The following is a 57,671-nucleotide window of genomic DNA, read 5'->3' as shown; positions in this document are numbered from 1 at the left end:
TTTCCCATGTTTCAAACGGAATAATTGGAGTGAAATCAGGTTCTTTTCCTTCTCTGAAGTTTTTACTCCAATACCATTCCTCAATAGGGTTATCTGTTCTTCTTTTCTTGGTAATTCTTTTTCTTCTATTCTTAACCATATAACCAGTATAAGATGGGTTTCTAAGAATTCGCCAGATTTTTTTGCTGTTAAAGAATACTCCATTGTAATCGTCTTTTGTACCATTTTTACGGTATTTCTTTAAATCACTTTCATTTAAAATATCAGCATACTGCTCGTCTGCCAAGCGTACAATTTTGCTTTGACTGTGATCATCTTCTAAATACCATTTAAAAATATTTTTAACCAATTCTATTTCTTTTCTATCACCCAAACAGTATTTTTTCCTTTTCTTTTCACCAATTTCAACCTCTTCTATCGAGAGCCCTATTGGAATTGCCCCTCCAACATAGCAACCCATATCAACAAGTTCATTCATGTTTGCGGATACTTTCTTTCGTACGTCTTCACGCATGTTCTGGTCAAATACAGACTGAATTAAATCCATCATAGTGTTACTGTTCCAGTCTAGAAGGTTTATTTCCTTACCGCTATTCGCTAAGAATATTTTAACACCCTTTTCCTGCAAACTCGTAGTCATATTTATAAAATCCTTAACTACACGGGTGTATCGACTACTATCATAGCAAATTAGATACTTAATATTGAACTTATCAATATCTATTAATAGTTGCTGAAAGGCAGGACGGTCTTCAAAGTTTTCACTAGAAACATCTTCATCGTAATAACCTTCGTTAACAAGTGTTATAGAGTTACTGTCTGCAAAGTTCTTAATAGCATTATATTGTTGTTGCGGACTTATTTTATTTCCTGTTTTATCTACACTTGTCCTTATATAAGCAGCACCTAGTTTCACTAGGATACCTCCTTTCAAGTCAAAAATTCGGGTAAAATGACCCCTGTACTGTGGGTTATGACCTTTAATAGATATTTGTATATGTATTTTCTAAGTAAGATTTAGGACTAAATTATTACATTTAATATTACTTCATTTTTCTATCCATAAATTATAGCATAGACATGGTATCAACAAGGATAAAACAATTATACTACTTTATTCTCGATTAGAGAAAGATTGAATAAGATTATTGGATAATCAAAGAAAGAAAGAGATTCTAAGTTTTTTTCTTGATATTTATAGCGGAGAAATTTGGAAAAGCGCGTTAAAATAGTTTCATGTTGAAACGGGAGTGATTACATGGGAAAGTAGTTTGTTTTCTTTGGCATAAGTTGGCTTTATTAGCATTGATGTATTATTACTCAGTAATTTTTACAACTATATGTTTACCTATAATGTGGTGGTATTATGACACACCACTTATAGATTATTATGTTTTTAATATAGGTATATTGTTTCTAGGGGGCATAGTATTTAATATGGTTTTTACTAAGATATATCCCTTTATGGAAGAGGAGATGAAGGATAGTTGCCCGATAAAGTTTATCCTATTTGTTTTTGGCAGAATATTAATTTTCTATAGTATATTATGTTTTACTATCTTTATAATTACTGATAATTCAGTTCCCTTTGTATACCTTTTAATATTTTTAATGGCTGGAGGATATTTTTGGTTTTGCATTATCAGGGGCTATATTTTGGCAAAAGAAGATTATACAGATACTGAGATTAAGAGTGGTATTCCTTGGAAAGGAAAGGTACTGGTTTTTAGTATTCCCGTTTCTATGTTACTAGGATATTTATTTCTGTACTAATTATTCCGCTTAATCGCATTGAGAAAATGAAAGGGTGAAATGTTCATGCGCAGTAATATCGATTCTAATATAGTGATAGGAGATAAACTTCAACATTTACTTAGGATTAATGGGTTCAATACTGCAACACTAATTAAGGCTATCAATATTGATGAATCGACTCTTCTTGATTATTTAAATAATGTAAAAAGCCCGACATTAGAAGATATCGTACAGCTGGTAAACTTATTTAATACATCATTAGAGTATATGATAGGTACTTCCGATTTTATTTTGGATTCATGGGATTATGATTTTTTAGAAGAATTTCTTCAATTTTCGGCTAAAAAAATTATAGAGCATTTTGAGGATAGGCAGAATATAAAACTTCCTGATGGTGATAATCTTGATGCAGTATTATTTGGTTTATTAACTTATACAACATTAATAAGATCTGGGAGGACTTTTGAAGATCTTGACGAGGAAGAAATAAATAAAAAGAAAGAATCCTTTGCAGAGATAATATCAATTTTTAATTCCTGCATCACTATGAGTAATCAGGATTGTTTTAACATAAAAGAGTTGAGGGCACTGAATAATAATATTGTAGTCTATCTGTTTGGTGATTTCAGTTTTGTTAATGAGAGAATACTAAATGGCTTAGAAGATAACCTATAAAAGTCAGACATTGATAAGTTTCGGTTACTAAAGGAATCTATTAATCAAAATATTATACATAGTCAGAGGGCTCTTGAAGTATTAAACAAACTGTCTAAGAATGAAGATAGTAGGGAAGATGCGAATTATCATTCCCATGAAGGTTTTAATTAATAAGCATTGGGTATACATCACCCAATGCTTAGATAAATAAAAGGTTTAATTTTGTGATACAAATGCCCTTGCAGCTTGGGAAGGGCGGTTTTTAGGTTTGGTCAATTCAGAATTGCGCTCAATCTCTTTCGGGTTTTAAATATCTTTGATTATTTTTTTTAGCGGCTAAGCACACATGCTGCTAAATCGGTTACTAGAATGGTAAGTCAGGGTCATTTAGTAGGCTATTCCTCCACAGTTTTATCTCTTCATAAGTTGTAATCAAATTCAATAAATAGTTATATTCATCATTATCATCCAAGTTTTCACAAATTACATAAGCCAAGTGTTCAATTTGCTTATTATAAACATACTTAATATCTTTATCTAAATCTGAGGCGATAGAAAGAAGATGATCAATTAATGACCCAGCAGAATCAAAGTATTCATAACTCTTATCTTCTTTTTTTACCCTGAAGCATTTTTTAAGGTAGTTCCATTCTATCGGGTACTGTTTGTCTAATAAAATCTTGTAACTATTGGTGTAGATGCATTTTCCTTTTCTAATATCAAAGGGTTCTAGTGTATTGTTTTCGATAAACCCATAAAGATAGTCTTCAACGGCCCCGACATCCATATAACCGTAGAGATCGTGGTAAGAATCAAATAAATCATGGAAATCAATATACTTTTCTTTATCAGCACTTTTCGGGATAGGTATATCTAATTGAAAATGGTCTAGTAAGTCTGCCACTTTTATATAATTACCTATAATGTCTGGTGTCATCTCCCTTTGCAACATAAGTACTTCAGTAGGTGTAGTGGTTTGAGACATACATTCGTTCTTACTATTGCAATAATACGCTTCAAACTTCCTTATCTCCCTGCAGAATAAAATAAAGGCTTCATATTCGTACCTTATCTCATCTGAGAGGTCGAAAAGATAATTTATGATATAACGAATACCATCCGCAATTCCAATTGTTCCATCATCAAGTAAAACTCCCAAAGAACGACTAGAATTTTCCCATTCAATAGCACATTTAAAATCGAGATCATCATAAGTGAATACAAAACTATAAGTGTGAAGGTGCCTCCTGAACAAATCCCGTTGTAGAAAACTTTGAATATCAGTGTTTTTTCTTTCTAATAGGTATTCATGGATATCTAGATTAGATAATGGGTGGTCTAATCCAAAAATCAAATGACAAATACTGTAAAGTGAATTATCAACCGTATCTTTGTTTATAAATTGAATCTCATCCTTTGTAAGTATAAACAAAGGATCTTCAGTATCATTCCGAAATTCATTTTGTTTTCTACTTACCCATGTACCGTCCGACCAAAATTTAACCTCTTCGGTGGTTTTTGATAGTAAGGCCTTTTTTAGTTCCTCTACCTGCTTCAGTGTACAAATCCAATTATTACTGTACCTTTCTTTAAAACTTCTTTTTTCCTTTTTCATATGAATCAACCTCCTTAATATATGTAGTAGGCTGATTATAAATTGTATTATGATTGGTTGTTCTGATTGTTATGTTAATGTCCTACAATCTATTTATAAAACAAATAAAATATTGAATCAAATCTATAGAGCACTTTTTAAAAAAATTTAAAGCAAATGAAATTTTATTAGTAATAATGCCTGTTTGTGATTGACCATATATTCCTTTAAGTTATTTCATAACATTGATTTAAGATGTAGTTTCCCCCTGATTTTTGGTGCGTTCGAACAGGTTTATCTGTTCCTGTATGGAATATTACCATGATGAAAATTTTATACGAAAGAAGGAAAAGAAATGGACAAAAGAAAAGAAGCAACAATAGTACATGCTGATAACGATATGGTTTTGGCTAAGAGTGGGGAATATTATGTCTCAGTTGTAAAAGTAAACAGTTCTGTAAGTGAAGGTAATTATGTAGTAATTGTTAATGAGGAAGATCTACAAGGTGAGCAAAGGGATGTTCTATTAAAAAGATTTATTAATACGGGGCATCTTGCTAGATTTCTATTATCTGTGGTTCCGGAATACTTTGTTGAGAAGAAAATTATTAAAGAAACTTACGATGCCATTCAGGAATTAATTACTGGAAAAGAATGAAAATATCTTCTGAGAAACAAGGAATTCGGCTTGGTAAATATAAGTTAACAGTGTAGACAATATACTCTAGAAAGGGAGATTAATATGGAAAAGTATAAGGATCAAGTACTTCAAGAAGATAATTTGGTTTACTCTTTTTTTGGTGATTACAACATTGTCATTTCAAAGGAAAATGGTTATGGATGGATGGGAAAAAGTTCATCTGAACCACTGTATTATGTAATGATTGAAAAGGACATGGGAGCAGAGCGACAACAAGTTTTGCATCTAAGGGTTTTTACAACTATAGGCTTAACAATGAAATACCTATCCGTAATTTTACCGGATTATGTATTTGATGAAAAACTTGTAGAAAGTATAGTTAGTACAACAAATCGTTTAGCGTTTGAAAAAGTATGCGAGGGATAATACCCTCGTTTTTTTTGACTGGTTAAGCTATTCAAATCAATCTAATTATGATATTCGTAAAAACTAAATAGGTATTTATAAGATTTTTAATTATTGAAAAGGGAAACTTGGTATCATGTTTAATTGTTCATGTAGAAAGGGGGGAATCAACATGAATAATGAATTTATTTGGCAAGAAGATGTTGACTTTTGCGGGATTGTGATACGGTTTGCAATAATAAAATTTGATGGCACTAATAAATATGGTGCTTGTGTTGCACAAATGTTTGATGATGAATTTGTTATGGTGGATGCAGCGATTTGTAACAATTTTAATGGTGCAAGGAGTTTCCTTTTAAGCAATGCTATTAAGGGTAATTTAGAAAAGTTAGAGTTCATAGGCGAAAATTTGGAACTGATGTATTTTGCAAGCAAAAAGTTTAGAAGAATGCAATGAAAAGTTTAGAACTTTGCCAGCCCTTATTTTCTTTATAATTAACTATTTGATAAAGCGTGTTTCACGCGGTAACTATCACCGGTGAAACTTAATATATGAGCGTGATGAATGACTCGATCCACCAAGGCAGCTGTGAGACGTGCGTCTACAAATATTTTATTCCACTGACTAAATTCCAGGTTGGACGTAATGATAAGGCTTTTCTGTTCATACCAGTCGGAAATCAATTGAAATAGTAACTCAGCTCCATCCTTACTAAATGGCACATATCCCATTTCATCAAGAATGATCATATCGACTTTAGTAAATCGATTACGTAGAGCTTGATATCGACCTTCCGCCCACGACTTTTCCAATAACTCTATTAAATCAGCTACTCTGTAGAAACGAACTTCATATCCGTTCCTACAAGCTTTTCGACCTAATGCTGTTGCTAGATGCGACTTTCCTGTTCCTGGTGCTCCTGATAAAATTACATTCTCTTTTCTCTTGATAAAGGAAAGGGATTCAAGACCATCTCTGTCGAGATTTGATGGGAAGTGAATATGGTCGCCCCATTGATAATCCTCTAATTCCTTTTCATTCATAAACTTCGCCTTCTTAATTAAACGTTCTCCTTTTGCGATTTCCCTTAACTCTATTTCCTGTTGTAATAGATCCATCAAATATTGCTCTGGATTCTCGAAAGGAACCTTCTCGTATAGGTCTGCAACGTATGCTAAACGGAGTAATTTACATCTCTCCCTAATTACATCAGACATGTTAAACACCCGCCTTTACAGTAGGTTGGAGGGAATCATAAATACTCCAATCCACATCGTAAGGATGGTTCGTAGAATCATCATCCGAATTTGAGTCAAATTGCTTTTCTTCCGGTAGTAACTCATAGAACTTTTCATCTATTTCTTGCATATCGTGATTTATAACTAAGCTCAGTAACCACTCTACACGCTCTTTTCTTAACTTCATTGATTCGATATTCAAGTAATAAGCAATTCTGCCAGGTAGGTAAGGGAAATAGCGAGAATATACAATGGATCGCGGCTTCTGTTTTCAATTTTTCAAGATGGATTGCCACGGAATTTCCCTAGTTTGATTCATATATAGTCTAGGGCCTTTGGAAAGTATTTCTCCATTATGAGAGACAACCTTGTAGTGGTCCCAATATAAAATTATATGTAGTTTACCGTAATGATAACTTTTGGGAACATGGACTAATACTCCATCAATTCTTACCTCACCATACTTATTAGCGGTTACCATGGACTGTTTAAATACCGGATAATCGGACTCAGGTAAAGCTAACCCATATTTCTTTTCTTCTTCAAACAACTCTGCAATAACGATATCCTTCTTATAATGAAGACGTTGATGATCTTTTTTACATTGTTCAAATAATAAAGCACGTAAGTGTGTGATATCTCTGATGACAGGAGATGGGGTGAAGAAATTATAACGAACATATCCGACTTTGTTTTCCACATGGCCTTTTTCATTTCCTTTTCTTGCATTACAGGCTTGCGCCTCAAACCCATAATGGTTCGCGAAACGTAGAAATTCTTCATTAAAAACAGTTTCCTGACCGCGCCCCCTTGCCTTTACTACTGCTGCAGAAAGGTTATCCAGGCGAAGGTTTCTTGGAACAAACCCTGTTTGGTTAAAGAGCATTTTAAGACCTTCTAAAAAGCACTCCTGATTTTCTGCAGGCAAAGGAACTGCAAATCCTGCGTTACTATACGGAAAACTCATTACTAATGCATGGATATCTTTTGCTTTCCCATCTTCAACTGCTTCGGTATTATAATCATAGATTTAATTTTAAAGTTAGCAATGGAAATAAAATGATTGAATGTATAGTAGAGTGGAATTATCAGGAGGAATGCTATAAATATAGAAAGGGAAAAAATGAATTTTTATATTTTGATTCATATACTTCGCTTATATTATACATATTGCTTGATTTCAAAGATCTAAAAAATTTTACTTGGGATAAATTTATAGAAGATTGTGTACAACTGATTAAAACCATAGAAAAGTCTTCAAAAGTAGATATAAATCTAAACTATTTAATCAATAGAATTAAACAACCTAACGTCCTGGACGACTTGCTTTACAGTGACTTACCAATTATTTAATGTCACGTCTTGAATTAAAAATAAAACTGCCTCTTTTGTTGTTCCTTCTGGCTTTCTTTTTTAGCGCATAATCTTCGACAAGCCAGTCAATGACAATTTCTCCCCATTCTTCTTGATACATCATTCCCTTTTTCTCAACAATCTTTTCTGTAGGTAATTGATCGCCGTCTGCGTATTTTTTAACAGTTACCCAACTAAAACCAGTACGCTTTGAAATTTCATTGATTGATAGGGATTTTATATTCCTTAATTTTTTGATATGATTGATTTCAGGCATTGCTAGCATCCTTTCACTCTCCCACCATTAGTTGATTCGACACCAATAACGGTAGGGTATTTTGAGAGGGCTGGCAAGCCTTTTCTTTTTGTGCAACCTTCTAACATTTTGGTTGCAATACTCTTAACTTTTATTTTGCACTAAACAACAGATCGAAGCAATAATATCTTTATCAGTATCCGAAGTAGTCTTATAATAGTATCGTTGGAAATTCCTTATTTCCTCACAAAACTGTGTGTAAAAATCGTATTCTGTAATTGTCAAAGACTCTTCTAATAGAAACATTATCAAATCGTAGAAATATGTATATCCGTATTTGGCATTATTAAAAATGATATAAATTCCTTTTTTGCTATCACTCCATTTAAACGAATAAGAGAATTCATGAGTGTCATTATATATGTGAAAATCATATGAGTGAGATAAACTCTCTAGAGTTTTTTCATTTAGCACAGTGGAAATGTCGTTATTTTCTTCAGATCTTAAATAGTCTTTGAAACTGATTCCACTGTTAAAAGGGGACTCATCGTATAAATAATAGAGGTCTAGCAATTTGAGAATATTCAAGATAACGTTTTCTACATTTTTGTCACCACTTCTAATATTTTCTTTAGTAAGGGTAAAATGTGGAGATATGAAGTCATTTGGGAAACTGTTTCCTATACTTCTGTACATCCAATTTTCATCTAACCAAAATAGAATTTCCCCGTTCTGAACTTCCGTAAGAAGTTGCCTTAATTCCTTAACCCTATTCAAAGTCACCATCCATTTGTTCTTGCATAATTTTTCTTCATGATTTGTCATAATCATCAACCTCCTTTAAGTATGTGGTAGGCTGATTATAATTTGTATTGTGATTGATTGTTATGATTGTTATGGTAATGCCCTACAATCTATTTATAAAACAAAAAAATAATATAATCAAATCTATAGAGTACTAATTTTTAACGATTGTAATGGAATCATTTAGCTCAACTATATAATCATACGATCCATTATATAAATTTGATTTAAAAGGCAATTTACCCCCAAATTTTAGGGTGTTTTAAAGAGTTGTCCACCCCAGCATGGAAATATTATCATGAAAAACTTCTTACGAAAGAGGGAGTGGATTTGAACAGAAGAATTGAAGCAGGAACTGTCTATTCTGAAGAAAAATTGAATATGAAAAAATGTGACCAATTAATCTCAGCTTTAAAATGAAGAGTTTCTTTAAAGAAAGTAATAATGTAGTAATGTTAGTGAGAGAAGTCTAGAAGGCTGACAGAGGGAGGTTTAAAAATTCGCTTGCTAGGTTTTATATTCTGTAGTTCTACAATACTTGCAAAAGAATGGATAAAAAACAAGGGATGATACTTGTTATAGATAAGTTAATAGTGTATATAATTTTACTCAAGAAAGGAAGATTTTATTGGAAAATTTCAAGAATCGGGTACTACAAGAAGACAATTTGGTTTACTCATTTTTTAACGATTACAACATAGTCGTTTCTAAAGAAATTGGTTATGGATGGATGGGGAAAAGTTCATCCGTACCGCTATATTTTGTAATGATCGAAAAGAATAATGATTCAGCAGTACGACAAGAATTACTTCATTTAAGGGTTTTTACAAGTATTGGTCAAACAATAAGGTACTTGGCAGTTATCTTACAAGACTATGTTTTCGATGAAAGATTAATAGAAAACATAATTAAAGCCACAAATACACTTGAATTTGTACAAGTAAGCTAGGGATACTCCCTTGCTTACTCTTTTTTTGATAAATATAAGTGAGTAGGAATCAACATTATCCTGTATTTTAGAACTTGGTAATAAAAGTAATAGATACTTTAAAAAATCTTGGGTAATAAAAAGGAAACCCTCTCTTAATGTTTAATTCAATACATGGAAGGGGGGATTTCATATGAATAATGAATTTTTATGGCAGGAAGATATTGATTTCTCTGGTATTGTTATTAGATTTGCAATTATAAAACTTGACGAGTCTGGTAAATATGGTGCTTGTATTGCACAAATGTTTGATGATGAATTTATTATGGTTGATGCAGTGGTATGTAATAACTTTATTAGTGCAATAAGTTATCTTTTAGAGAACGCTATAAATAAAAATTTAGAAAAGTTAAGAGCAATTAAGGATAATTTGATTTCGTTATAAAAAGCGGCAGAAGAATGATTAATTTATTGTTTTTTCTTAGTTTCTGAATATGTTAAAATATCGGTGAATGAATTGACCTGATTATAATGACGCTGGAGAACTTTGTAGATGAAATACGAAAATTTAAAACACTCTAAGGTGAAAAACGAAAGGGTAATTTCTTTTAAGAAAGCCCTTTCGTTTTTTACTTATAGAACTTATCGTGATTTTGGTTAGAGAACGATTATTCGGACAACCACAATCTCGAAACCGCTTCTGCTTTATCTTCTGCACTTGGACTAGAGTATCTCATTACCATATCAGCATTGGCATGTCCTGACAAAGACTGTATTAAACTAAAATCTTCACCATTCCGGACTAGTTTGGTAATAAAGGTATGCCTCAATGAATGGACATTAATTCCTTTTTTTCCAAAAATATGTTGAACTGTCCGTTCTGATATTCTTTTATTTCGATTGGAAAGAAACAATGCCTCATGTGAATCATTTCTTGTTTCTAAATACATTGAAATTGCTCTTCTTGTTTCTGATGATAATGGGAGTTGTCTCTCCTTATTTCCTTTTCCGAATCGCACTTTTAAGGTTCCTTTTCTTTCACTCATTACAATGTCATTGCGATCAAGGTTAACTAGTTCATTGAGTCTGATACCTGTATTAACCAAGATTTGTGTAATTGCCATGTTTCTTGTACTACCTGATCTATCAATTTCTCTTATAAGTTTGTTAACATCATTTCTTGAAAGTGCTTTAGGTGCCTGGTTCAGCATATTTGGTGGTGTAATTACAGAGATATCTTCTATGGCATACTCTTTTTCTGCCCAGCGACAGTAGTGTTTTATTGAACTCCAATATTTATTGATTGTTGTTGCAGAGTACCCCCGGCTAACGAGATAGTCAATATATTGCTGAACATCTGTTCGGGAAAACTCTTCTAAATCCGCTCCTGCACCATCAAGCCAAACAAAACATGTAGGTTTTTATAGTCTGTTTTGATTTACCTATAAGACCTTCCTCTTGATATGTCTCTAACATAAAATCACCTCTTTTAAATAATGAATAATTCCACGACAAAATTCTCTTGAGTTAATGGTCATAATTAGACGTTAATTTAATCCAAATCAAGCCAATTATTGCGTAGAATAATAGTTCCACGCAATTTTTCTACGACATCTCCTTTCTTGTCTTGAGTAAAGATTGTATCATTCTCACGATTCAATACGGAAGGTTGATTTCCTGTTAAATATTATTTAATACTAAGATTAATTTAATGGTACAAAATTTGTACGAACAACTCTTAACATACTTTTATAATATTAGATAAAAGTTTAATATAGACAGTAATACAATAAGAAGTGGAGTGGCTTATTTATGATTATTGATTTTGGAAAATTAAATGGTAACAATTCGGTTGATACAGTTATTAATCCAAGAGAGTTATTTGATGTCTTACCAGAAAAGGATGATAAATATGAAGAATATTTAAGAGATGTCCAGACAGAGGTGTTGAATAAATGGTTTGAAGATTACCGGGATAAAAAAGACGTTATTATTAAAATGAATACGGGGAGTGGTAAGACCGTTGTTGGACTATTGATGTTAAAGAGTTGTCTTAATGAAAATAAAGGCCCTGCAGTTTATGTTGTGCCAGATCCTTATTTGGTTAAACAAGTTATTAATGAGGCCATGAGCTTAGGTATAGATGTCACGGAAGATACAGGTGATCCTAGTTTCTTGAAAGGTGAATCAATCCTAATTATAAATATATTTAAGCTAATAAATGGAAAATCAGTTTTTGGAACTGACAATATAAAAATCAATATTGGAAGCATTATTATTGACGATGCTCACGCATGCCTTGATATTGCAGAGAATCAATTCTCTATAAAAATACCGTATGACACGGTTGTGTATACGGAATTACTTAATTTATTTAGGGAAAGTATTAAACAACAGTCAGAAGTAGGATTAATTGAATTAGAAGCAGGAGATCCTAACGCAAATAGAATAGTACCATTTTGGAGTTGGATTGATAATAAAAGCGACGTTATCAGAATACTACACAGTTATAAAGATAGTCCTGATGAAAATTTAAAATCATTAATGTTTGGCTGGCCATTAATTAAAAATAATATAGAACATTGTTACTGTGTAATAGGTAGTGATGGCTTAGAGATATCACCTAAGTTTTTACCAATACATAACATACCTAGTTTTCAAAATGCTCATAGAAGGATTTTTATGAGTGCGACAATTTCAGATGATAGTATTCTAGTATCCCATTTTAATATTGATCACACCAAAATATCACAAGCTATAACACCTAATAGTTCAAATGATATTGGTGAAAGAATGATAATTGTTCCACAGGAATTAAATCCTGATATTTACGATGATCAATTAAAGACATTTTACAAAGAAATTTCACAAACTCAAAACCTCGTGATAATTGTACCATCTAATTATAGAGCAAAATATTGGGAAGACGTAGCTGATATGATATTAAACTCTAAAAATTTACATGCTGGTGTTGAAAAGTTAAAAGAAGAGCATGTAGGTTTAGTTGTAGTTATAAATAAATATGATGGAATTGATCTTCCTAAAAGTGCTTGTACAGTGTTAGTAATAGATGGACTTCCTGATGTTAGAAGAAAGATAGACAAAATAGAAGAGTCTGCCTTACAGGGAAGTGAATTAGTCTTAAATAATAAAATACAAAAAATTGAACAAGGAATGGGTAGGGGAATTCGATCAAAGGATGATTATTGTGTTGTCTTTTTAATGGGACGCTCGCTAGTAAATCACCTTTATGTAAATGGTGCAATATCTAAATTTACTGCTGCAACTAGAAAGCAAATGGAACTCTCATCCCAGTTATCAAAACAACTACGTGGTAAAGAACTTGAAGAACTTAAAGATGTAATTAATTACTCATTAAATCGAGATAAGAACTGGATTAAAACTTCAAGAGGTGCATTAGTTAAAGTTAAGTATGATCCAAGTGTTAAATTTGATGAAAGAGTAATAATAGAACGTGAAGCATACAACCATGCACTTAAAAAAAATTATAGAGAATCGACTAAATTATTATTGAATATAGTTAACGAAGAGGAAAATGAAATTTTGAGAGGAGTAACGAAGCAAAAGTTAGCAGAGTACCTTCATTTTTACGACCCTATTGAAGCTCAACAAACCCTTATGTCTGCTGTAAAGGATAATAGTCAAGTTATTCATCCGATTGAAGGGATTCAATATGATAGACTTATACCAACAGATGTTTCTCAGGCTCAAGAATTAGTAAATTACATTAATCAGAAGTTTAGAGGCCCTAATAAATATATTTTATTTGTTAATAAATTAATAGAGAATTTAGTTTTCTTACCCAAAACTGCAAACGCTTTTGAACAAGCAATGATGGATTTGGCATTTGTACTAGGATTTAGAGGGCAACGACCCGAAAAACAGTTTAGAAAAGGCCCGGATAACTTATGGTCTATTGGACAATCAAACTATTTTGTGATTGAGTGTAAAAATGGTGCAGTTACGGATTATATTAGCAAAAGTGACTGTAATCAATTAAATGGATCAATAAATTGGTTTTATGAAAAATATGATGAGGAGAATAGTCATGTACCAATTATGGTGCATAGGTCTAATAAGTTTGAATATGCGGCATCGCCTAATAAAGATATAAAAATTATAAATGAAACTAATCTTGAAGATATAAAAACAAATTTGAAAAGTTTCGCTCAAGGTATAGCTGCAAATTCGAACGATGTTAATAAAGTGGATGAATTATTGAAAAGGTATTCTTTTAAGGAACTGCAATTTGTAGATAAGTATACATCGAACTATAAATAGTTTTTTAAAGCATCTGAATGCATATTACAAATGTGTTTTAGATGCTTTTTTATGGGAAACATCTTAATCGAATTATCAAATGTATTTAATAAAACTTATATCATAAAATACCTACCCTAAAAATTTGATAGGAAATTTTAAGTGACATATTATATAGCTGTAACCATTGAGAATAATTTATTGAGGAGTTGATTTAGAAGAAAATATATAGAATATTATCATACTACTATTAAAAATACCATGCTCCTCCTTTTTGAGAGGAGGGATACGATGGTTAGTAAGAAAGGATTTTTAGAAGAGAGAATTAACGTTTGTTTGGATCAAGAAGGTTTTAATCAAAAACCTAGCAAGAATGAAGTAGTGAGGATATCAGAAAGAATAGCAGGGCAGGTTACTCGCGTTACAATTAAGGAGTTAATGGAAAATGTAACTTTACCAAATGCAAAGTCATTTACACCTGCTACCTTTGCTAAAGCAAAAAGATTAAATCAAAATTGGAAAAGTCAACAGATATTCGCATTAGATATTGATTCAGGACTACGGATTGAGGAGGCAATTAGACTTAGTGAAAAATGGAGAGTTAAACCTACCTTCGTTTATTCAACCTTTAGTCATACGGATCAATACCACAAGTTTAGAATGGTATTTGTTTTAGATGAGGAAATTCAAGATATTCGGGTCCGGAATGTAATCCAAACTGCATTAACTACATTATTTCCAACCTCTGATAAAAATGCTAATGATGCTGCAAGGGTACTATTCGGGGGGAAGAAAATTGAATTTCTACATAAGGGAGTTGTGAGTATACCAGATATATTAGATGGGGTTGTATATAAGATAAAATCTAGTTCCAATTCCACAAGAGAGATGAAGAGATTCTGTAAAGCCTCTGGACTGGCTTTTCATAAAGGATATCCTCATTATAAGAAAGTTGAGGAACTGGAATTGCCAAGTAAATGGGAAAACCTATTTATCTCTAAGACTAAAAACCGCACCAACACTATTAATTACTATAGTACGCGTGGAGAAAATAGTCATTTTGACTATTACTTAGTCTTCTCTAAGGATTTCTATCAGGATAATGAATCTTTTTCCTTTGAATCAAAAACCTATGAGGAACAAGTGATGAAACAGGTACGAAACTTTCCATTTGAAAATTTACAGAAGAGATGCAAACTCTATCGGGAAGGAATCTCTGGGGACTATTGGTTATATCATAATGAAATGTTTGGTTTGATGACGAATCTGTTAAATGTGGAAGGTGGAAAATCCAAGGTAGTAGAAATTATTAATTCTAGGAAAGAATATCTTGAAAAGCGAGAAGAATGGTCATTAATGATGAACCAGATTAGGAAAATGAATTATGCTCCAACAAGGTGCAATACATACTGTCCTTTTGCTGATGAATGTATCCATGCCAAAAATATGATTGAGCAAGGGAAGTTACCACGTGGTAGTGTGCAGGTTATTGAGGAGCCCCAATTTCAAGATGTTGATGAAGTATATAGGAAATTAGAAAATGTATTGGGGGATTTGTTAAAAAGTACTGAGAATGGTGTCTATGTAATAAAAGCCCCTACTGGAATTGGAAAAACGGAAGCAATTGTCAATTTTGCAGCAGAAAACCATTTTAGTATTGCTTTTCCTACACACAGGTTGAAAGAGGAAGTTTCACAGCGTTTAAATTCTAAAAAGATAAAGCACATAAAAGTACCGGAATTACCTTTACTTGAAGAGCCATTCTCAGAAAAGATTGAGCATTTATATAATATTGGTGCGTATACGACAGTTAATAAGTATCTCAGACAGATTTCCAATGAAAATGAAGATGTGTCAATATTTCTTGAGGAATTAGATAAACTAAAGACTTCAAAAAATGAGTTGTTACTAACAACGCATCAACGTTCAATCTTCACTAATGACGATTCAAATTCAACCGTTATATTCGATGAAGATCCGATACCAAGTCTTTTTCCTATATCTCAAATGAAAGTATCCGATTTAGTTTTTGCATTCACGAAGTTACAGGACAACGAAGTGAACAAGGATGTTATCATTACTTTTCAAAACATGATATTGAATGCTCCGTTTGATATTGTTCAGGAACGGTCGTCGTTTTTATTACCATCTGTAAAAGATCTAGAACAAACAATAGTTGAGGAGAGGACCATAAGTTCAAATGTATTAGGGTTTCTTAATTGCGATTATTTCTTAAAAATGCGAATTCATAATACAGACTACATATATTTTATACAAAGAAAAAAACTATCTAAAAGTAAAAAGACTATCATTCTAAGCGCAACTATTAATGAAAAGATATCTAAACTAGTATTTGGAGAGGATGTTACATTTATAGATTTGGGATTGGTCAGACCTGCTGGCAGTATTCTACAAGTAACATCGAAGAGTTTTAGCAGATATACAATCAAAGAAAGTCATAAGGAGTTAAAATCTCTAGCAGAAAACCTTATGGAACGTTATAATCCAGAAAGTGAAATTATTACATATAAGGACTTCTCCACAGGTGGCAAACATGAAGAAATATATTTTGGTAATACTGAGGGAATTGATAATCTTAAAGGAGAAAATATCACAGTAATTGGAACACCGCATCTTAATCCAATTGCATATCTATTAATAAGTGTTGCTTTAGGTTATAGAATGGGTCTGGAAGAAAGTAGAATGGAGTATAGGCCTGTTGAAAGAAATGGATTAAGATTCTATTTTACAACATATAGCAATGATATTTTGTTGAAGGAAATTCAATTCTATCTAGTTGAAACCCCATTGTTGCAGGCAATAGGGAGGGCGAGGGTAAATAGATTCCCTGCCAAAGTTCTTATTCTTAGTAATTTACCTGTCGTTGGAGCAGAGTACATATCATTGTCACAAAAAGAATTAATAGATCTTATGAAATAATCCTAGTGCAGTCAGCTTGAAAAAGTTGGCTGCATTTGTCTTTGGTTGTTAACCATTAAAACTGTTGTTCTTCAATATAATGATTATAATCTTTATATTGAATACAACAGTTACTAATGACAATTAACGATTAAAAATATTAATAAGAGTTATTAACCGTTAATTTTTTTCATTTTTTTCGGGCGTATTTATTTTTTTCAATTTATTTCATGTTATACATATAGGTTTTTCTACCATGTACACTAGTGAAAAAAAATAAGAAATTAGCATAAGCCCGAATAAATTCGTCTTTTAATTATAAAGTGGTTAAAACCCTCCAAAAATAGAGAAAACGGCATATTCATAGCTTTTTTGAGAATAATAAACGTTTGATGACATTATTGTGATGGTTGGATGTATCATTTCCTCAAAAGGGATGTCGCAGATTAAACAATATAGACAGCAATAAAATAGTTTTCTCAAGTGTTTTTTTATCAGACTGTATTAAGAATTACCTTCTATTTTATATCTATCAATGTATTCTTTTTCTGACATAATTTCTATGATGTCTTTTGGTTCTATATTTACTTTTGGATGTACATAAGAAAATAATTCATATACTCCGTATCTCAAAATATAGAGGGATTTTTGAATCAACCACCTTTTTACTTTTACTTCAATAACTTCGTTCGGTAAATAATTTAGATTATCTTTCGTAATTCCGTAATAATTATCCTCATATTCAACCTCAAATGTCCAATATTTATAATTGTTAAGGGGTTGCTTGAATTTAATAATAAAATGTTCTTTATCTTTATTTTTAACCCAATCACTCTCAATTGTAGGATCACTTAGAAATTGGGCTAAATCAAAAAGTATTTCAGGTCTATCTCTTGTATATCCACCATATGAAACTACATTTGAATGACATAGAAATCCGTTGATTTGGAAATCTCCATAAATCTTGTGTATTACACGGTTTCTGAACTTTTCTTTATCCGTTAATGAGAAACCATTTGTTTTCTCAAAGATTTCAATTTTGTTGCCTTTATACAAAATGTATTTTTCCTTAACATTAATATGGATTTCTTTTTCACTTAAAAAATTCATTAGCGGTGTTTTTCGTGATACTGCATCTTGTAAATTAATGATCCCTAGCTCTTTAATAGATTTACATTTATCTATACTAGTAGTGCTGTGTAGACTTACCAGTTCAACATCCTTATCAAACAAATGTTCATCTTTAATTTCAAATGATTCTAGAAAGTCCTCTGCATCTGTACTTTCAAGGTAAACAAAATCGAATTTATTTTCTACATCTTCCTCATTGAAGCTTAGAAATTCTAATAGTGATTTTAATGTGCTATCATAACCACTCATATCAAATATCAAATTTAAAGCACCTCCCAATAAGATTTCACTAATAACCATAGTTTATCATACAAAATATCCCCAAAATCCATTTTATAGGTTCCGTGGAGACTGAAATTGTAAGTTAGGACAGTTATAGGATGTACTTGATTACTATTCATCGGACTATGCATACTAGGAAAAATTAAAGAAAAATAATAAATATACGTCTATTTTAGAAAACAGTCTTAATAGGTTAAAACTCTGTGTAATCGAATAAGAGTTAAACAAGAAGATTTCATTTTTGATTGTCTAGTTCTTTATGCAATTAAAGAAGTTATTTTTCATTGTTTTTGTAAATAAATTTATCTCTTATTATTCTTAAGTCTTTGAATTAATTTTTTTAAATAGGACAATTTATTAACGAAAGGAGGATGGTTATGAATCAAAATCTAACTGAATTAGAGGTAGAACACCTACGTAGTTTAATCGGGGGACATGGAAATGTAGCAAAAAAATTAGAAGCGTATGCACAAAGTTGTGCTGACCCTGAGTTGAAAGTAATTTTTGAAAGAGATGCACAAGCAGCAAAACAAGCTCAGCAAGGTTTAATGTCATATTTAAATTAGGAGGTTAAAAAATGTTACAAGATAAAGAAATGGTAAATGATTATCTAGCTGGGATAAATGCAAGTTTGACAGGCTATGCACATATAATCGCTCAAACGAATAATTCAGATTTAAGGCAGACTTTGATTCAAATGAGGGACCAGGATGAGTCCCGTCAACGAACTTTATATAGTTATGCTCTTCAAAAGGGACATTATAAGCCGGCTGCTCCAGCTTCAAAGGAAGTAGTTGAGCAATTGAGAAATCAATTAATGTCTGAACAATGAAATATTAATTGTGAAAGGCCGAATATTGTGTTCGGCTTTTTATATTTTCGGAAATCATTAACTGATTGAAAATAGATGATGTTTTTTTGAATTATAACACTCACTTTTGAAACGTTTATATCTTCTCCTAAAATACCCCTCACTCCATTTTTGAAGGAGGGGTTGTTTCGATTTTGCTTGTTTCACAACATCAGTTAAACAATCTTTCTATCCCAAAAACGATGGAGGGCAATAGCATTTATAAATTCGTCTGAGAATTTTCTCATATTATCTTTCCCTATGATCACGCCTTGTTTTCCATCCAACTTGTTGATTGTTAAAGCTGGGATTCCTCCATGAGTTGCGGCTATTGGTTTATAATGCCTAAACGCTTCATCGATGAAATACACGGCATCTTTATTGAATTCCCTATTTGTTTGACTTGCATTTGCAATATAAACTGCGTCGTACTGGACGGATTTTGCAGTTTGAAATGTCTGATTGGCTTCTATAATAACTCCGTTTGTTCCTGATACATTCCCTTGATGTTCGCTAATGATGTCAACAAACAGGTTGGCATCTTCCAATTGTTCTAGGACAAACTTGACATCTGGACCATGAAAGCCGTTACTAAGAATGACAGCAACTCTCCGTGTGTCCGGTTTAAATATTGTATTTTGTTGACTTAAAGCTGGAGATGAGGCAGTTACATTGGAACCACCTGATTTTGGTGGATTTACCCCAATTCTCTTTGCAATAGTTCTTGCAAGATCTAGATCCACATTAGCAAACATGTCAACGGACTGTTGTTTCACAGATTTACTTTTCACTTTACCGAGTTCAAAGCTAAAAGCATCGGTAATATGTTTTTTCTCCGCTGGGCTCATACTATTCCAAAAAAGTGTGGCTTGTGAGAAATGGTCGGTAAAACTTTCACTTCTTGCTCGAATCTTTCGGCCTTCGACTTTTTCTTGATAATGCTCATATCCACCTTCTGCAGGGCTTACTGGTGCAGGTGTATTTCCTGCAAGTGAGTTGCGATGATAGTTGACTTTTCCAACATTAATCGTTTGTCTATGATATCCATCGCGCTGATTATTATGAAAAGGTACAACGGGTCTGTTAATTGGAATTTCATGAAAGTTAGGACCACCTAGTCGAATAAGCTGAGTATCAATATAGGAAAACAAGCGTCCTTGCAGGAGTGGATCATTTGTAAAATCAATTCCGGGCACCACATGTCCCGGATGGAAAGCAACCTGTTCCGTTTCTGAAAAGAAGTTATCGACATTGCGATTTAATGTCATTTTTCCAATGATTTTTACTGGAACAACTTCTTCAGGCCATATCTTTGTTGCATCCAAAATATCAAACTCCATATTAAATTCGTCTTCTTCCTTGATGATTTGGAAACCTAATTCAAATTCAGGATATTGGCCGTTCTCAATGGCATTCCATAAATCATTACGATGAAAATCAGGATCAATACCTGCTAATTTATGAGCTTCGTCCCAAACCAACGAATGGACTCCTAGCTTTGGCTTCCAATGAAATTTAACAAAATGAGCTTGCCCTTCTTCGTTTATCAAGCGAAAAGTGTGTACACCAAACCCTTCCATCATGCGAAAGCTCCTTGGAATGGCCCGGTCTGACATAATCCACATAATCATATGAGCACTTTCTTGGTTATTTGCTACAAAATCCCAAAATGTGTCATGTGCAGTAGAGGCTTGTGGTATGTCATTGTCAGGCTCCGGTTTGAATGCATGAACGACATCAGGAAATTTTATGCCGTCCTGAATGAAAAATACTGGGATATTATTGGCAACTAAATCATAATTTCCTTCTTCGGTATAAAACTTGGTAGCAAAGCCTCTAGCATCACGAACCGTATCAGCAGAACCTCTTGCACCATTTACAGTAGAGAAACGCACAAAAACTGGTGTCTTAGTCGATGTATCTTGTAAGAACTTTGCTCTTGTATATTGACTCATATCTTCATATAATTCAAACTCGCCATGTGCTGCGAACCCCCGTGCATGAACGACCCTTTCTGGAATTCGTTCGTGATCAAAGTGGGTCACTTTTTCACGAAAATGAAAATCCTCCATCAATGTAGGACCACGTTCGCCTGCTTTTAAGGAAAACTCATCTTCAGACATTTTTAACCCCTGGTTTGTGGTAAGAGCCTTACCTTTATCGTTCACCTTAAAAACATCAAGCTGCTTTTGCTTCTTGTTCTGACCTTGATTTCGCTTATCAGTCAACAAATCTCACCTCCATAATAAAGATATGAATGATATACTGGATTATTCCAAATTACGAAGGAAGCACTGTGGAAAGAATCCACTAAACATGCTTTGTTTGCAAGCCCTGTAGATATTTTCTAATTGGAACAAATTGTTTAAAGAGTAATACATATATAGAGAGTGTGTTGAAAATAGGTGATTGCTGTGAACAGATTTGAAGGAATCAATTCAAATAAAAATGATATCACTAAATATGGTTCTTCAAATAATCAATTTGCAGGTTTATCAAGAGGAGAACTTTTAGGATTAATTGGAGGATTCACAACTATAGTTGGTGATTCGATAGCACTCTATGGTGCACTTGCTTCTATTATGGAAGCTAAACAAGCTGATCAACAACAACAGCAAGAACAACAACAAATGCAAAATCAAATAGACCAATTACAACAGCAGTTACAGCAACAAAAGCAAGACCAACAACAAAAGGAGAAAGACTTTCAACAACAAATGGACCAACTTAATCAATGGCAGCAAGAACAGCAAAAGAATCAACAAATGGATTTGATTGACATATTTCAGTCATCCAATCAAACGAACCTTCCTTTGAGTAATGGAACCTATAAACAAGATACTGAAATGAAGCAGCAAATTCTAGAATTACAAAAGCAAATGTGCATTACCCAACAAAACCAGGAAGATCAACTTAAACTTTTACGGGAACTTCTGCAGGTATTTAAGAATGAAAAAAAATCCAATTAAGTAATATTTTGTAATTAGAGGTCTGTTTCTTAAATGAAACAGACCTTTTTACAAGTGTAATGAAAAATAATGACCAGTAATACGTAACTAATTATTATGATGTATAAATTATTCTTAAATTAACAAATTAAGTACGAAGGTGGTGATGATTTGGATTTTCCAACGATTCATACAAATATTTGGGATGGTCTTTTAGCCGTTCCAGCAATTGTGTTATTAACGCAATGTTTTAAGTTGTTACCAATACCTCGTCAATTTTTTCCTACGATAGCGAGTATCCTTGGATTTTTGATTTCCATTTTTATTAGTCATAGAGGGGATCTAGCAGCTGGCATTTTTATGGGAGCATTTTATGGGGCTGCTGCAGTTGGAACTTACTCTTCCTTAAAAACTGCATGGTTAACTTACCAAAATAGAAAAAAATAAGGTTGGCTACTGCCTAACATAAAAGGTTTATGTGTTAACATTTAGTAAAAAGAGCTATACACTTTTGTGAAAAATGTTATTGGTTAATTGAATTTTTGATGGCCTGCCTGTAGTAGGTCATCGAATATTCACTTTTATAGTTGATGTATATTTGTCCAAGCAAGATGGAAATAAGAAGGAGAGATTGCAAAACTTTTATTTTATAAAGAATAGATATCCTCAATATGCGTGTGTATAACACTTAATTCCAATTTTATGTTCGTACGATCCTTTTCTTCTATAGCGACGATTAACTTGTTTATACTTTCATATAAACTTTCATATTCATCTTCGTCCCCAAGTAGTTGTAATTTCCATTTATCTTTTTTGTACAATTTTTTTAGCTCTTCAGCTTGAGCAGTAACTCTATCCCAGTCTGGATTTTCCAATGAATTCTCAATTTCGTTAATTTGGTCAAAGAAAGCATGACCACCGACATTGTTTTCACAACCTGCAAGAATTAATAAAAAGCTAAAGCAAAATAAGATAATAACTTTATTCAAGTAGTTTTCCTCTCCTTTGTATGGATTAATATTCTTATATTGTCCAATAATAAATACAAATATTATTTGTAAAAGGTGGAAATAGTCGATGCCGGAACTTGTTTTAATCCTGTTACGATCAATCGCAGCTTTCTTAGTATTATTTCTTATGACGAGAATAATGGGGAAGAAACAGATCTCTCAACTTACTTTTTTTGATTATTGTGTAGGGATAACAATAGGATCTATTGCTGCAACAATGTCAGTTGATCAGAATGTCAAAGCTCTAAATGGAATAATATCTTTACTTATTTGGGGATTATTCCCAATCTCATTGGCATACTTAGGGATGAAATCGCATACCTTTTCAAAACTGACAGATGGAAGAGCAACGATTTTGATTAGAGAAGGGAAAGTACTTGAAGGTAGTATGAAGAAAAATCTCTTGAATGTTAGTGAATTAATGCTTTTATTGAGAGAGAAGGGAGTCTTTAAAGTCTCTGATGTTGAAATGGCGATTCTAGAAACGAATGGTAATTTAAGTGTTTTGCTTAAAACAGATAAACAGCCAGTTAATGCAAAAATGTTGGGAATCCAAGTTCAACAAGAACATAGCCCAACCATTTTAATTATGGATGGTAAAGTGATGAAGCAAAATATTGAAATATTAGGATACACCAACGAGTGGCTTTTAGGTGAGATTCGGAAGCAAGGGGCTAATAAGATCAAAGATGTCTTTCTTGCTCAAATTGACTCAAATGGAGAATTGTATATCGATTTATATGAAGAGTAATTACACCTCTTCTTTTTTCGTAGCAGGAACTGAATAAAATAAGATGGTTAAAAGGGTGATTCTCTGAAATCATCCTTTTTTAATGATCATATAAACGTAACTAGGACCTTTAGTGATAATTACGCATAGGATACTTATGACAATAATTTAGGAGTGGTAAAATGTATTTTTCACCTTATACGGGTCCGAATTACTATGTAAATGTTCCAATGCCTTATATTCGTCAACAGCCTATATATTGGGGTTACCCACAAACAACAAATATAGAGAATTGGTATCAACCCATGCAAGTAGAAGACAGAGCAGATAATATGGGATTCAAAGATCAAGGGAAACAGCCATTTGTAATCAATATAGAGAATGCCGCGGAAAAGAACCGTACTTTCCGCACGGCAGTGTGGACTGGAAACCATTTGCAAGTCGTATTAATGAGTATAGGTGTTGGGGAGAGCATTGGTTTAGAAGTCCATCCAAATGTGGATCAATTTCTACGTATTGAAGAAGGTCAGGGGCTTGTTCAAATGGGCGAAACTGAAAATAATTTGAACTTCGAAAGGAGAGTTTCTGAAGATTATGCTATTATGGTGCCTGCTGGTACGTGGCATAACTTGACTAATACTGGAAATAAACCGTTAAAGTTGTATACGATTTATGCACCTCCAGAACATCCATTTGGAACGATTCAACATACGAAAGCAGATGCAATGGCTGCGGAAGAAGGTCACAATTCGTCCAATCAAACTTATTTTGGTAGAACACCAGATGAATGGGTACAGTACACAGATTTTTTAGTGAGACAAGGATTAGAGGACGTTAAGAGAGGGATAAATCCTACACATATCCTTCAAGAATTTATTCTCATGGGAGTTCTCGTCGGAAAAGGTTATTCTCCGGAAACAGCATATGAAACAGTAGAAGAATGGGAACGTACAGGAGAATCAAAACTTCTTCAGCAAAGTAAGAATATGTAACGTAACTCTTAGTGAAAAAAGGAATTTCTCATTTGTTTGATGAAATTCCTTTTTGGTTTTGTTTTAAAGGAAAATGAAAATGGATAATAGATTAAAATAAGTACTCGACTGGACATGGCATCAGACCCTCGTATTTATTATTAATTTTTTGTTCATATTACTATGAGATAATAAACGAGAGGAGTGATTGTATGAAACGGCCTATTAAAGTTTTAATTATAGAAGACGATTCAAATATTGTAGAATTAATTCAGTTATATATGGATAAGATTGGATTTTCATCTATATCTGCTTCTGATGGAGAAGAAGGACTGGACCTTTTTTTAGTGAGTCGCCTGATTGTATCCTTCTCGATATCATGCTACCTAAAATGAATGGCTGGGAAGTTTGTAAAACGATCCGACTAGAGGATAAACAGGTCCCCATTATCATGCTGACAGGTAAAGGAGAGACCTACGACATTATTAATGGATTGGATATAGGGGCAGATGATTATGTTGTTAAACCTTTTGATCCAAACGAATTAACGGCCCGTGTGAAAACCATATTACGGAGAACTATCTTATCAGAAAGTGATAGTGACACACTCCAATTTAGTAATATTGTAATTCATATGAAGGAATATCGTATCCTGATAAATAATGAGGAAGTACTAATGGCACCAAAAGAAATGGAATTGTTTTATTACTTAGCAATGAATCCGAATCAGGTTCTCACGAGACAGCAGTTATTGGATAGGGTATGGGGATATGAGTTTAATGGAGATTCTCGTACCGTTGATGTTCACATTAAGCGAATCCGAGATAAATTAGCTGTACATTGCGCTGATTGGTCTATTGCTACGATTCGAGGAGTCGGGTATCGGTTTGAGGTGAATTCGAATGCTTAAGAAAAACTCTATTTTTTCAAGATTGTTTATCAGCTATTCGTTGATTATTGTACTTTCATTTTTATTATTTATCGCTGTCTTTTTTTATTTATTTCATTTAAATCTTTACGAAGAATATGAAGAAATCTACCAACACCAATATGTACAGGTCGAAAAACAGCTTTCTAATCAAAAGGAATTCAATTGGAGTCACAGCGAAACTGCTGAAATACTAAGTTATTCGCTCTATCAACCAGGCTATCATATTTATCTTGTCGATGAGAGGGGGGACAAATCTTTGGACCGAACTTAAATCAAGCCTCTACGTATATCCCAATCCAAAATGACATTTTAAACGAAGTCATGATGGGTAATAAAGTGTCCGAGGGAGGGTTTGAAAATGGAGAGCTGCGATATACGATTGCCACTATGCTTTCCACGAGTATAGATGAAGTAGAGCAACCGATCATGGTTATGATTTTCCATGAATTAAACCATGAATATCAGCAGGTTATTTGGATGATTTTATTTACATTCTTCATTGCAATCATGTTTGCGGGAGTTGTTTTATGGTTTATGTCAAAGAGAATAACTGCTCCACTAAGAGAAATGAGTGAAATTGCAAGACACTATGCGAAAGGTGATTTTTCAAATTCTGTCCGTTATCAATCGAATGATGAAATTGGCCAGTTGGCGAAATCTTTTACCCATATGGCAGATGAACTGAATGATTTAGAAACAATGCGGAGGCAGTATATTTCTAATGTGTCCCATGAATTACGCTCACCTTTGACATCTATAAAGGGATTTATCATAGCACTTATGGATGGTACCATACCCAATAATAGACACGACTATTATTATCGTCTCATGAAAGAGGAGACCGAACGAATGATTAAACTTGTAAATGATACATTGGATATGAATCAATTAGAGGAAGGTCATCATAAATTATTGAAAACGAATTATAACTTAACGCATCAAATCAATACAATTATTGATAAGTTGGAACCGCATTGTACGGAAAAACAACTGCAAATACGTTTACACACTAATCGAGATTACTATGTTAATGCAGATAAAGAGCGGATAGAACAGGTAATTGTGAATCTCCTACATAATGCCATTCAGTTTTCAAGTTCACAGTCGGTTGTTGACATCAAACTTACTGAAGAAAGACCATATGTGTACGTCTATATACAAGATAATGGAATTGGTATAGAAGAGAAGCAATTAGATCTAATATGGAGGAGATTCTTTAAGGTTGATGAGGCTCGCTCGAATAAATCAGGAGCTGGACTTGGATTAGCAATTGTTAAATCTATTATAGACCTACATGAAACGGAAATAAAAGTTCAAACAAAGCCAGGTGAAGGGACGACTTTCTCGTTTAACCTCCCGCTAAACTAAGCTTTAGGCCACTATGTATCCCGCATAAAAAAATGATGCTTGTTAACATATTGTTCATATTCGCTTGCTATGATAGACCGCAGCACAGTAGACAAAGAGGAAAGGATGTAAGTATTGTATTCTTTAAGCTATATTCTTCACATTTTTGGTGTTGCAATCTGGATAGGTTCATTTTTTGCACTTGGCTATCTATTAAAAGGTTTAGCAAAAGATGAAAGGAAATTAGTGGATTTAGCTCCAGTTGTGAAGGGAATTCAAAGATGGGTGATGGTGGGTGTTCTTCCTAGTTTAGCACTGATTCTATTATCAGGTGTTTACATGGTTTTACAATTTAATCGAAGTTCAATGCCGCTTTATATAACGATCATGGAACAGGGCGGGACGTTGATTATCCTGCTTACAATTATTTTAGTATCCATGTACAGTGTGAAATTAACTAGAAAGCTGGAAGGTATCCCACTAAAAAAGGAAAAGGCGCTTGCAGAACTTATGAAATTGTATGCAAACTTTCTATTAATCTCTACAATACTTGGTGTTGGTATTATTATTGTTGTTGGCTTACGTTTGGTTTAAACAGAGTTACATATAAGAGGTTAAAATAAGCAGTCTACGTGCTAAAATACAACTTAGAGGTGAAATTATGTTTCTAGCATTAAGAGAATTTAAACATGCCAAATTACGATTTATTATGATTGGTATGATTCTAGTTTTAATATCTTGGCTTGTTTTTATATTATCGGGACTAGGAAACGGCTTATCTGCACTTAGTGCGGCAACGTTTAAAAATATGGATGCGGATTATGTTATCTTTGAGGAAGGCTCCCGGCATTCCATGTTAAGGTCAGTTATATCGGAGGATTTATCCAAAGATCTAAAAAGACTAGAACATGTGAATGAGGCTGCCCCAATGGGTTCTCAAACGGCAGTGGTTCTAAGAGAAAATGCGACGTCGGAGGATGAAAAAATTGATGTTTCTCTACTTGGTATCAATCCAGGGACATTTTTAGAGCCTGAAGTCATTGAGGGGGAAAAACTTGTACAAGGAAATGATCAAGAAGTCATTGTCAACGATGTATTAAAGAATCAAGGCATTGATTTGGGTGATACTCTAGAAATTGAAGGTACAGATGAGATAATTAAAGTTGTTGGCTTTGTTGAAAATGAGTCATTTAACCATTTGCCAGCAATTTTTATGACAATGGACGCATGGCGTAAAATCCACTTTGCAGCACCAGGTTCAGATATGGGAGTAATTAACCCGGTAAATGCGATTATGCTTCAAGGGGAAGATATTATTCTGGAAGATATCAATCAATCAGTGGAAGGAATTGAAACAGCAACGAAACAAGAAGCCATTAATGGAATACCAGGTTATACTGCTGAAAATGGAACAATTATGATGATGCTTGGCTTTCTTCTCGCCATTTCTGCATTTGTCATTACCGTTTTCTTCTATGTTATGACGTTACAAAAAACAAATCAATTTGGTATTTTGAAAGCGATTGGAGCAGGTAATGGATTTCTAGGACGAGCAGTAGTTTCCCAAGTATTCCTCCTAGCTGTTATTAGTATTGGAGTAGGAATTTTACTTACATATGGAACAGCTATGATTCTTCCAGAGGGGATGCCTTTTGCACTTGACCCTAAGCTCGTAATTAGCTATGCGATCGTATTGTTAGTTGTGTCTGTATTAAGTTCGCTTCTATCGGTTCGAAAAATAACGAAGATAGATCCACTTCAAGCGATTGGGAGGGTTGAGTAATGAAAGGAATTCAGTTTGAAAATGTATCTAAATATTATCAAGAAGGAGAAAGGAAGTTAACTGCCTTAAACCAAGTTTCTATTTCGGTTAAACCTGGGGAATTTGCAGCGGTCATTGGTCCATCGGGTTCAGGTAAGAGTACCTTTCTTTCCATTGCAGGTGCTCTGCTGCAACCATCTGAAGGTAACGTAATTATTAATGGAACCAATCTATCTGATTTGAAGCCCAGGGAACTTTCAAAATTACGACTCGACCAGATTGGCTTTGTTTTGCAAACTTCGAATCTTGTGCCATACTTAACCGTTTTCGACCAGCTCTTAGTTGTAAAGAAAATGAAGGGTTCTATTACAAAGGAAGATAAACATTTTGCTAAAGATTTATTAGATGAAGTAGACTTAGCTGATAAATTAACTAAATATCCTGATCAGCTTTCAGGGGGAGAACGGCAGCGAACAGCGATTGCTCGTGCATTAATGAATAATCCAAACATTATTCTTGCTGATGAACCTACAGCTAGTCTTGATACACAACGTGCCTTTGAAATTGTTGAACTGATGGCTAGTGGATTGAAAGCTCGAAATAAAGCTGCTATTATGGTCACTCATGATGAACGCTTATTGAAGTATTGTGATAAAGTATATCAAATCATAGACGGAAATTTAACATTACTAGATGAGCAGATTGCTATTCGGTAACTAATGGAGTCAATGGAATAAGAAGGGCAATGGAATTAGTGTTTTGTTGGAAGGGGATTAAGTTCTTTAACTAACAGGATTTTAGTAAAAGAAGAATATATTACTGAAACAGAACTTCCACAAATTTGAAGTTCTGTTTCTTTATTATTTTCAAAATTAATTTTAACAGAGTCTCAATTAAAAAATCTAGATAAAAGGGGTTTATCTACTTTAGTGAATTCTATTCTAATGTTGCCGTCTTCTGTTCTGCCATCGATTTTAAAGTAGAAATCAGATTTTAGTTCTTTCTTGAATTTTTTATAAACTGGTGACAAACTTAAGTAATCGTAATCGTCAAGTTTAATATTGTGGAAATCTAGATCAACTAAAAGGTATGAATTTCCTTCATCTTGTTTCTTAACTTCAATATAATTTTGATTAGTTCCTTCTTCCAAGCTTGAGCGTAATAAATAATCACATGAAAATGATGGTAATCTTTCTTTATTTATTGCTTCCTTGATTTTATTTCAAATGTCATTAGGGGTATGAATGGAGAAGAACTTTTCGATAACTTGATCTCTTATTATAGTTTTCTTTTTTACTTCTTCCCTCTGTTTCTTGTCATGGAATTTTTGAATATCGTTAAATACCATTGACTTTCCTCCAATCTTTGAATAAAAAGTTACCGGTTACTCATAGATATGGCTTAATTAGTAATTTAATGACTTTTAGGAAAGTAATAAGAGTTACTTTACAGTTAAATAACTATTACTTCCTTTTCTTGTTGTACTAATGAGGGATTTAGTGAATAAGAATGCGATTTAATTCATATGAAAAGGAGCTTGTCTAATCAAGCTCCTTTTTACTATCCTGTTTTTGCTGTTATTTTATTTTTTAACGATAGTTGCTAACCATTTAAGAATTAATTCCCGCTGTTTTTAGTACTTATAACTTCATAATCAGCTGTTTCTTATTGTAAATTCTAAAATAATGTAATCTATATTATCTTCTTTAATTGAAAAGTTTTGTAGTTTCATGACACACGCCCCGCGTTGCCACCCTAATTATCTTAAACAGTTAAGATCACTTCATTAAAAATAAGCTCCAAAGTCCAATTCCTATTTACCTTGATGCTTGTTTACACCAGCCACAAGCTCTCTGGAAATCAGTGGGTAAAAGTACTACGCCTTTTTCATTGCTAACGATATTGAGTTTTTTTTATTATATATAGCTTTATTTGGAAAATCAAGTAGAAGAGTAAATTCTTCCTAAAAAGGGTGGTATCCTAGTCTGAACTATGTATTATAAGCATCCTATACATAGCATCCTTAATAAATCATTTCATAAATGCTTAAGAACTCTTTTTGCTTTGTTTATTCATTTTGTGCAGTGTATGATTCTTTCCCCACTCATGCATGGCAGATAAGATCGGTTCTAAGCTTCTTCCATATTCCGTAATAGAATATTCAACCTTTGGTGGTACTTGAGGATATACGACTCGTTCCACAATGTCTTCTTCCTCTAGCTCACGTAGTTGCTTTGTTAACATTTTTTGAGTAATGCCGGGTACATTCCGTTTTAATTCACTGAATCGTTTGGTTCCCTTATCCAAAAGATGTAATAAAATAATGGGTTTCCATTTTCCTACTAGAATGCCCAGTGCATCTTCTACTTTGCACTGTTCTGGTTCAATCGTCATGATAAACACCTCCAATAGTATCCTTTTTGATACTATATTACATTAAAGTGCGTACTTGCGAGAGCGGGTTCTATTGTTCATAATAACATAGGAAGAAGAAAGATAAAAGATACCTTATAAATAAAAGAGGGAACACTAAACCTATACCATTAATCATAAATGTAATGCAGGTGAGAAAGGCGGAAGGGAAAATGGAAAAGTATAGAATCGATCCGGCGAAAGGGCTAGAGTTTGGTATTTATACATTAGGTGATCACTTGCCGAATCCAATAACAGGTGATCGGATATCAGCAGAAGAAAGAATTCAGGAAATTATTGAATATGCTAAGCTTGCCGATCAAGCGGGAATTGACTTTTTTAGCGTTGGGGAAAGTCACCAAGAATTTTTTGCAACACAAGCTCATTCTGTTGTTTTAGCAGCAATAGCACAAGCAACAAAAAACATTAAAATTGCGAGTTCATCTACTATAATCTCAACGTCTGATCCGGTACGAGTGTATGAGGATTTTGCCACATTGGATTTAATTTCCAAAGGCCGTACGGAAATTATTGCTGGGCGTGCTTCAAGAGTGGGACTTTTTGAACTTTTAGGTTATGATATTCGGGATTATGAAGCGTTATTTGAGGAAAAATTTAATCTTCTACTTCAGATTAATGAAGAAGAAGTTGTGAATTGGAACGGTGAGTTTCGTGCCCCACTAAAAAATGCCAAAGTGCTTCCGCGACCGAAGAATGGTAAAATGCCAATTTGGCGTGCTGTTGGCGGAACTCCAGCTAGTGCGATGAAGGCCGGATATGCTGGTATTGGAATGTTTATGGCCCATCTAGGTGGACCGGTTTCAGTGTTTAAACGAACGATTGATGCCTATCGTGAAGCAGCAAGGCTTGGTGGACATAATCCAGAAGAACTACCTGTTGCCACAGCGGGATTCTTTTATGCGGCAGAATCGTCCCAACAAGCTTTAAAGGATATGTATCCACATATAAATGAAGGAATGAAGCGAACAAATGGTCAAGGATTTGCCAAGCAGCTATTTGCACAAAGTGTTGATTCACGAAGTATTATAAATGTAGGTAGTCCTCAACAAATTATCGAAAAAATCCTATATCAACATGAACAATTTGGACACCAGCGCTATATTGCACAGATTGATTTTGGCGGGGTACCATTTGACCGATTAATGAAAAATATTGAGTTGATTGGTAATGAAATTTTACCAGCAATCAGAAAATATACAGCAAAGAAATAAGGTGGTAAACGAGATGAAAATCGTAGGATTGTCAGGATCGAAAGTTGGATCTAAAACGAGAACAGCAATGAATTATGCAGTAAAATCTCTTTCTGAAACATATCCAGATGTGGAAGTGACAGTAATTGATTTGGCTGACTATGATATTCAATTTAGTGACGGCCGAAATTACTTGGAATATGAAGGCGACACAGGGTATGTAACGAAAACCATTATGGAAGCTGACGCTATAATAATAGGAACACCTATATTTCAAGCGTCTATACCGGCAACCTTAAAGAATATTTTTGATTTACTCCCTATCAATGCATTCCGTGACAAGATAGTTAGTATGATCGTAACAGCTGGATCGGCGAAACATTTTCTCATAGCAGAACAACAGTTAAAACCTATTTTGGCTTACATGAAGGCCCAGATAGTACAGACCTATGTATTTATTGAAGAAAAGGATTTCTATTTAAAAGAAATTAGAAATGATGATGTCCTATTCCGGATAAATCGTTTAGTAGAAGATACGATTACACTAATGGAAACCTATAAGAAAATACGTGATGAAAAAGAAGCGATGTATGATTTTTAACCTCTGTGGTTTAAGGACAAAAGAAAGAGGGCAACGTCATCATTGGATGATTTTACCCTCCTTCTTGTTTATTTTACTGTTTAAAGAATGGATAGAAACGCTCTTCTTCTTGAACACTAATCCATTTAACGGTCGTGAATTTCTCAATTGCCCATTCGCCACCGAATCGACCAACACCCGACCCTTTTTCTCCACCAAATGCTACATGTGCTTCTTCATTGACAGATTGGTCATTCACATGAATCATTCCAGTTTCAATTTGTTTGGCAACTTTGACACCATGATGAATATCACCACTAAATACGGCACCGCTTAGACCATAGGGGGAATCGTTCGCAATGCGGATGGCATCTTGTTCATCCTTAGCTTTTATAACTGATGATACCGGTCCAAACATTTCATTTTGGGCAACAGGCATATCATTTGTGACATCTTTTAGAATGGTTGGGTAAAGTACGTTACCTTCCGCTTGTCCACCAATAACTACTTTTGCACCTTTGGCCTCACTATTTTCTATCTCTTTGAGAATCCTTTTAACTTCACTTTGGTTAATTAAAGGGCCAATTGCTGTTTCTGGATCGGACGGGTCTCCAGCTTTTAATTGACTTACCTTTTCTTTAAATACTTCGACAAAATTATCATAAATACTAGCATCTACTACCACTCTGTTTAAAGACATACATATTTGTCCTTGGTGTAAGTAGGCACCAAATGCAGCTGCTTCGGCTGCCCGTTCTATATCAGCATCATTCAGTACAATTAGGACATTATTTCCACCTAATTCAAGTGCTACATCCTTCAATGTACGTCCAGCAATTTCGCCAATTCTTCTTCCTACTTCTGTAGATCCGGTAAATGATACAAGTTTTGAAATAGGATGTTCGACAATATCATCACCAATTTCTGAGCCTTTACCTACGACAACACTTAGTACACCCTTTGGTAACCCTGCTTGCTCCAAAATATCCGCTATTAAAAATCCGGATGTTATAGGTGTTGATGATGCGGGTTTTAGTACGACACTATTCCCTGTTGCTATCGCAGGAGCAACGGAGCGCATTGTTAAGACTAATGGGAAATTCCAAGGGCAAATTACGGTTACCACACCTTTAGCGGAACGATAGATGCGATTTTCTTTTCCAGGTACATTGGAAGGTAATATAGACCCTGTGACACGATAAGGGAATGAAGCAGCTTCTTTTAACGTAGCGACCGTACCACCCCATTCAATTTCCGCTTTTATTCTTGTACTACCAGATTCTTTTACTAACCAATCAATTACTTCTTCTTTCCGTTCAATAAATATTTGTGCTGCCTTCTCAAGAATCGTACGCTTTTCATCTGGGAGTTTTGCTTCCCATTCTTGCTGTGCTTCCTTAGCGGACTTAAATGCACGATCAAGGTCTTCTTTAGAGGCACCCTTTATTTCGTTTATTACTTCATTATTATATGGGTTCGTGTTGGTAACCACACTATTACTTGAACCTTCAACCCATTCTCCAGCTATAAATTGTCTTGTATATTTTTCCAAGATGATTCGCTTCCTTTCGGATAAATTCGATATCTTCTTACTTCTTGATGATAGTACTGAAATCGTTTTAACATCAAATTATCTGCTTAACAGCAAATCTACTTACGACAGGTTACGGTAGGTCTAAAATCATTGGTTCTTCACCTTTTTTATTCATTAATCTAATTTGATCAGGTTTAATTTCTAATACGGTATAGTTTGGGTCATGTAGTCCATCAAACCATTTCTCCATATTCGTATTCCACAGTTTCTGTTTTAATTCTAACGAATCGGAAATATGAACTTTCCCTTCATACTCCACATACTCATCTCCATATTCTTCTCCTTCATAACCTAAAAGGATGTGTGTATAAGGGTTGTTTTCTAATTCGTCTACTTTATGTGTATTCTCATCTGTTGCCGTATAAAGATTTAATTCCTCATTAGAAAATGTCATATAGCGTGCGTGTGGTTTATTGTTTTGAACTGTTGCCATAATACCTACATTGCTATCGCTTAGTATGTGCTGGATTGCTATTTTCAGTTCATCTTTTGTCATTAATCTCACTCCTTAATCAGTATCATTCTCATTATTCCGTTAGTGGAAAGAAAATAACCATAATTTTTAGCTATATATTGGTATGAACCAATACATTAAGGTGGATGATAATAATGACTGTTACTTTGATTAAGGGAGGTGAAGAATAGATGGAAGCATTAAGAAGAATTGCATTAGCTCTAGTAATCATAGGTGCGATTAACTGGGGTTTAATTGGACTTTTCCAATTTGATTTGGTAGCTGCACTTTTTGGTGGGCAAGATGCGTTGCTTTCTAGAATTGTTTATTCGTTAGTTGGTTTAAGTGGTTTATATTGTATCACCTTATTATTCGAACCGGCTGATGAGAGGGAGACTACTGGTACTGGACGACTTAATTATGGTACTGAGTTTGGTGAAGAAGACGATTTTTCTCGCGTTAGGGAAGAAGATAGAGATGTATAAGCCATAAGTCGTCATAATGAACATCCCTTGACAGAGTACGAATGATAAATTCGCTCCGGAGACGGTTTCTCCTGTATGCGTGAGGCGCACGTTTAAGAGTGCTCATGATTAGGCGGAGCTCGAGCTTGACTGTACCAAGTTGAGCAAACAATCGTTTGATCTCCGGAGCGATTATACTTTAGTTAGCCTCTACGGTTTATAAGTAGAAATCATTGCTTCATTGTCAAAGTCAATAGGAAGTATAGCATATACAGGCCAATATATGATCCTGACAGTAAGAAGAATGGATTTAAAAAAATAGCATGAATATTCGTCATTAACACTGTATTGTCGATGATTATTTGGTAGATAGATAAAGAAGCGATTATCCCAAAAACCATGGTAGAAATAATAGCAACAATGTGGAATAGGAATCGGATATTCTTCCATGTATTGGATAAATAATACATTAAAAAGGGTCCTATTACGATTCCTGTAATTAAAAGGATTCTCATGATAACCTCCCAGTAAGATATATTCACATATAGTATGTACATTAGTAAAAATATCAACCAGTGCTGTAGAAAATAGATTTACTTGTTATAACGTTGTATCGCTAATATGCTTTCATTCTGTGAAAATAGTAACCAATTTCTATGAAAATATGTATATCTAAATAAAGATTTGGAAATAATAAAACTATAAATACCTTCGTGCTTGAACGAAGAATAAATTAGAGGTGAAAGAATTTTGAAGAAGTATGGTTTAGTTAGTTTAATAGGGGTGCTAGTAGTTGCTGCAATAATCTTCCTATTTGTATTTGACAGCCCGGATAATGAGAAAGAGCAAGCTAAAAATGACCAGGACGCAATTCAGGTATTTGAGGATTCCATTGAAGTCATAGCATCGGATGATGGCAACATCAACGCAAATAAATTATTTATTCCATGGACCATTAATAAAAACGCAGGGACCTTCTATTTAAGTCAAAGGGATGGAACGATTGTTTCGATTGATAGTGATTTTGGATTAGTGGAAGTTCAAAATGTAGAAGTTTCAAAAGATATTCTTCATAAGGGAGAGTCTGGATTTCTTGGTTTTACATTAGCGCCAGATTTTGAAAATTCAAAACAAGCATTTGCATTTCATACCTATGATAAGGAAGGTGAAATGGTAAACCGTATCGTAACCCTTGCTCTCGACGGTTCCACTTGGAAAGAAGAAGATGTGATTTTGGATAATATTCCCGGTGGGGAAATGAATAATGGTGGAAGAATTAAAATTGGACCAGATGGTATGCTCTATGCAACAACTGGTGATCTTGGTCAAGGTGCTGTAGCACAAGATTTAGATAGTTTAGCTGGTAAAATCTTACGTATGGAACTGAACGGTGAGATTCCGAGCGATAATCCATTTGAAGATTCTTATGTCTATTCTTATGGTCATCGAAACTCACAAGGGTTGGTTTGGGATGAACAAGGGGTTCTTTATAGCTCTGAACATGGGGAAGATGGTCATGATGAAATTAACATAATTGAAGCAGGTAAAAACTATGGATGGCCGATTATTGAAGGGGATGAAGAGGCGGAGGGTATGGTTAGTCCGCTAGTACATTCAGGTGATGACACTTGGGCACCATCTGGTATTGCCTACCATGATGGACAATTATATATATCTTCTTTAGCTGGGAAAAGAATTTTAACGTATGATATAGCGACACAAGTGATGGAGGATTTCTATGATGAAGCAGGTCGACTTCGCGATGTGTTTATTGAAGAGGATGCATTATTTGTCATTACAAGTAATCGTGATAATCGGGGAGAACCGACTGATAAAGATGACCGTTTAATCCACCTTCCATTAGCGGAAAAAACGTCTAATTAAAACTAAAAAGATGGTTCTAGTTGATACATACTCTAGAACCATCTTTTTTAATTTATTCTTTCATTAATGTTTTTAAATACTCTTTTACTGCCTCGATTTGTTCTTCAGACAACACGCCTTCAAATGGAGGCATACCCCCACCACCGTGTTTTATTTGCTCAATTAATTCTTCATCGGTCATCTCAAGGTTTTCAAGGTTAGGCCCGTTATGTCCACCTACACCATTGGCACCGTGGCAGGATAGACAGTTGTTCTCATATATCTTAATTCCTTGTGCAGCTACTTCACCACCATCTGTACCGGTTTGTCCTTCGCTTTCCTGATTGTCTGTGTCTTGTTCCTCGGCGGTAGGTGATGTATTAATTGCGTCTTCTGGTACGTCCTCTAACGATGTGTATTCTCCTTCTAAAGAGAAGGTGTAAATTTTATCTCCGTGGGTAGTCCCGGCTAATGAATTCCCAGCAGCAAAGACGGAAATATATTGCTTTCCATCAACGGAGTAAGTCATTGCTGGAGCATTAACACCGGCATCAGTCATGAAATCCCATATTTCTTCACCTGTCGTTGCGTTATAGGCAATAAGCCTTCCGTCATTATGACCAGCAAATAGTAAATTCCCTTTTGTAGTTAATAATCCACTAAAGGCAATGGTTTCCCATTCCTCTTGCCATGCAATTGTATTGGTTTTAACATCAACTGCTGTTATTAATCCGTGCTGTGGTCCACCTTCCATCGGCTGCCAAATACTTCCAATCCATTCTTTCCCTTCATCAAAAATATTCGCTTCGTCATCTTCGTTGTGTGCATAGGCAAAATAGTTACTGTTTACTTGTACATAATACAATTCTGTGTCTGGATTGTATGCAGATGGTGGCCAGTTACCTCCTCCTTGAGGGGAAGGGGTAATGGTTAATGGTTCATCCCAGAATGGTGTAAATAAATCCCCAACTTTTCCATCAAAATCATCTGGGAAATCTCGTTCAATATCTTCCTCTGTTATGGATTGTGGTACTAGTGCGTCTCCAATTGGATATGGTTGGGTAGGAGACGTTTTTTGTCTTTCATCCTGCGGTACGGGTCGTTCTTCTATGCCAATTAATGGTTCACCGTTTGTGCGATCTAATATATATACCCAACCAGTTTTCCCTGTTTCTGCAATAGCATTTCTCAATTCACCATCAATTTCTACATCGAATAATGTAACTGGATTAGCAGGATCTAAATCCCATATATCGTGATGCACTTGTTGGAAGTGCCATTGGTATTCTCCTGTATCAGCATCTAAGGCTAGCATGGAGTTAGCGTAAAGATTATCTCCTTCGCGGTTACTTCCATCAAGGTCAGGCGAAGCATTCCCAGTTGAAAAATAAATCATATTTAGCTCCGGGTCAACAGCAGGAGTCTGCCAAATAGGTCCTCCGCCAGTTAGCCAGCTATTGTTGTCGTCTGGCCAAGTTTCAGATCCTGGCTCACCTGGTGCAGGAATTGTGTATGTTCTCCATACCTCTCTTCCGATATTGGAATCATAAGCAGCTAAAAAGCCTCGAATGCCGTATTCTCCACCAGCTACTCCTGTGTAAACTTTGCCATCATAATAGAGGGGAGCACTTGTGATGGTGTACCCTTTTTCCCATTCAGCAACGGGTGTCTCCCAAACAACATCACCAGTTTCTTGGTCTAGTGCTACTAGACGGGAATCTAATAGTCCGACAAAGACTTTTCCATCTCCTAATGCAACACCACGGCTAATCCAACCACAACAAGCAGTGTCAAGGCCATCGGCAAGCTGTGGTGTATACTCCCAAATAATTTCGCCAGTAGTAGCATCAAGAGCTTGTACAACATTGGCTCCGGTGACATTAAACATTACACCGTCATATACAAGAGGCGTTGACTCACCGGAATATTTGAATTCTAAACCTGAACCCAAGCTAGTAACCCATTCTAGCTTTAAGTCACCAACATTAGATGTATCAATTTGCTCTAACGGTGAGTATCTTCGATTGTAAAGGTCACCACCATTTGTAATCCAATTGTCAGTAGGAGCGGCTGCTAAATCTTCAGGAGAAAATTTAGGAGCAACCTCTCCTGTGTAGTCCGTATGTTGAACAGACTGATGATTCTCTTTCTCTGGATTCTTGGTTTGTTCCGGAGTAGTATCTTGTTGTTCATTTTCGTTTTGTGTTTCTTCGCCAGCTGGAGGTTCAGCATGTTCGTCATCATTTATCCCTTGAAAAGCGAAAAATCCTACGGCGGTGATAATAGCTACAACTGCAATAACAAACCATACTTGTTTATCCATATTTCAAGCTCCTTTCATTATGACGTTATACATTAGGTTCTTTTGTAATTTGCCCTTATAACGTTAAATTACCCTTTTAATGTAAATTTCATAAGAAATGATGAAATAGGGATATATGTTCCATAATTAAATTTTCATTTCGGTTCTTATTATCGATTGAATGAGAATAATTCGACATTACAACTAAAAGAATGACAAAAATCTATTATTTTCCATTCAAAATCTAGCGTTTCTGCATTATAATAGATTGAAAGGGTTGCAAACGAAAGGTTGTCTGCATCAACTTAACGTAAGCAAGCTACACTTATGGAATAGGAGATTTATAGAATGAAGAATAAGCAACTGAAGAGATTATTAATCCCAATTGTTCTCCTACTAGTTATTTTACTTCCGTTTGCAATACCAGAAAAAAGTAGCGGGGACGAAGAATTATTTGCCCATGATCATGTAGCAAGACAAACATCGATCCAATTAATTGAACAGGGTGTTTCTATAAAACGCTTTGTAGTTGATTCTGGATATAATTTTGAATACCCAGATGCAGTACGTGGTATTTATGTAACCGGTCATTCAGCAGGAGGTAGTCGATTTAATTCGTTAGTGGAATTGGTGAATAACTCTGATCTGAATGCTATGGTTATTGATATTAAGGAAGACCATGGATACTTAACATTTAAACCTGATGAAGATTCACCATTTGTAGCTATTGGTCAAAATTATATTAAAGATATTCAGGAAATGATGAAAACCTTAGAAGAAAATCAAATTTATCCAATTGCTAGGGTTGTAGTATTTAAAGATAGTGTGTTAGCTAAAAATAGACCGGATCTTTCGTTTACAGAGAATGGTTCTGTTTGGAAAAATAACCGTGGTGAATCATTTGTAAATCCATTCCAAAAAGAGGTTTGGGAATATAATGTTGAAATTGCTAAAATGGCAGCCGAAATGGGCTTCAAAGAAATTCAGTTTGACTATGTTCGATTTCCAGAAGGGTTTGAACGTAGGGATGGCGACTTAACTTATTCACAAGGTGCTTATGAAGATAGCGAAGAAGACAATGTTCAACGGCGAGTTCAGGCTGTTACAGATTTTGTGGCGTATGCGAAACAAGAATTAGAGCCTTATGACATAGATGTGTCTGTGGATATTTTCGGTTATGCAGCTACAATTCCTGAAGCACCAGGAATAGGTCAAAACTTCTCCAAGATATCGGAAAATGTCGATGTCATTTCGTCCATGATATATCCAAGTCACTGGTCTAATAATTATTTCGGAATCCCACTTCCTGATGCAGAACCGTATCGTTTAACGGATGAATACGCTAAAGTGGAAAATGAGGTACTTTCTAAATTGGAAAATCGACCAGTCTCTCGACCATGGATACAGGATTTTGAAGCACCTTGGATTTATAATGGTACTGGTATACCAGTGACAAAATATGGAAAAAAAGAAGTGGAAGCACAAATAAAAGCCTTACAGGATAACGGAATAAATGAGTACTTAATTTGGAATGCTGGTAACACATATACCCAAAATGTTGATTATAAGCCATAATTTACGAAAAAAAGCGAAACAATAAATAAAAGTTTCGCTTTTTTTCGTTTAACTACACATACTGAAGATATAAGTGTATAACAGGGATTTAACATCTAATCCTATTTTCGTTATACTAGCAACATAAAGGCTTTCAGGATTGTTTTACAAAATCGTTAAGAGCTTGTTTGCTTTCTTTTAGAAAATACGAAGGAGTAGATCCATGGATTGGTATGAAAAATTAAGTAAATATTTCCCCATTGAAGAAATGAAATCAAAGGAACATATGGAACTGTTATTGAAAGAAAAAGGGGACGTTTACCATAAAGATGATGGTCCATATCATGTTATGATGTATGCTGAATTTGATTCCTTTATTTTTATTGATTATGTATGGGTTTCAGCTAAAGCGAGAGGACAAGGTATTGGACATAAATTAATTGAAAAATTAAAAGAACATAATAAACCGATAATATTAGAAGTAGAACCGGTTGATTATGATGATTCAGATACCGAAAAACGACTTCATTTTTATAAGCGTGAAGGGTTTAAGCATGCTCAATCAATTGGGTATAATCGCCGTTCGTTGGCGACTAATGAGGAGACCCCGATGGAAATTTTATATTGGTCACCGAATGATGAATCGGAAGAAGTCATTTATGAGCAAATGAGAAAAATGTATGAATCGATTCATACGTATAAAGATGAACAGCTTTATGGGCAGTCTTACCAACCAGTAGATGAAGTATTAACATTTAATGAGGACAGAGAGTCTGAGGATATTTTATCGAGGATCGATAGAAATCAGATGAAATAATAATTATAATTCGGTCGTCTTAAACCTTTGGTTAAGACGACCGTTTGTGGTGTTTAAAAGTGTAGTGTTTTCAATGTGTATTGCTTATTTTATATCGTTTTTCCTTCGGTGTTTCCGACAGGGATATTGTTTAAGCGATCTGCTAATGCAAGACCTACATTTGGCGATTCAATTTCATCGTTAGTTAACAATGTGTCTTTGAAGTCATAAGCATTAGAACCGTGTTCTGCAAAATCAAGTCCTGCAATTTCTTCCTCTTTGGATACACGAATTGGAACAAACTTGTTTAATACATACGTAAATCCACCAATGGTAACGGCTACCCATAAGATGACCGCGAGTACTCCGATGGCTTGAATTCCGAGTTGTGCAAATCCATTACCATAAAACAGGCCAGTAGAAGTTGAAAATAAACCTACAGCTAATGTACCCCATATACCTAGTAGACCATGTACGGTGATTGCACCAACCGGATCATCGATTTGTAACTTAGCATCGAAGAATCGAATTCCTTCTACGAGAATCACTCCAGAAATTAAACCGACTATAATAGAGCCGCCAAGAGATATTTCGGCACACCCTGCAGTAATTCCCACTAATCCTGCTAATACACCGTTTAAAGATAATGAAGCATCCACTTTCTTGTATCGGAATCTGGTGTATAATGCACTTGCAACTAAGGCAGCAGAGGTAGATAATAAAGTAGTGCCAATTACCATAGGGACTAATGTTGGATCAGCAGCTAGTGTGCTACCCCCATTAAATCCAAACCATCCAAGCCATAGGATAAAGACACCTAACGCGCCGAGAGGGATATTATGTCCTGGTATAACGTTAACTTTTTTCCCTTCGTATTTACCTAAGCGAGGTCCTAAAATAAGAACAACTACTAATGCGCCTACAGCTCCTGTTAGGTGAACTACGGTAGATCCAGCGAAATCGCTAAACCCAAGAATCGTTAGCCAACCGTCTCCTTGCCAAATCCAATGTCCCACTACTGGATAAACAATTGCCGTCATAGCTATCACAATGAAAATATAGCTTCCAAGCTTAATCCTTTCTGCAACAGCACCAGACATAATTGTGGCACAGGTGGCTATAAACATTGCTTGGAAGACAAAGAAACCAATATCCTCTACTCCGCTAAGCAAAAAGCCATCGGAACCGACTATAGAGCCAAAAGTACTTCCGAACATTAAACCATACCCGACAACAAGGAATAAAATTGCTGAAACACTAATGGTTAAGAAGTTCTTCATTAATATGTTTAACGTGTTTTTGGATCTAGTAAACCCTGATTCGACCATCGCAAATCCTGCATGCATGAAGAATACAAGAAAAGCGCCTAACATTACCCATACTAGGTTAATGGCTAACTCTAATTCTTCTGTATTCATTCTTTCCCCTCCTAATCATAAACTCATGTTATAAAATGGCTTGTGCTCCTCGTTCCTTTGTGCGAATTCTTATGACTTCTTCAATCGGATGGATGAAGATTTTTCCGTCACCAATTGTTCCTGTGCTACAAGTGTTGATGATTATGTCGACTATTTCATCAACTTGACTATCATCCACGACTGTTTCTACTTTAAGCTTAGGTAATAACTGTAGCTGAAACGTAGTACCGCGAAATAATCCGGTTTTCCCTTTTTGTTTCCCGGTACCAGCTGCTTCTGTAATCGTTAAACCGCCTATCCCTATTTCGGATAAGCTACTACGTAAAGATTGGAATGTTTCTGGACGTATTATGGCTTCAATCTTTTTCATTTACTCCCCTCCTTATGTAAGGTTTTATAACATTATAATAAAATGATAAGCGGGTTTTTCTAAAAAATCAAGAAAATATTTATTTAAATGTAATATAACCTAACATTATAAGGGGCGTTATTAGTGAATGGATTTATGGATAATTTATTTTTAGACAGTAATTATATCGATTTTGTGAATTTGATATTTTTAGTGAAAATAATCTATCTATTACTTGACAAATGATGTATACTATACTTATAGGTTATTTAAAGTAATTTTAATTTAATAACCGATTAAAGGTTTACCAATTGTAAACAGTAATGAGGAGTGAAGTATCATGGTAACACTTTATACCTCACCTAGTTGTACATCTTGTAGAAAAGCAAAAGCTTGGTTGAAAGACAACCAAATTCCTTTTAAGGAGCGGAATATATTTTCTGAGTCGCTAACTTTAGATGAAATAAAGGAAATATTAAGGATGACAGAAGATGGTACAGATGAGATCATCTCAACACGTTCCAAAGTATTTCAAAGTTTAGACGTAAATATTGATCAGCTTCCTTTAAAAGAATTATTTACTTTGATTCAAGAGAATCCAGGCTTACTAAGAAGACCGATCATTATAGATGAAAAAAGGCTGCAAGTTGGCTATAATGAAGATGAGATTCGCAGGTTTTTACCAAGAACTGTACGAACTTTTCAATTAGAGGAAGCTAGAAGAATGGTTAATTAAGCACCATCTTTTCAAAAGTAAAAGCGCAGATTCCTAATATCAAGAATCTGCGCTTTTAGTATGTTAGAATGATGACAAATTCGGTTAAATAAGTTAAAATAATATTTTAAATAATTATATATAGGCATATTAATTTTCATATTGCAATATGCTAACATACAATATAAATAAGATGGTATTCTTTTTTCAATAGATAAGAATAGACTAGCTCTATTGAATATAAAAAAAGGGAAGTAGCCCAGTAAGCAATAAATGGGCAGGACACTTAAGTCGAGTAAAGTAAACACGCCTCTTGGAGTATAGCCTTAAGTGAAGCTCCCAAGTCACTGGAGCTAGATTGAAAAAGAAGGGAGAGAATTGCATGGAAATCGAAAGAATTAATGAGAACACAGTAAAATTCTTTATCTCTTATGTAGATATTGAAGATCGAGGTTTTCAAAGGGAAGAAATTTGGTATAATCGTGAGCGTAGTGAACAATTGTTCTGGCAGATGATGGATGAAGTGAATTATCAAGAAGACTTTCATGTAGATGGCCCTTTATGGATTCAAGTTCATGCTCTAGAAAAAGGCTTAGAAATTGTTGTTACAAAGGCGCAGCTTTCTAAAAATGGAGATAATCTAGAATTTCCAATTGATGAAGATGGCTCTACTATAGATATTCCTGTAGATGAGAAAGTAGAATCATTCTTAGAAGAAAAGTTTGGTAAAAGCGATAGTGACGATGCAGATGAAGATTTCGTTGAGGAGAATTTATGGATTATCGCTGGTTTTAAAGACTTTGAAGATGTTATACAACTCAGTCACCACTTCCACGATGATACAGGAAGTGAGGAGGAAACATTATATTATTATAATGGGAAATACTATCTCTATATGGAATTTTCTCAAGATGTGCTAGATGAACATACACAGGAAGATATTATTTCACGTGTATTTGAATATGGAGATGATTCAAATATCACCATTCATGTACTAGAAGAGTATGGAAAAAAGATTTTCGATACTACTACTTTTGCTGATATTCGCTTACATTTCCCTGTGAATCCATAGGATACCTTTTAAAGGTATCTTATTTTTTTTGCAGGAATTTCATCACCTCTATCGAAATAGTATGATGGAGGTGATTGTTTTGCTACAAGCCAAATTAAATAATGGGAAGCTCATTACGTTATTCGAGTTTTCCAAGCAGGAGATTGAAGTGCTTAGATCGGATCATGTGTTTTTTTGTCCTGTGTGTAAAGGTAAGGTCATTATTAAATCAGGATCCAAGATAATTCCTCACTTTGCACATCAAAACAGGAAGAATTGTCAAACACATGAAGGAGGGGAAGGGGTCTATCATGAGCAAGGTAAGATCATGCTCTATCAATGGCTAATTAAGCAAGGCTTAGATGTGGCGCTTGAACAATATATTTCATCAATCAAGCAGAGATGTGACATTTTCCTTAGAGTAGGTAAAAAGAAAATTGCATTGGAATATCAGTGTGCAAGAATACCCATTAATGAGATTCAAAAGCGAACAGGGAGTTATCTAAGTGTGGGAATTCAACCAATTTGGATTTTAGGTGCGACCAACCTGAAACGAACTACTAAACACTCCTTCAAGGTAGATCAGTTTCTATTACAGTTTTTACATCAGTTCCAGGACCAGTCTTTCCCCGTATTATATTTTTTCGACCCACAAAGCAAACTCTTTACGATAATTGGAAATGTCTTTCAAATAGGAAAAAGACGGATGATTGGGAATTTCATTATAAAAAAACTTGATTCGATGATCTTTCTCGATATGTTTAAAACGTCCGTGGATTCTAGGGAACTCTTCCTTACTGAATGGAGAAAAGCAAAGTATCAGTACAGAATGTATCAACCAAAAAAATTATATGGCACCGAGTTGAGTTGGTACAATTGGCTATATTATAAAGGTACACACCGAGAGTTCTTGCCTTCTATTATATATCTTCCCATCTCCTCCCAATATAAAATGTTAACCTCGCTAGGGGATTGGCAAAGTAGAATTTGTCTAGAGTTTATTGACCCTATTCCCATTGGAGCAGTTTTTTCATTAAATTCTTGTCATTTTCAGTTTCGTAAATCAATATCAACGGATTCGTTCCCTTTAGTACAACCCTCAGCTGACCCCATTATGGAATACCTTCATCTATTGGCCGCATTAGGAATTATTGAACAGGTTTCCGAGCATGAGTTTCGTAAAAGCACAAACTTACACCATTATTCGCATATAGAAGACGCTCTTAAAGGAGATGAAGAATTATTGAAAGAACTTTTGAACATTTTCGAGACAAAATACGAGCATGATTCATAATTAATTCGTTATACTAAATAATATAGTTATTAGTAGTATTTTCTAATTTTTACTGATAACTATACTGTGGAATGATGTAAAGGAGGAAGGTAAATGGCAAAGGCAACAAAAGAACTTCAAACAAGAAGTGAAGTACCGGTTGAAAGAACGTGGAGATTAGAGGATATCTTTGAAACTGATGCCGTATGGGAAGAAGAGCTTAATAGCTTAAAGAACGAAATTCCTAAAATTTCAGAGTATAAAGGAAAGGTTGCAGAATCTGCAGACTCTTTATATAACGTTCTAAACTTGCAAGATGAATTGTCAGAAAGACTTGGTAAGCTTTTTACATATGCACATATGCGTTATGACCAGGACACGACTAACTCATTTTATCAAGCATTGAATGCAAAAGCAGAAAATGTATTAACATTTGCGCAAAGTTCTATGAGTTATTTAGTACCAGAGATTCTGAAGATGGATGAAGCAACGATAAAGGCTTACCTGGAAGAAAAAGAAGAATTAAAGCTTTATGAACATGTGTTAAATGAAATTATTAGACAACGTAAGCATGTATTAGGAGAGACAGAAGAAGCCCTTTTAGCAGAGGCGTCTGAAGCTTTATCTACTGGGTCACAAACGTTTGGAATGTTAAATAATGCAGATTTAACATTCCCTACCATTACCAATGAAAAGGGAGAAGAAGTCGATCTAACACATGGTCGCTACGTAGGGTTCTTAGAATCAAAGGATCGTCGAGTGCGAAAAGAAGCATTCCAAGCAATGTATAACACGTACGGACAATTCAAAAATACCTTTGCTTCTACATTAAGTGGTACTGTTAAGTCACATAATTTTAATGCAAAAGTTCGTCACTATGATTCAGCTAGACAGGCTGCGTTAGACAATAATAATATTCCGGAAACAGTATACGATAATCTGGTTGAAGCTGTTAATGAGAGATTACCGTTATTACACCGTTACGGAAAATTACGTAAACAAATACTAGGTGTGGATGAAGTGCATATGTATGATATGTACACACCATTAGTCCAAGATGTCGACATGGAAATCCCATATGAGAAAGCACAAGAATATGTATTAGAAAGTCTTAAGCCTCTTGGAGAAGAATACTTAGAAGTCATTAAGGAAGGCTTTGCGAATCGTTGGATTGATGTGGAAGAAAATAAAGGTAAACGAAGTGGTGCATACTCTTCAGGTGCTTATGGCACGAACCCATATATTTTATTGAACTGGCAAGATCGTGTGAGTGACCTGTTTACATTAACACATGAATTAGGGCACTCTGCACATAGTTATTTCACAAGGAAGTTCCAACCATATCGTTATGGTAACTATTCCATCTTTGTAGCGGAAGTGGCATCTACAGCGAATGAAGCATTACTTAACGACTACTTATTAAACAATCTTGACGATGAAAAACAAAAGCTATATATTTTAAACCATTTCTTAGAAGGATTCCGTGGTACTGTTTTCCGTCAAACAATGTTTGCAGAATTCGAGCATGAGATTCATAAACGCGCACAAGCAGGGGAAGCACTTACTGCAGATAACTTAACAGAAATTTATTATGAGCTAAATAAAAAATACTTCGGTGACGAAGTGGTGTCAGATGAAGAAATCGGTCTAGAGTGGGCTAGAATTCCTCACTTCTACTACAACTACTATGTTTATCAATATGCTACTGGATACTCCGCTGCAACAGCATTAGCGAATAAAATGCTATCTGGAGAAGAAGGAGCAGTTGGTCATTACCTAGATTTCCTGAAATCTGGAAGTAGTGATTATCCAATTGAAGTATTGAAAAAAGCTGGTGTCGATATGACATCGAAACAACCAATCTTAGATGCATTAGATGTATTTGAAGAAAAACTAACAGAGATGGAAAATCTTCTGTTAAATAAATAAGGAAAAGGGCGGCCCTTTAAGTCGGGGTCACCCTTTTTTACTTTAGAGGTTACTAAAAAAGTAGAATGGTGTAGTAACATAAGTGAACTAGCCACGATATTTATTTCGATGGGTGAATGAAAATAAAGTAAAATAAATACATAAAAATAGAATCGGTAATGTGACATAAATTGGGATCAGTTGCATTAACCCAAATAGATTTAGTAAAACAGCAAAAAACGTTAAGATAATAAACAGGTATGGAAGTAATTCTCGCAACGTAATTTCCTCCTTATTCCGATCAGAAAATCGTCTACTAATATATATGTAAGTCAAAGTAATAATAGAAGTGACAGATTTGTGAAAAGAAAAACAAACTAGTTGCGAAAAATGGTTGTAACTGATATATTATTAATGTGAGATGAATCACAAACAAAACCCCTTTGTTTGATCATGAAACTTTCTCCCATCCCCCTTTGTTTTGATACAAAGAAGTGAGAAAAAGAAGGATATACGCTGCCCCGTATATCCTTTATTTTTTCTTAAATGAGTAAAAAACCAAGGAATCCCCCTTGGTTTTTTGTTTAATATAATCGTTATCTTTGTTCATTAAATTGCCAAAATGTCCCATGTTTAGCAGGAATCTTTTCTACAATTTGCTTTAATTGGAGTTTTTTCATTTCGCGTTCTGCTTTTTCCAGGGTCCAGTTATATACTACAGATACTTCCTTTGTTCCAACTACACCAAAACGTTGTACGAAATCTTCTAACGAAGGATGTTGTGAAGGAATGGGCAGGTGCTCTGTCATTTCACTTAAAACCCGGACATAAATTTCGTAAGGGTAAAGGCCAGAGATTTTTATTCCTTGCTCTTCAATATTTTTATGGAAAAATACCATCGTTGGCATGTAATCAATTTCCATTTCACGGTTTAATTTATAATCACATTGTAATGCTTTCCTTGCAGAATCGGAATGTAAATCATTTCTAAATTCTTGAATGTCTAGCTTGGCAGCTTTTGCACACTCCAACAATACGGATTCTTTAGAGATATCCATCTTTTTTAAGAATAGGCATTCTTGTACTTTACGTAAGAATACTTTACCATAACGTATTCCTTGAAGCTCAGCAGCTTTGATAGCTAAATAGGCTGTGATAGGGGAGTGAATTGGGTTTTCTAGCCATAAATCACCATCACAACTCATTCCTGTTCTAGATGCGGTACGTTCCCAAATCTCTCTAAGTCTTTTTGGTTGATCAAAATTATCATGATTAAGCGGCCTAGAGGCACCTGAAATTATTGGTCTTAGCGTAAACAATCGTCCATATTCAATTGATAGCTTTTTTAAATACGGCTCAAGTGACCAGCATTCCGGACACATCGGGTCGATAAATACATATATTTCAATTGGTTTTTTTACAGTATCACAACTATATTCGGACGATGTGTTTGCTTTCTGTGAGCTAATTAGCTCAGTTCGTTCCCAGCTCACATCGATTCTCCTTTCTATTGTTCGGGTGTATTCATCATATGATTGGCGGTCATGGTCAACTTTTCAAATATAGCTGTACGGTATGGTTCTTCAATTTCCACTTCTTCTAATGCTGCTTCCATGCAATCTAACCAAGCATCTCTTCGTGAAGGTGTAATTTCAAATGGTAGGTGTCTACGTCTCATCATAGGGTGTCCTCGTTCTTCTGTATAAACAGGAGGACCGCCGAAAAATTGCGTTAAGAATAATGTCTGTTTCCTTGCGGTTTCAGTAAGATCCTCTGGAAAAATAGGAGTGAGTTTCGGATGATTTCCAACTCGTCTATAAAAAGCAGCCACAAGCCGTTCGATAGTCTCATAGCCACCAATTGCTTCAAATATTGTTCGATGATTCACGTTTATTTACTCCTTATCAATGGTGTCTATATTGTAGCAACAATAAATAAGGGTGAGCAAATAATCTGATTGTACTATATTTTAAGATAGGCTAGAAAAGAATCTTGCTATTTTGTTTGGTGTTTCTTTTTGGGTAATATGATATGTTTCTAGAATGTTCGTAAGAGCAGTTAAGCCAGCTTCTTTACTCTGCGACTCTATCTCTAGTTCATAGTCTTCCACATGATTATATTGACTATAATCTAAAACAATTATGAGTCCATTTTCCTGGTATTCGCGCCGAATTGTAGTTAGATTACCTACATAGTGTAACTCATCTGTATCGATATTCATTTGATTTAATTGAATGGTGGTCGCTTCTTTTGGGGTTGGATGACGATTAATCCATGATAATGCTTCTGCCTCGGTCAGTGAGTCGTGTGTTTCTAGTAGGCCATCTTTATGAGGCTCTTTTAAAGTTAGTTGGTATTGATTATTCTTTTTACGAATTCTTAATGCTGCATGATGTTGACGTAGTTTAAAGTCTGCTGTTTCGAAGTAGTAATTTATTTGTTCTTTCCCTTCTTTTGGAAAAGGTAGATTATTCAATAGGGTTTCATATTCTTCTTTTGTTAATAGGTTTTTATATTCGATTTCGATTTCTTGTGCCATTTGGTACCTCCAGGAATTTCTTAATTACATTGATTATGGCGAAACAGAAGTAATTATGCAAAGAATATATATTTCTTTTGTGTTAAAATAAAAACGAAATAGTCATTACAGGTGGTGTTAAAATTGAATTGGGAAGCAATACTTGCACCTTATTCACAAGTAGTCGAAGAATTAAAGGTTAAATTAAAAGGCATGCGTGCACAATTTGAATATGAGACAAGACATTCTCCGATAGAATTTATTGTTGGACGTGTGAAACCGGTGCAAAGTATTTTAGAAAAGGCAGAAAAAAGAAAAATACCGCTTAATCGAATTGAGCAAGATATCCAAGATATAGCTGGGATACGAGTTGTATGTCAGTTTGTAGATGATATTTATACAGTTGTCGAAATGCTGAGGTCTCGTAAAGACTTTACCATAGTAGAAGAGAAGGATTACATAGCTAATGAAAAAGAAAGTGGATATCGCTCTTTTCATATGCTAATTGAATATCCAGTTGAAACTATTCATGGGAATAAAGTGATTATGGCAGAAATTCAAATTCGTACATTAGCGATGAATTTCTGGGCTACGAATGAGCATTCATTGAATTATAAATATAAAGGTAGAATTCCAGAGGATATTAAGTTGAGGTTACAGCTTGCTGCAGAAGCTGCATTTAAGCTAGATGAAGAAATGTCAAAAATAAAAACTGAAATTCAAGAAGCGCGACGGATTTTTCATCGGAAATAAATATTACTAATAGGAGGACATGAGATTGAAGTTTAAAATCATTTCAAAGGGAGACGATAGATCGAATAAGATTAAAGCTAAAATGAAACAGCATTTAATCGACTTTGATCTATTATATGATCGCGAAGAACCGGATTTGGTTATTTCAGTTGGGGGAGATGGCACTTTTTTAGAAGCATTCCATCGCTATAACCATCGACTTAGCCAAACAGCTTTTATTGGGATTCACACAGGCCATTTAGGGTTTTATGCGGATTACTTGCCTGAGGAATTGGAGAAACTTGTAATCGAAATTGCGAAGACACCTTATCAGATCGTGGAATATCCATTATTAGAGGTTACAATTCGATCGAAAACTGGAAATAAGACGGATAGATATTTAGCATTAAATGAAGCGACGATTAAAACACCCGAAAGCTCTGTTGTATTTGATGTTGAAATTAGAGGAGAACGGTTTGAGACATTTCGTGGAGATGGCTTATGTATATCTACACCTTCTGGTAGTACGGCTTATAATAAAGCACTAGGTGGTGGGATTATTCACCCGACTCTAGAGGCAATTCAATTAACTGAAATGGCATCAATAAATAATCGGGTATTTCGTACCATTGGCTCTCCGTTAATTTTACCAAAGCATCATACATGTCTATTAAAGCCAATTGTCGATCGTAGCTTCTTTATAACGATTGACCATATTACGCATAATTACACGAATGTGAAATCTATTCAATGTCGCGTGGCCAAGGAGAAAATTCGTTTTGCCCGGTTTAGGCCGTTCCCGTTCTGGAATCGAGTACGTGACTCCTTTATTGCAGAGAATAATTAAGGTATAGGTGATTAATTCGATGAGATGGATCATCCAGAATGAAACAGAAGGAAAACTATTACGTGAATTTTTACAAAATGATCAAGACTTTTCAAGGCGTCTATTGAAAAGTCTTATTTATGATGGAGGAAAGATACTCGTTAATGGTGAGCCGGAGAATTTGCGCTATAGGTTAAAGTCCGGAGATATTGTTTCGGTAGAGTTTGCAATGGAAGTTAAGGGGCCGCTTATGCAAGCTGAGCATATACCACTAGATATCATGTATGAAGATGATGCGATAATGGTTATTAATAAACAAACGGGTATTGCTACAATACCTTCCATTATTCACCAAACAGGCACATTAGCGAATGGGATTCTATATCACTATGAAACACATAATATCCCTTATACGGTTCATGTGGTTACAAGGCTTGATCGAGATACATCAGGCTTATTATTAATAGCCAAACACCGTTTAAGTCATTCCATTTTATCAGCCAGTCAAAAAAAGGGGAAGGTGAAACGTAAGTATTATGCTTTAGTTGAGGGGGTTCTTAAAGAAAAAAAAGGTATTATCGATGCTAATATTGCTAGAAAAGAAGGCTCTATAATTGAACGAACTGTTCGGGAGGACGGTCAAAGAGCAATCACACATTTTCAGGTTGTACAGGAAACTAATTCCCATAGTTTACTCGCTGTACAGCTTGAAACAGGAAGGACGCATCAAATTCGTGTGCATTTTTCTCATATCGGCCATCCGCTAGCAGGAGATGATTTATATGGAGGAAAGAAAACACTAATAAATCGTCAAGCGCTCCATTGCTTTGAGCTAGGCTTTGAACACCCTGGAACAAAAGAATGGATGACTTATCAAGCTCCTTTACCAGAAGATATGAAACAGATCCTTCCAGACATGTAATTAGCTGTCTGGGAAGGATCGGAATTTATCTGGATGAAAAGGTTGTTCAGATGGAACACTGACAATTCTTTCTTCTGGCAGTCGAAATGCGGTTAATTTGTTACCAAACACACACCCCGTATCAATATTGATCGTTTTGTTTACGATTCGCGGATTCCGCACAGGTGTATGACCATACACAATCCAAGCATCCCCTTGATAATGCTGTGCCCAATCTCGGCGAATTGGTCTACCTGCCTTATCAAATTCGCCCGTAATATCTCCATACAATACAAATGTTTTTACCTTATTGTCATAACGCCCAATATAAGCTTGTTTAATTCCTGCATGAGCAACGACTGCATTTACTTCTGGTAATGGTAGGTAGAGTGGTGCTTCCTCATATAGCTCTATGAACTGACTTCGGATTTGGTCCTGTACTTTTTCGTTTAAGGCCATATACTCCATTACGGTAGTCTCCAAACCATGCTGATGTTGCACTTTATTACCTAAGAAATAACGATACAATTTATTACAATGATTACCTGGTACATATTTTGCCTTTTTGTGCTTCACGACCATCTCATATACAATTTGAATCACGTGAATCGATTCTGGGCCACGGTCCGTTAGATCCCCAACAAATACTGGAATACGGTTATCGGGGTGAAGGTAGATACCATCTATGCTTTGGTAACCTAATTCCTCAAACAAACTACAAAGTTCTTGGTAGCAGCCATGAACATCACCAATAATATCAACTTTCATTCTATCACCTCATTGTAAAAGGAAAGCGAGAATAGTATCTGCTATTCTCGCTTATTCAAACATATATTTTTTTGTTCGAGAGTGAATATTTAATACAATCCCAATTGCTAATAGATATGTTAAGGTTGAACTACCACCATAGCTTAAGAACGGTAACGGTAAACCAGTGATTGGGAGTAGCTGAATGGACATGCCGATGTTTTGAAATATTTGATAAGCAAACATCCCTACAGTTCCTGTTACAATATAGCTTGCATAACTGTCATTACTTTGAATGGCGATATAAATTAGACGATATAGTAATAGGAAGAATAATGTTACAACAATACTAGAACCAATAAAACCAAATTGCTCTGCAATAGCGGTAAATATCATGTCCGTATGGCGTTCAGGGACGCTTACTTGCATGACTTCAATTCCCTTTCCGAAAAGCTGACCAGAACCAATAGCCATCATGGCACGTATTAATTGATAGCCAGATTCAGAGTACTGTTCAGGACTAAGCCACCCGTAGAAACGACTAGATACGTGTTTAAACACGGTTTCTTCTAAAAATACAGCTATAGAATCTGGGAAAAGGAAGTAGGCAGCAACAATTAATCCTATTCCACCTAATGCAATTAGTATAATACTTAAAATCAAGCTCCAGCGAATGCCGGATACTAAAATCATTGCCCCTGTAATAGCGGCTAGAACTAATAATCCACCTAAGTCAGGCTGTACTGCTATTAGTCCCATTGGTGGAAGGGAAAGTAAAAGTATTTTGCATAGTAACCATAAATCATTCTTAACAGTTGGTTTGATATATTTTTGGTTATGGAAATACATAACATGTGCCAATGTTAAAATGAGAATTACTTTCATAAATTCAGCAGGCTGTAGAGTTCCAAGTACAGGGAATTTGAACCAACTCACAGCATTATTTACTTCGTGGACAATCCCTGGTGGAAACCCAAAAAACAGCATGAGTAACATGACCATACCAATTCCATAAAGGATCCAAGTTAATTGTCTGAAACGGTCATAGTCAATTTGCATAAGTAATGCGATGATAAGTCCTCCACCGACATACCAGATAATCTGTTTTTGATAGAAGTTTTGATCTGCTAATGTTGCTGGTAAGGTGGGTTCGACCGTATATATCGTGAAAACACTCACGATACCTAACAGCAGTATAATTGATATTAATGTATAATCAATGTTATTTTTATTAGTATTCATGTTTGTTCCTTACTTTCTATATGATACTTTGTTTTCTTTGAAACATAGTCTTCGCATTAAACTATTATACCATCTTTCTGTAGTTAGATGAATGATTTTTACAGGTATGTATAACGATGATAAATATTTTTAAAAGGGGGGTTGCATATGGATAATAAAGAGGAAGTGAAGTGGGAAGCTTTCAATAGGATTCTAGAAATTCTACAAAGCGAAAATATTTATGATTTTAGAGAACATTTTCTAGACATGCACCCATATGATCAAGCGTTATTTTTTATGGAAGTAGAAAAAAAGGACCGCATGTTAATTTATGGCTACCTTTCTCCAGAGGAAGTGGCAGCGATGATGGAGCATATAGGGCTTGAAGATATTCAACCATTTTTCACTGAAATGGATACGAACTATGCTTCCATGGTATTTGCTGAAATGTCGACCGATGATGCGGTGGACATCCTAAATGAGATGGAGAAAGAAAAGGTTGTAAGCTTTTTAACGATAATGAATAAAGCGGATGCTGAAGACATTAAGGATTTGCTTCATTATGAGGAAAAGACTGCCGGTAGTATTATGACAACTGAGTTCATCTCGGTAAACAAAATGCAAACCGTGAAAGATACAATGAATCAGTTAAAAGAAGAAGCTCCAGATGCTGAAACGATTTATTATTTATATGTTGTCGATGGAGATAAAAGATTAGTCGGGGTACTGTCTTTACGGGATCTTATCATTGCTGATGATCATACAACGATTGAAAGTATTATGAATGAAAAAGTTTTCCACGTCTCTGTGGCAGAAAATCAGGAAGATGTTGCTAAATCAATGCGGGATTATGATTTTCTTGCCGTTCCAGTTGTTGATTTTCAACAGCATTTATTAGGGATTATTACCGTTGATGATATTTTAGATGTTATGGAAGAAGAGGCTAGTGAAGATTATTCTCGCTTAGCAGGTATTTCTGATGGGGATAGTAAGGATACTAATCCATTAATAGCTGCAAAGAAACGTTTACCATGGTTAATTATATTATTATTCTTGGGATTATTGACTGCTAGTTTAATTGGTCAGTTTGAAGAAACCTTAAATCAAGTTACCATACTCTCTATTTTTATTCCATTAATTGGGGGGATGGCTGGGAATACAGGAACCCAGGCGCTAGCTGTAGCTGTTCGGGGACTGGCTACTGGTGAATATGGTGATTCCGGTAAGCTAAAATTGATTCTTCGAGAAGCAGGTACCGGTCTTATCACGGGAACGGTGTGTGGTTTGATTATAACTGTCATCATCTTTTTATGGCAGGATAACATATATTTAGGAATTCTAATTGGCTTATCAATCATGTTAACCTTGGTTGTGGCAACACTTGCTGGTTCATTTATTCCACTACTAATGGATCGTTTTCGTATTGACCCAGCTGTCGCTTCCGGCCCATTTATTACGACGATAAATGATATTATTTCGGTACTAATATATTTTGGACTAGCTACGACATTTATGCGTCTATTGTTATAAGCAATATGTATAGATGACTGTTTAGCTAAAAAGCATGACAGTTTTCGGTTTTTTATATAAACCAAGTAAACGAATATAGATATGTCTTGAAAAGAGGCTGGGACTAATTAAGAGAATTAAATGTAAAACCGAATGATACACGATACTAGCTCCGGAAATATACGTAGACTCCTGCGGGAGGATAGGGCAAGGTTGAGACCCCTAAAGAAGTAGCACGAGGAGGCTAAGGCAGCCGCCCGGCGGCAAGGTAGACGCTGCGATGGTTTTTTCGAGCAGATGTCGTCCCTGTACTGGAAGTGAAAGCGAAGTATATTTCCAAAGCGGGATCCTTGCTCATCATCCGGTTTTTCCTAGATAAATTCTTTTGTCCCAGCCTTGTATATTAAGTACTAGAGGTTCGCTACCTCTAGTGCTTTTTTAGTATAGTCATTTATACTAAAAGCAACGCTGTGGATTAGT

At 34.9% G+C, this 57,671-nt stretch carries 62 protein-coding genes (1 of these 62 running past the window's edge); 36 read left to right on the top strand and 26 right to left on the bottom strand.

Features of this window, described 5'->3' with window-relative positions:
* Window positions 1–916, bottom strand: partial view of a recombinase family protein gene (locus ACSKT4_RS15140; RefSeq protein ID WP_465823648.1) — the beginning only. 1,028 nt of this gene lie to the left of the window's left edge; the window shows 916 of its 1,944 coding nt (coding positions 1–916); its start codon is at window positions 914–916; the stop codon falls past the left edge of the window.
* A 374-nt stretch (window positions 917–1,290) separates the two neighbouring features.
* On the opposite strand from ACSKT4_RS15140, the gene ACSKT4_RS15135 reads away from it, so the two are divergent.
* Both ACSKT4_RS15135 and ACSKT4_RS15130 read left to right on the top strand, forming a co-directional pair.
* The gene (locus ACSKT4_RS15135) at window positions 1,291–1,773 is read left to right on the top strand and encodes a hypothetical protein (protein ID WP_222619002.1); all 483 of its coding nucleotides are present in this window, start codon (window positions 1,291–1,293) and stop codon (window positions 1,771–1,773) included.
* A 72-nt stretch (window positions 1,774–1,845) separates the two neighbouring features.
* Window positions 1,846–2,430 (top strand): helix-turn-helix domain-containing protein, encoded by a 585-nt coding sequence (locus ACSKT4_RS15130; RefSeq protein ID WP_465823647.1) that lies wholly within the window; start codon window positions 1,846–1,848, stop codon window positions 2,428–2,430.
* A 346-nt stretch (window positions 2,431–2,776) separates the two neighbouring features.
* On the opposite strand, the gene ACSKT4_RS15125 is transcribed toward ACSKT4_RS15130, so the two are convergent.
* Window positions 2,777–4,027, bottom strand: coding sequence for a hypothetical protein (locus ACSKT4_RS15125; RefSeq protein WP_465823646.1), 1,251 nt, complete (start codon window positions 4,025–4,027; stop codon window positions 2,777–2,779).
* A 334-nt stretch (window positions 4,028–4,361) separates the two neighbouring features.
* Here ACSKT4_RS15125 and ACSKT4_RS15120 point away from each other — a divergent pair, with 334 nt between their 5' ends.
* The 3 genes from ACSKT4_RS15120 to ACSKT4_RS15110 all read left to right on the top strand — a co-directional run bounded on the left by ACSKT4_RS15120 (window position 4,362) and on the right by ACSKT4_RS15110 (window position 5,508).
* Entirely contained in the window at window positions 4,362–4,664 is a 303-nt protein-coding gene (locus ACSKT4_RS15120; protein ID WP_186871400.1) for a hypothetical protein, read from the top strand.
* Between the two features lie 84 nt (window positions 4,665–4,748).
* Complete coding sequence (locus ACSKT4_RS15115) at window positions 4,749–5,072, top strand: hypothetical protein (protein WP_186871399.1); 324 nt, start codon at window positions 4,749–4,751, stop codon at window positions 5,070–5,072.
* 151 nt (window positions 5,073–5,223) lie between these two features.
* Complete coding sequence (locus ACSKT4_RS15110; RefSeq protein ID WP_186871398.1) at window positions 5,224–5,508, top strand: hypothetical protein; 285 nt, start codon at window positions 5,224–5,226, stop codon at window positions 5,506–5,508.
* Between the two features lie 38 nt (window positions 5,509–5,546).
* Here ACSKT4_RS15110 and istB read toward each other — a convergent pair whose 3' ends face one another.
* The 5 genes from istB to ACSKT4_RS15085 all read right to left on the bottom strand — a co-directional run bounded on the left by istB (window position 5,547) and on the right by ACSKT4_RS15085 (window position 8,724).
* On the bottom strand, window positions 5,547–6,269 hold the full coding sequence (istB, locus tag ACSKT4_RS15105; protein ID WP_186871397.1) for an IS21-like element helper ATPase IstB: 723 nt from the start codon (window positions 6,267–6,269) through the stop codon (window positions 5,547–5,549).
* Window position 6,270: 1 nt separating this feature from the next.
* Window positions 6,271–6,477 carry a hypothetical protein gene (locus tag ACSKT4_RS15100; RefSeq protein ID WP_186871396.1) on the bottom strand — a complete coding sequence of 69 codons (207 nt, stop codon included), beginning with the start codon at window positions 6,475–6,477 and terminating at the stop codon, window positions 6,271–6,273.
* Between the two features lie 84 nt (window positions 6,478–6,561).
* Complete coding sequence (locus ACSKT4_RS15095; RefSeq protein WP_186871395.1) at window positions 6,562–7,257, bottom strand: transposase; 696 nt, start codon at window positions 7,255–7,257, stop codon at window positions 6,562–6,564.
* Between the two features lie 378 nt (window positions 7,258–7,635).
* Window positions 7,636–7,929, bottom strand: a complete 294-nt coding sequence (locus tag ACSKT4_RS15090) for a hypothetical protein (protein WP_465823645.1) — start codon at window positions 7,927–7,929, stop codon at window positions 7,636–7,638.
* Window positions 7,930–8,043: 114 nt separating this feature from the next.
* Window positions 8,044–8,724 carry a hypothetical protein gene (locus ACSKT4_RS15085; protein ID WP_465823644.1) on the bottom strand — a complete coding sequence of 227 codons (681 nt, stop codon included), beginning with the start codon at window positions 8,722–8,724 and terminating at the stop codon, window positions 8,044–8,046.
* A 709-nt stretch (window positions 8,725–9,433) separates the two neighbouring features.
* Here ACSKT4_RS15085 and ACSKT4_RS15080 point away from each other — a divergent pair.
* Both ACSKT4_RS15080 and ACSKT4_RS15075 read left to right on the top strand, forming a co-directional pair.
* Window positions 9,434–9,652: a hypothetical protein gene (locus tag ACSKT4_RS15080; RefSeq protein WP_465823643.1), complete on the top strand. Its 219-nt coding sequence runs from the start codon at window positions 9,434–9,436 to the stop codon at window positions 9,650–9,652.
* Window positions 9,653–9,824: 172 nt separating this feature from the next.
* The gene (locus tag ACSKT4_RS15075) at window positions 9,825–10,076 is read left to right on the top strand and encodes a hypothetical protein (RefSeq protein WP_147667909.1); all 252 of its coding nucleotides are present in this window, start codon (window positions 9,825–9,827) and stop codon (window positions 10,074–10,076) included.
* Window positions 10,077–10,299: 223 nt separating this feature from the next.
* Here the strand turns inward: ACSKT4_RS15075 and ACSKT4_RS15070 are convergent, their stop codons facing one another.
* Window positions 10,300–10,974, bottom strand: coding sequence for a tyrosine-type recombinase/integrase (locus tag ACSKT4_RS15070; RefSeq protein WP_465823658.1), 675 nt, complete (start codon window positions 10,972–10,974; stop codon window positions 10,300–10,302).
* A 469-nt stretch (window positions 10,975–11,443) separates the two neighbouring features.
* Between ACSKT4_RS15070 and ACSKT4_RS15065 the strand changes: the two genes are divergently transcribed.
* Together ACSKT4_RS15065 and ACSKT4_RS15060 are read left to right on the top strand one after the other, a co-directional pair.
* A complete protein-coding gene (locus ACSKT4_RS15065; protein WP_465823642.1) occupies window positions 11,444–13,933 on the top strand; it encodes a DEAD/DEAH box helicase family protein in 2,490 nt (829 codons plus the stop codon).
* Between the two features lie 270 nt (window positions 13,934–14,203).
* Window positions 14,204–16,852, top strand: coding sequence for a hypothetical protein (locus tag ACSKT4_RS15060; RefSeq protein WP_465823641.1), 2,649 nt, complete (start codon window positions 14,204–14,206; stop codon window positions 16,850–16,852).
* Window positions 16,853–17,335: 483 nt separating this feature from the next.
* On the opposite strand, the gene ACSKT4_RS15055 is transcribed toward ACSKT4_RS15060, so the two are convergent.
* Complete coding sequence (locus tag ACSKT4_RS15055) at window positions 17,336–18,211, bottom strand: hypothetical protein (protein ID WP_465823640.1); 876 nt, start codon at window positions 18,209–18,211, stop codon at window positions 17,336–17,338.
* 410 nt (window positions 18,212–18,621) lie between these two features.
* Between ACSKT4_RS15055 and ACSKT4_RS15050 the strand changes: the two genes are divergently transcribed.
* Window positions 18,622–18,810: a hypothetical protein gene (locus ACSKT4_RS15050; protein WP_147667919.1), complete on the top strand. Its 189-nt coding sequence runs from the start codon at window positions 18,622–18,624 to the stop codon at window positions 18,808–18,810.
* Window positions 18,811–18,821: 11 nt separating this feature from the next.
* A complete protein-coding gene (locus ACSKT4_RS15045) occupies window positions 18,822–19,076 on the top strand; it encodes a spore coat protein (protein WP_186871389.1) in 255 nt (84 codons plus the stop codon).
* Window positions 19,077–19,270: 194 nt separating this feature from the next.
* On the opposite strand, the gene ACSKT4_RS15040 is transcribed toward ACSKT4_RS15045, so the two are convergent.
* A complete protein-coding gene (locus ACSKT4_RS15040) occupies window positions 19,271–21,322 on the bottom strand; it encodes a catalase (protein WP_186871388.1) in 2,052 nt (683 codons plus the stop codon).
* A 186-nt stretch (window positions 21,323–21,508) separates the two neighbouring features.
* On the opposite strand from ACSKT4_RS15040, the gene ACSKT4_RS15035 reads away from it, so the two are divergent.
* Entirely contained in the window at window positions 21,509–22,063 is a 555-nt protein-coding gene (locus ACSKT4_RS15035; RefSeq protein ID WP_186871387.1) for a hypothetical protein, read from the top strand.
* A 150-nt stretch (window positions 22,064–22,213) separates the two neighbouring features.
* Window positions 22,214–22,489 (top strand): hypothetical protein, encoded by a 276-nt coding sequence (locus tag ACSKT4_RS15030; RefSeq protein ID WP_186871386.1) that lies wholly within the window; start codon window positions 22,214–22,216, stop codon window positions 22,487–22,489.
* A 200-nt stretch (window positions 22,490–22,689) separates the two neighbouring features.
* Here ACSKT4_RS15030 and ACSKT4_RS15025 read toward each other — a convergent pair whose 3' ends face one another.
* Window positions 22,690–23,031 carry a DUF4363 family protein gene (locus tag ACSKT4_RS15025; protein ID WP_186871385.1) on the bottom strand — a complete coding sequence of 114 codons (342 nt, stop codon included), beginning with the start codon at window positions 23,029–23,031 and terminating at the stop codon, window positions 22,690–22,692.
* A gap of 88 nt (window positions 23,032–23,119) precedes the next feature.
* Here ACSKT4_RS15025 and ACSKT4_RS15020 point away from each other — a divergent pair, with 88 nt between their 5' ends.
* From ACSKT4_RS15020 to ACSKT4_RS14980, 9 genes are all read left to right on the top strand, one after another.
* Entirely contained in the window at window positions 23,120–23,803 is a 684-nt protein-coding gene (locus ACSKT4_RS15020; protein ID WP_186871384.1) for a DUF421 domain-containing protein, read from the top strand.
* A gap of 161 nt (window positions 23,804–23,964) precedes the next feature.
* The gene (locus tag ACSKT4_RS15015) at window positions 23,965–24,774 is read left to right on the top strand and encodes a cupin domain-containing protein (RefSeq protein ID WP_186871383.1); all 810 of its coding nucleotides are present in this window, start codon (window positions 23,965–23,967) and stop codon (window positions 24,772–24,774) included.
* Window positions 24,775–24,965: 191 nt separating this feature from the next.
* Entirely contained in the window at window positions 24,966–25,148 is a 183-nt protein-coding gene (locus tag ACSKT4_RS15010) for a response regulator (protein WP_255488180.1), read from the top strand.
* Window positions 25,133–25,663, top strand: coding sequence for a winged helix-turn-helix domain-containing protein (locus ACSKT4_RS15005; RefSeq protein ID WP_255488179.1), 531 nt, complete (start codon window positions 25,133–25,135; stop codon window positions 25,661–25,663). Before ACSKT4_RS15010 ends, ACSKT4_RS15005 begins: the two co-directional genes overlap by 16 nt.
* Complete coding sequence (locus ACSKT4_RS15000) at window positions 25,656–25,955, top strand: hypothetical protein (RefSeq protein ID WP_186871382.1); 300 nt, start codon at window positions 25,656–25,658, stop codon at window positions 25,953–25,955. Before ACSKT4_RS15005 ends, ACSKT4_RS15000 begins: the two co-directional genes overlap by 8 nt.
* Window positions 25,956–26,005: 50 nt before the next feature.
* Window positions 26,006–27,052, top strand: coding sequence for a sensor histidine kinase (locus tag ACSKT4_RS14995; protein WP_465823639.1), 1,047 nt, complete (start codon window positions 26,006–26,008; stop codon window positions 27,050–27,052).
* A gap of 114 nt (window positions 27,053–27,166) precedes the next feature.
* Entirely contained in the window at window positions 27,167–27,625 is a 459-nt protein-coding gene (locus tag ACSKT4_RS14990; RefSeq protein ID WP_147667937.1) for a hypothetical protein, read from the top strand.
* A gap of 67 nt (window positions 27,626–27,692) precedes the next feature.
* A complete protein-coding gene (locus tag ACSKT4_RS14985; RefSeq protein WP_147667939.1) occupies window positions 27,693–28,814 on the top strand; it encodes an ABC transporter permease in 1,122 nt (373 codons plus the stop codon).
* Window positions 28,814–29,509, top strand: a complete 696-nt coding sequence (locus ACSKT4_RS14980) for an ABC transporter ATP-binding protein (protein WP_186871380.1) — start codon at window positions 28,814–28,816, stop codon at window positions 29,507–29,509. Before ACSKT4_RS14985 ends, ACSKT4_RS14980 begins: the two co-directional genes overlap by 1 nt.
* Before the next feature lie 173 nt (window positions 29,510–29,682).
* Here the strand turns inward: ACSKT4_RS14980 and ACSKT4_RS14975 are convergent, their stop codons facing one another.
* The 3 genes from ACSKT4_RS14975 to ACSKT4_RS14965 all read right to left on the bottom strand — a co-directional run bounded on the left by ACSKT4_RS14975 (window position 29,683) and on the right by ACSKT4_RS14965 (window position 31,187).
* Complete coding sequence (locus ACSKT4_RS14975) at window positions 29,683–29,943, bottom strand: hypothetical protein (protein WP_465823638.1); 261 nt, start codon at window positions 29,941–29,943, stop codon at window positions 29,683–29,685.
* A gap of 72 nt (window positions 29,944–30,015) precedes the next feature.
* Entirely contained in the window at window positions 30,016–30,141 is a 126-nt protein-coding gene (locus ACSKT4_RS14970) for a hypothetical protein (protein WP_255488178.1), read from the bottom strand.
* Window positions 30,142–30,839: 698 nt separating this feature from the next.
* A complete protein-coding gene (locus ACSKT4_RS14965; RefSeq protein ID WP_465823637.1) occupies window positions 30,840–31,187 on the bottom strand; it encodes a winged helix-turn-helix transcriptional regulator in 348 nt (115 codons plus the stop codon).
* Window positions 31,188–31,378: 191 nt separating this feature from the next.
* Here ACSKT4_RS14965 and ACSKT4_RS14960 point away from each other — a divergent pair, with 191 nt between their 5' ends.
* Window positions 31,379–32,437: an LLM class flavin-dependent oxidoreductase gene (locus ACSKT4_RS14960; protein ID WP_186871378.1), complete on the top strand. Its 1,059-nt coding sequence runs from the start codon at window positions 31,379–31,381 to the stop codon at window positions 32,435–32,437.
* 13 nt (window positions 32,438–32,450) lie between these two features.
* The gene (locus tag ACSKT4_RS14955) at window positions 32,451–33,017 is read left to right on the top strand and encodes an NADPH-dependent FMN reductase (protein WP_186871377.1); all 567 of its coding nucleotides are present in this window, start codon (window positions 32,451–32,453) and stop codon (window positions 33,015–33,017) included.
* 73 nt (window positions 33,018–33,090) lie between these two features.
* Here ACSKT4_RS14955 and ACSKT4_RS14950 read toward each other — a convergent pair whose 3' ends face one another.
* Both ACSKT4_RS14950 and ACSKT4_RS14945 read right to left on the bottom strand, forming a co-directional pair.
* Window positions 33,091–34,548, bottom strand: coding sequence for an aldehyde dehydrogenase family protein (locus ACSKT4_RS14950; protein ID WP_222619099.1), 1,458 nt, complete (start codon window positions 34,546–34,548; stop codon window positions 33,091–33,093).
* A gap of 112 nt (window positions 34,549–34,660) precedes the next feature.
* The gene (locus ACSKT4_RS14945; RefSeq protein ID WP_186871376.1) at window positions 34,661–35,086 is read right to left on the bottom strand and encodes a pyridoxamine 5'-phosphate oxidase family protein; all 426 of its coding nucleotides are present in this window, start codon (window positions 35,084–35,086) and stop codon (window positions 34,661–34,663) included.
* A 149-nt stretch (window positions 35,087–35,235) separates the two neighbouring features.
* Between ACSKT4_RS14945 and ACSKT4_RS14940 the strand changes: the two genes are divergently transcribed.
* Window positions 35,236–35,529, top strand: coding sequence for a DUF378 domain-containing protein (locus ACSKT4_RS14940; protein WP_186871375.1), 294 nt, complete (start codon window positions 35,236–35,238; stop codon window positions 35,527–35,529).
* Between the two features lie 209 nt (window positions 35,530–35,738).
* Here ACSKT4_RS14940 and ACSKT4_RS14935 read toward each other — a convergent pair whose 3' ends face one another.
* The gene (locus tag ACSKT4_RS14935; RefSeq protein WP_186871374.1) at window positions 35,739–36,023 is read right to left on the bottom strand and encodes a transposase; all 285 of its coding nucleotides are present in this window, start codon (window positions 36,021–36,023) and stop codon (window positions 35,739–35,741) included.
* Between the two features lie 235 nt (window positions 36,024–36,258).
* Here ACSKT4_RS14935 and ACSKT4_RS14930 point away from each other — a divergent pair, with 235 nt between their 5' ends.
* The gene (locus ACSKT4_RS14930) at window positions 36,259–37,392 is read left to right on the top strand and encodes a PQQ-dependent sugar dehydrogenase (protein ID WP_186871373.1); all 1,134 of its coding nucleotides are present in this window, start codon (window positions 36,259–36,261) and stop codon (window positions 37,390–37,392) included.
* Between the two features lie 52 nt (window positions 37,393–37,444).
* Here the strand turns inward: ACSKT4_RS14930 and ACSKT4_RS14925 are convergent, their stop codons facing one another.
* Window positions 37,445–39,694, bottom strand: coding sequence for an outer membrane protein assembly factor BamB family protein (locus ACSKT4_RS14925; RefSeq protein WP_465823636.1), 2,250 nt, complete (start codon window positions 39,692–39,694; stop codon window positions 37,445–37,447).
* 327 nt (window positions 39,695–40,021) lie between these two features.
* Between ACSKT4_RS14925 and ACSKT4_RS14920 the strand changes: the two genes are divergently transcribed.
* Window positions 40,022–41,248, top strand: coding sequence for a putative glycoside hydrolase (locus ACSKT4_RS14920; protein ID WP_465823635.1), 1,227 nt, complete (start codon window positions 40,022–40,024; stop codon window positions 41,246–41,248).
* Window positions 41,249–41,450: 202 nt separating this feature from the next.
* On the top strand, window positions 41,451–42,044 hold the full coding sequence (locus tag ACSKT4_RS14915) for a GNAT family N-acetyltransferase (protein WP_186871370.1): 594 nt from the start codon (window positions 41,451–41,453) through the stop codon (window positions 42,042–42,044).
* A gap of 89 nt (window positions 42,045–42,133) precedes the next feature.
* On the opposite strand, the gene ACSKT4_RS14910 is transcribed toward ACSKT4_RS14915, so the two are convergent.
* Both ACSKT4_RS14910 and ACSKT4_RS14905 read right to left on the bottom strand, forming a co-directional pair.
* Window positions 42,134–43,441, bottom strand: coding sequence for an ammonium transporter (locus ACSKT4_RS14910; RefSeq protein WP_186871369.1), 1,308 nt, complete (start codon window positions 43,439–43,441; stop codon window positions 42,134–42,136).
* 28 nt (window positions 43,442–43,469) lie between these two features.
* Window positions 43,470–43,811, bottom strand: coding sequence for a P-II family nitrogen regulator (locus ACSKT4_RS14905; protein WP_186871368.1), 342 nt, complete (start codon window positions 43,809–43,811; stop codon window positions 43,470–43,472).
* 319 nt (window positions 43,812–44,130) lie between these two features.
* On the opposite strand from ACSKT4_RS14905, the gene spxA reads away from it, so the two are divergent.
* From spxA to pepF, 4 genes are all read left to right on the top strand, one after another.
* Entirely contained in the window at window positions 44,131–44,526 is a 396-nt protein-coding gene (gene spxA, locus ACSKT4_RS14900; RefSeq protein WP_186871367.1) for a transcriptional regulator SpxA, read from the top strand.
* 361 nt (window positions 44,527–44,887) lie between these two features.
* Complete coding sequence (gene mecA, locus ACSKT4_RS14895) at window positions 44,888–45,577, top strand: adaptor protein MecA (protein ID WP_186871366.1); 690 nt, start codon at window positions 44,888–44,890, stop codon at window positions 45,575–45,577.
* Between the two features lie 79 nt (window positions 45,578–45,656).
* Complete coding sequence (locus tag ACSKT4_RS14890) at window positions 45,657–46,850, top strand: competence protein CoiA (RefSeq protein WP_211741696.1); 1,194 nt, start codon at window positions 45,657–45,659, stop codon at window positions 46,848–46,850.
* Between the two features lie 93 nt (window positions 46,851–46,943).
* Window positions 46,944–48,758, top strand: coding sequence for an oligoendopeptidase F (gene pepF, locus ACSKT4_RS14885; protein WP_186871364.1), 1,815 nt, complete (start codon window positions 46,944–46,946; stop codon window positions 48,756–48,758).
* A gap of 87 nt (window positions 48,759–48,845) precedes the next feature.
* Here pepF and ACSKT4_RS14880 read toward each other — a convergent pair whose 3' ends face one another.
* From ACSKT4_RS14880 to ACSKT4_RS14865, 4 genes are all read right to left on the bottom strand, one after another.
* Window positions 48,846–49,016, bottom strand: coding sequence for a hypothetical protein (locus tag ACSKT4_RS14880; RefSeq protein ID WP_186871363.1), 171 nt, complete (start codon window positions 49,014–49,016; stop codon window positions 48,846–48,848).
* Between the two features lie 317 nt (window positions 49,017–49,333).
* Window positions 49,334–50,230: a DsbA family protein gene (locus ACSKT4_RS14875; protein WP_186871362.1), complete on the bottom strand. Its 897-nt coding sequence runs from the start codon at window positions 50,228–50,230 to the stop codon at window positions 49,334–49,336.
* Window positions 50,231–50,244: 14 nt separating this feature from the next.
* Window positions 50,245–50,625, bottom strand: coding sequence for a globin domain-containing protein (locus ACSKT4_RS14870; protein WP_186871361.1), 381 nt, complete (start codon window positions 50,623–50,625; stop codon window positions 50,245–50,247).
* An 81-nt stretch (window positions 50,626–50,706) separates the two neighbouring features.
* Window positions 50,707–51,276: a CYTH domain-containing protein gene (locus tag ACSKT4_RS14865; protein ID WP_465823634.1), complete on the bottom strand. Its 570-nt coding sequence runs from the start codon at window positions 51,274–51,276 to the stop codon at window positions 50,707–50,709.
* Between the two features lie 123 nt (window positions 51,277–51,399).
* On the opposite strand from ACSKT4_RS14865, the gene yjbM reads away from it, so the two are divergent.
* The 3 genes from yjbM to ACSKT4_RS14850 are packed head-to-tail and all read left to right on the top strand — an operon-like array spanning window position 51,400 to window position 53,735.
* Window positions 51,400–52,008 carry a GTP diphosphokinase gene (yjbM, locus tag ACSKT4_RS14860; RefSeq protein WP_186871359.1) on the top strand — a complete coding sequence of 203 codons (609 nt, stop codon included), beginning with the start codon at window positions 51,400–51,402 and terminating at the stop codon, window positions 52,006–52,008.
* A gap of 25 nt (window positions 52,009–52,033) precedes the next feature.
* Window positions 52,034–52,834 carry an NAD kinase gene (locus tag ACSKT4_RS14855; protein WP_186871358.1) on the top strand — a complete coding sequence of 267 codons (801 nt, stop codon included), beginning with the start codon at window positions 52,034–52,036 and terminating at the stop codon, window positions 52,832–52,834.
* Between the two features lie 19 nt (window positions 52,835–52,853).
* A complete protein-coding gene (locus tag ACSKT4_RS14850; RefSeq protein ID WP_186871357.1) occupies window positions 52,854–53,735 on the top strand; it encodes an RluA family pseudouridine synthase in 882 nt (293 codons plus the stop codon).
* Here ACSKT4_RS14850 and prpE read toward each other — a convergent pair whose 3' ends face one another.
* A complete protein-coding gene (prpE, locus tag ACSKT4_RS14845) occupies window positions 53,736–54,482 on the bottom strand; it encodes a bis(5'-nucleosyl)-tetraphosphatase PrpE (protein ID WP_186871356.1) in 747 nt (248 codons plus the stop codon). It abuts the gene before it with no gap.
* 51 nt (window positions 54,483–54,533) lie between these two features.
* Window positions 54,534–55,703: an FtsW/RodA/SpoVE family cell cycle protein gene (locus ACSKT4_RS14840; protein ID WP_186871355.1), complete on the bottom strand. Its 1,170-nt coding sequence runs from the start codon at window positions 55,701–55,703 to the stop codon at window positions 54,534–54,536.
* A gap of 147 nt (window positions 55,704–55,850) precedes the next feature.
* Here ACSKT4_RS14840 and mgtE point away from each other — a divergent pair, with 147 nt between their 5' ends.
* On the top strand, window positions 55,851–57,212 hold the full coding sequence (gene mgtE / locus ACSKT4_RS14835) for a magnesium transporter (protein ID WP_186871354.1): 1,362 nt from the start codon (window positions 55,851–55,853) through the stop codon (window positions 57,210–57,212).
* The last annotated feature ends 459 nt before the right edge of the window (window positions 57,213–57,671 follow it).

Source organism: Ornithinibacillus liuyingii (genome assembly GCF_055550225.1).
The sequence above is the reverse complement of the archived record's forward strand: the minus strand, read 5'-3'. Positions and strand labels throughout refer to the sequence as shown.

Bases quoted from the DNA above. Each gene is read 5' to 3' on its own strand.
- ACSKT4_RS15125 (WP_465823646.1), bottom strand. From the start codon at position 4,027: ATGAAAAAGGAAAAAAGAAGTTTTAAAGAAAGGTACAGTAATAATTGG.
- ACSKT4_RS15120 (WP_186871400.1), top strand. From the start codon at position 4,362: ATGGACAAAAGAAAAGAAGCAACAATAGTACATGCTGATAACGATATG.
- ACSKT4_RS15115 (WP_186871399.1), top strand. From the start codon at position 4,749: ATGGAAAAGTATAAGGATCAAGTACTTCAAGAAGATAATTTGGTTTAC.
- ACSKT4_RS15110 (WP_186871398.1), top strand. From the start codon at position 5,224: ATGAATAATGAATTTATTTGGCAAGAAGATGTTGACTTTTGCGGGATT.
- istB (WP_186871397.1), bottom strand. From the start codon at position 6,269: ATGTCTGATGTAATTAGGGAGAGATGTAAATTACTCCGTTTAGCATAC.
- ACSKT4_RS15100 (WP_186871396.1), bottom strand. From the start codon at position 6,477: ATGAAGTTAAGAAAAGAGCGTGTAGAGTGGTTACTGAGCTTAGTTATA.
- ACSKT4_RS15095 (WP_186871395.1), bottom strand. From the start codon at position 7,257: ATGAGTTTTCCGTATAGTAACGCAGGATTTGCAGTTCCTTTGCCTGCA.
- ACSKT4_RS15090 (WP_465823645.1), bottom strand. From the start codon at position 7,929: ATGCTAGCAATGCCTGAAATCAATCATATCAAAAAATTAAGGAATATA.
- ACSKT4_RS15085 (WP_465823644.1), bottom strand. From the start codon at position 8,724: ATGACAAATCATGAAGAAAAATTATGCAAGAACAAATGGATGGTGACT.
- ACSKT4_RS15080 (WP_465823643.1), top strand. From the start codon at position 9,434: ATGGGGAAAAGTTCATCCGTACCGCTATATTTTGTAATGATCGAAAAG.
- ACSKT4_RS15075 (WP_147667909.1), top strand. From the start codon at position 9,825: ATGAATAATGAATTTTTATGGCAGGAAGATATTGATTTCTCTGGTATT.
- ACSKT4_RS15065 (WP_465823642.1), top strand. From the start codon at position 11,444: ATGATTATTGATTTTGGAAAATTAAATGGTAACAATTCGGTTGATACA.
- ACSKT4_RS15060 (WP_465823641.1), top strand. From the start codon at position 14,204: ATGGTTAGTAAGAAAGGATTTTTAGAAGAGAGAATTAACGTTTGTTTG.
- ACSKT4_RS15055 (WP_465823640.1), bottom strand. From the start codon at position 18,211: ATGAGTGGTTATGATAGCACATTAAAATCACTATTAGAATTTCTAAGC.
- ACSKT4_RS15050 (WP_147667919.1), top strand. From the start codon at position 18,622: ATGAATCAAAATCTAACTGAATTAGAGGTAGAACACCTACGTAGTTTA.
- ACSKT4_RS15045 (WP_186871389.1), top strand. From the start codon at position 18,822: ATGTTACAAGATAAAGAAATGGTAAATGATTATCTAGCTGGGATAAAT.
- ACSKT4_RS15020 (WP_186871384.1), top strand. From the start codon at position 23,120: ATGCCGGAACTTGTTTTAATCCTGTTACGATCAATCGCAGCTTTCTTA.
- ACSKT4_RS15015 (WP_186871383.1), top strand. From the start codon at position 23,965: ATGTATTTTTCACCTTATACGGGTCCGAATTACTATGTAAATGTTCCA.
- ACSKT4_RS15010 (WP_255488180.1), top strand. From the start codon at position 24,966: ATGAAACGGCCTATTAAAGTTTTAATTATAGAAGACGATTCAAATATT.
- ACSKT4_RS15005 (WP_255488179.1), top strand. From the start codon at position 25,133: ATGCTACCTAAAATGAATGGCTGGGAAGTTTGTAAAACGATCCGACTA.
- ACSKT4_RS15000 (WP_186871382.1), top strand. From the start codon at position 25,656: ATGCTTAAGAAAAACTCTATTTTTTCAAGATTGTTTATCAGCTATTCG.
- ACSKT4_RS14995 (WP_465823639.1), top strand. From the start codon at position 26,006: ATGATGGGTAATAAAGTGTCCGAGGGAGGGTTTGAAAATGGAGAGCTG.
- ACSKT4_RS14985 (WP_147667939.1), top strand. From the start codon at position 27,693: ATGTTTCTAGCATTAAGAGAATTTAAACATGCCAAATTACGATTTATT.
- ACSKT4_RS14980 (WP_186871380.1), top strand. From the start codon at position 28,814: ATGAAAGGAATTCAGTTTGAAAATGTATCTAAATATTATCAAGAAGGA.
- ACSKT4_RS14970 (WP_255488178.1), bottom strand. From the start codon at position 30,141: ATGGTATTTAACGATATTCAAAAATTCCATGACAAGAAACAGAGGGAA.
- ACSKT4_RS14965 (WP_465823637.1), bottom strand. From the start codon at position 31,187: ATGACGATTGAACCAGAACAGTGCAAAGTAGAAGATGCACTGGGCATT.
- ACSKT4_RS14960 (WP_186871378.1), top strand. From the start codon at position 31,379: ATGGAAAAGTATAGAATCGATCCGGCGAAAGGGCTAGAGTTTGGTATT.
- ACSKT4_RS14955 (WP_186871377.1), top strand. From the start codon at position 32,451: ATGAAAATCGTAGGATTGTCAGGATCGAAAGTTGGATCTAAAACGAGA.
- ACSKT4_RS14945 (WP_186871376.1), bottom strand. From the start codon at position 35,086: ATGACAAAAGATGAACTGAAAATAGCAATCCAGCACATACTAAGCGAT.
- ACSKT4_RS14940 (WP_186871375.1), top strand. From the start codon at position 35,236: ATGGAAGCATTAAGAAGAATTGCATTAGCTCTAGTAATCATAGGTGCG.
- ACSKT4_RS14935 (WP_186871374.1), bottom strand. From the start codon at position 36,023: ATGAGAATCCTTTTAATTACAGGAATCGTAATAGGACCCTTTTTAATG.
- ACSKT4_RS14925 (WP_465823636.1), bottom strand. From the start codon at position 39,694: ATGGATAAACAAGTATGGTTTGTTATTGCAGTTGTAGCTATTATCACC.
- ACSKT4_RS14920 (WP_465823635.1), top strand. From the start codon at position 40,022: ATGAAGAATAAGCAACTGAAGAGATTATTAATCCCAATTGTTCTCCTA.
- ACSKT4_RS14915 (WP_186871370.1), top strand. From the start codon at position 41,451: ATGGATTGGTATGAAAAATTAAGTAAATATTTCCCCATTGAAGAAATG.
- ACSKT4_RS14910 (WP_186871369.1), bottom strand. From the start codon at position 43,441: ATGAATACAGAAGAATTAGAGTTAGCCATTAACCTAGTATGGGTAATG.
- ACSKT4_RS14905 (WP_186871368.1), bottom strand. From the start codon at position 43,811: ATGAAAAAGATTGAAGCCATAATACGTCCAGAAACATTCCAATCTTTA.
- spxA (WP_186871367.1), top strand. From the start codon at position 44,131: ATGGTAACACTTTATACCTCACCTAGTTGTACATCTTGTAGAAAAGCA.
- mecA (WP_186871366.1), top strand. From the start codon at position 44,888: ATGGAAATCGAAAGAATTAATGAGAACACAGTAAAATTCTTTATCTCT.
- pepF (WP_186871364.1), top strand. From the start codon at position 46,944: ATGGCAAAGGCAACAAAAGAACTTCAAACAAGAAGTGAAGTACCGGTT.
- ACSKT4_RS14865 (WP_465823634.1), bottom strand. From the start codon at position 51,276: ATGGCACAAGAAATCGAAATCGAATATAAAAACCTATTAACAAAAGAA.
- ACSKT4_RS14850 (WP_186871357.1), top strand. From the start codon at position 52,854: ATGAGATGGATCATCCAGAATGAAACAGAAGGAAAACTATTACGTGAA.
- prpE (WP_186871356.1), bottom strand. From the start codon at position 54,482: ATGAAAGTTGATATTATTGGTGATGTTCATGGCTGCTACCAAGAACTT.
- ACSKT4_RS14840 (WP_186871355.1), bottom strand. From the start codon at position 55,703: ATGAATACTAATAAAAATAACATTGATTATACATTAATATCAATTATA.
- mgtE (WP_186871354.1), top strand. From the start codon at position 55,851: ATGGATAATAAAGAGGAAGTGAAGTGGGAAGCTTTCAATAGGATTCTA.